This window comes from Corynebacterium sp. MSK310 (assembly GCF_030227355.1).
GTDB lineage: Bacteria > Actinomycetota > Actinomycetes > Mycobacteriales > Mycobacteriaceae > Corynebacterium > Corynebacterium rhinophilum.
Map to the genome: position 1 here is coordinate 57,672 of NZ_JASPFZ010000003.1, position 55,176 is coordinate 112,847.

Consider the following 55,176-nt stretch of genomic DNA (forward strand, 5'->3'; position numbering starts at 1 on the left):
GGCAATCGACGCTTCTGCAAAGAAGATCGTCGAGACCGTTACCCGTACGGGTGCTCGTGTAGTTGGCCCAGTGCCGCTCCCAACCGAGAAGAACGTGTACGCAGTTATTCGTTCTCCGCACAAGTACAAGGACTCTCGCGAGCACTTCGAAATGCGCACGCACAAGCGCCTGATCGATATTCTCGACCCGACCCCGAAGACCGTTGATGCTTTGATGCGCATCGATCTTCCGGCAAGCGTCGACGTGAACATCCAGTAAGCGACTTTGGTGGAGAACTAATAATGAGTGAAAACGAGATCAAGGGCATTCTGGGCAAGAAGCTCGGCATGACCCAGGTCTTCGACGATGACAACCGCGTTGTTCCGGTTACCGTCGTTGAAGCAGGGCCATGCGTTGTCACCCAGATTCGCATCCCCGAAACCGATGGCTACAGTGCCATCCAAATCGCCTTTGGCGAGATTGACCCACGCAAGGCAAACAAGCCTGAGGGTGGTCACTTCAAGAAGGCTGGCGTAACCCCACGTCGTCACGTTGCGGAAATCCGCATGGATGACACCTCCGCATACGAGGTTGGCCAAGAGGTCAAGGTAGACATCTTCGAAGACATCACCTTCGTTGACGTCACCGGCCAGACCAAGGGCCACGGCTACGCTGGTGCTATGAAGCGCCACGGCTTCCAGGGTCAGGGCGCAGCTCACGGTAACCAGGCCGCTCACCGCCGCGTTGGTGGTATCGGTGGCGCTGCTACCCCGGGCCGCGTCTTCAAGGGCAAGCGCATGGCTGGCCGCATGGGCCACGACCGCGTGACGACCCAAAACCTGAAGATTCAGAAAGTCGATGTCGAGTCCAACCTGCTGCTCATCAAGGGTGCTATCCCTGGTGCGCGCGGTGGCCTCGTCACCGTTAAGACCGCAGTGAAGGGCGGTGCACACGCATGAGCAACCTCAAGCTAGACGTCCACACCTCCGAAGGTAAGACCAATGGCTCCGTGGACCTGCCGGCTGAAATCTTTGACACCGAGGCATCCGTTGCTTTGATGCACCAGGTTGTCAACGCACAGCTTGCTGCTGCTCGTCAGGGCACCCACGCCACCAAGACCCGCGGCGCTGTCCGCGGTGGTGGTCGCAAGCCTTTCCGCCAGAAGGGCACCGGTCGTGCGCGCCAGGGTTCCATCCGTGCGCCGCACTACACCGGCGGTGGCACCGTCCACGGCCCGCAGCCACGTAGCTACGCACAGCGCACCCCTAAGAAGATGATCAAGGCTGCTCTCTTCGGTGCGTTGTCTGACCGTGCTCGCAACGAGCGCATCCATGTCATCGAAGAGTTGGTTCCAGGCCAGAAGCCGTCCACCAAGGCGGCCAAGGCTTTCCTCGAGTCCCTGACCGAGCGCGACAACGTGCTGCTGGTTATCGGCCGCGAGGACATCAACGCCCGTCGTAGCGCTAATAACCTGCCGAACGTTCAGATCTTGGACGCCGGTCAGCTCAACACCTACGACGTTCTCTACTCCGATGACGTTGTGTTCTCCGTTGAGGCGCTACACACCTTCATCACTCGCGCTACCGGCGCGGATAAGGAGGAGAACTAATGGCTAAGATTTCTAACCCGCGCGATGTCATCATCGCCCCGGTTGTATCTGAGAAGTCCTATGGTCTGATGGAGCAGAACGTCTACACGTTCTTCGTCTCCCCAGACTCCAACAAGTCCCAGATTAAAGATGCCGTCGAGCAGATCTTTGACGTGAAGGTCGACTCCGTGAATACCGTAAACCGTGCAGGTAAGCGTAAGCGCACCCGCACCGGTTTCGGTCAGCGTAAGTCCACCAAGCGCGCATACGTGACGCTCCGTGAAGGCAGCGACTCCATCGACGTCTTCGGCGCAGGCGCTTAAGCGCCACCGGAGAGCCGAAAGGAAAAGGAAGAATTATGGCTATTCGTAAGTACAAGCCGACAACTCCGGGTCGCCGCGCATCCTCCGTATCTGAGTTCGACGAGATCACTCGCTCGACTCCGGAGAAGTCCCTGCTGCGCCCGCTGAGCAAAACCGGTGGTCGTAATAACTACGGCCGCATCACCACCCGCCACATTGGCGGTGGCCACAAGCGCCGTTACCGTCTGATCGACTTCCGTCGTAACGACAAGGACGGCATTCCGGCAAAGGTCGCTCACATCGAGTACGACCCGAACCGCACCGCAAACATTGCATTGCTGCACTACGTAGATGGCGAGAAGCGCTACATCATCGCGCCGAAGGGCCTGAAGCAGGGTGCTGTTGTCGAGTCCGGCCCGAACGCAGATATCAAGGTGGGCAACAACCTGCCGCTGCGCAACATCCCGACCGGTTCGACCATCCACGCTGTTGAGCTCAAGCCGGGCGCTGGCGCTAAGCTGGCTCGCTCTGCTGGTGCTTCCATCCAGCTGCTGGGTAAGGAAGGCAAGTACGCCGTTCTGCGTATGCCGTCTTCTGAAATCCGCCGCGTGGACATCCGTTGCCGCGCAACGGTTGGTGAAGTTGGCAACGCCGAGCAGATGAACATCCGCTGGGGCAAGGCCGGTCGCATGCGTTGGAAGGGCGTTCGCCCGACCGTCCGTGGTGTCGTTATGAACCCGGTTGACCACCCACACGGTGGTGGTGAGGGTAAGACCTCCGGTGGTCGCCACCCAGTGTCCCCATGGGGTCACAAGGAGGGTCGCACCCGCAACCCGAACCGTTACTCCAACAACATGATCGTGCGCCGTCGTCGCCCGAACAAGAAACGCTAAGAGGAGGTAAACAATGCCACGCAGCCTTAAGAAAGGCCCGTTCGTCGATGAGCACCTCCTCAACAAGGTGGATGCTCAAAACGATGCAGGCACCAAGCAGGTCATCAAGACCTGGTCTCGCCGCTCGACCATTCTCCCCGATTTCATCGGACACACCTTCGCCGTCCACGACGGCCGCAAGCATGTGCCGGTCTTCATCGAGGACTCCATGGTCGGCCACAAGTTGGGCGAGTTTGCACCAACCAAGACCTTTAAGGGTCACGTCAAGGATGACAAGAAGGGACGTCGATAAGCGATGAGTGAGACCATCACCTCCGCATCCGCCACGGCCCGCTACGTCCGCGTTACCCCGATGAAGGCACGTCGTGTGCTCGATCTGGTCCGCGGCAAGTCCGTAAGCGAAGCTTTGGCAATCCTGAAGTACGCACCGCAGGGTGCTTCCAAGCCAGTTGCAAAGGTCGTTGCTTCCGCAGCCGCTAACGCTGAGAACAACTTCGGCCTCGACCCACGCACCCTGGTCATCTCCGAGGCATACGCCAACGAGGGGCCGACCATGCGTCGTTTCCAGCCGCGTGCACAGGGTCGTGCATTCATGATTCGTAAGCGCACCAGCCACATCACCGTGGTTGTCGAAAGCCAGCAGGAAGGGGCCAAGTAATGGGCCAGAAGATCCATCCTCACGGCCTACGTTTGGGCATCACTTCCGACTGGAAGACCCACTGGTTCGCGGATAAGGACTACGCGAACTACGTAGCCGAAGACATCAAGATTCGTAACTACCTCAACAAGGGCCTCGAGCGCGCCGGCATCGCCGACATCGTTATCGAGCGCACCCGTGACCGCGTCCGCGTGGACATTCACACCGCCCGTCCGGGCATCGTGATTGGCCGCCGCGGTGCTGAGGCTGACCGCATCCGCCGCGAGCTGGAAAAGCTCACCGGCAAGATGGTTGCCCTCAACATCCTCGAGGTCAAGCAGGTAGACGCAAACGCAACCCTGGTTGCTCACTCCATCGCGGAGCAGCTGGTTAACCGCGTCGCATTCCGTCGTGCAATGCGCAAGGCTATCCAGTCCGCTATGCGCCAGCCACAGGTTAAGGGCATCAAGATTCTGCTGTCCGGGCGCCTGGGCGGTGCAGAAATGTCCCGCGTTGAGCGCTACCACGAGGGCCGCGTTCCGCTGCACACTCTTCGCGCCGAGATCGACTACGGCACCGCAGAGGCCCACACCACCTTCGGCCGCATCGGCATCAAGGTGTGGATCTACAAGGGTGACGTCGTCGGTGGCGTACGCGAGTCCGAACTGAACGCTCCGGCACAGGGCCGTGGCCGTGGTGACCGCAATGGTCGCTCCCGTCGCGGTGGCCAGCGCCGCCAGCGTGCACAGCAGAAGCAGGAGGGCTAATCCATGCTGATTCCTAAGCGTGTTAAGTACCGCCGTCAGCACCGCCCGAGCCGTCGTGGCGTGTCCAAGGGCGGAAACCGCATTAACTTCGGCGATTACGCAATCCAGGCACTGGAGCCTGCGTACATCACCAACCGTCAGATTGAGGCCGCACGTATTGCCATCAACCGCCACGTTAAGCGTGGTGGCAAGGTGTGGATCAACATCTTCCCGGACCGTCCGTTGACCCAGAAGCCGCTCGGTGTTCGTATGGGTTCCGGTAAGGGCCCGGTTGAGAAGTGGGTGGCTAACGTGAAGCCTGGCCGCGTACTTTTCGAGATGAGCTACCCAACTGAGGCTGTTGCAATCGAGGCTCTGCGCCGCGCTGGCCAGAAGCTTCCTTGCAAGGTCCGCATCATCAAGAAGGAGGACCAGTTCTAATGGCAACCGGTACCCCCGCCCACGAGTTCCGTGAGCTCGACAACGCAGAGCTGGAAACCCGTCTGAAGGATGCGAAGGAAGAACTGTTCAACCTTCGTTTCCAGAAGGCCACCGGCCAGCTGACCAACAACCGCCGCATCGGCACGGTTAAGCGCGACATTGCCCGCATCTACACCGTTCTGCGCGAGCGCGAGCTGGGCCTGTCTGTCGCTCCGGGAGCTGAGGCTTAATCATGAGTGAGGCTAACGTGACTGAATCCAAGAAGGGACCAACTCCGAAGAAGGAGAAGGTCAAGGGTGCTCCTAAGGTCCGCACCGGCTACGTCGTCTCGGACAAGATGTCCAAGACCATCGTCGTCGAGTTGGAAGACCGCAAGCAGCACGCTCTGTACGGCAAGATTATGCGCTCTAACAAGAAGGTTAAGGCGCACGATGAGGAAGAAACCGCAGGCGTAGGCGATCTCGTACGTATCGCTGAGACCCGCCCGCTGTCCAAGGACAAGCACTTCCGTCTCGTAAAGATCATCGAGAAGGCTAAGTAAACCCTAGCCAGCGCAGCCCCTGTACCGGACCATTTGGTTCGATACAGGGGCTTTTCGCTGTTTCAGAGTTCTTAAGGCCGGGCTCTTCCATAGAACCAGTAGGGCACCCAGGTGACGTCGTCTGAAGAAAGGCCCCAGTCTTTCACCGCGAGGCCCCGAACCTTCTTCGCCAAGTCCCCTTCGCCGGAGACCCACACGTAGCCTGGTGCCGGCGCACCGGCATAATCTGCTTTCAGCGCGGCAACAACAGATTCCGCTTCCTGGTGCGGCTCGGTGCGAAGGACGCTCAGACTGCGCACGCTCGTTTTCCACCTGGCCGCGAGCCCAGGTTCTATCTCGTCATCGCTAGTTACCACGGCCATAACGTCGGTACGGGCGAGCATCGCCGGGTCACGGCCTTCTTGGTAGGCAAGGATATGTCGCAGGGCCGGCAGTGCGGAGGCATCGGCGACCAATAGTTGTGGTGCTTCGGTTGGCTGCCACAGCTCGTTGCAGGTAAAGAACCCCGCTGTATCGCCGGGCTGCGCGTTCCGAATCCATCGCGAGCCGGGCCCGGAATCGCCGTGGGTCACCACGTCGACATCGACTGTGGCGTCCTCAGGGTGGAGCGCGCGAATGGTGTACCAGCGCAGATCGGGCCTAGTTTCTTCGCCTATAGCGGCAACGGCTGCCCGGATATTGACCCCGTCGACGGGGAAGGGTGAGAATTCTTGCCCGGCTTGCGGCATGACGAGGCCAAAGAATTCATCAGGGCCGGCGAGCTGATACGTCCGGAAGGCCTCGGCGTGAAACGTCAAACGGTGCAGGCGCGGGCGGATCTGTTTATTGGCAGTCAGGGTTACGGGAATCAGTTGGTGTTCAGGCATCGGCGACGATTGTAGGGAGGAGTTCATGCACCCAACATACTCCTGCAAAGCTAAGCCTTGCCTATGCACTGGGCCGGCGTCTAAGATGAGCAACGTTATTTTCCTCCTTGATTGAAAGGGCTAGCCTCATGAAGATTTTTGGGCGCCGTACCATGGGTGTTGTGGCACTGCTGTCCGTCGGAGCCGTCGCATTAGCCGGTTGCTCGCGCGGTGAGGGCGATGAGAGCACGCAGTCCACCGATGCAGCCAGCGAGGAGCGGGTGGCTAGCCTGGGCTTGGGTGATGCCGATACGCTGCTCGCCCTGGGTATTACTCCCGTGACGGTGGCGCCGTGGGGCGCTGAGGGCGATGGCGATCCTTCCGGCGTTGGCCCGTGGGCAAAGAAGCTTCTGGGCGATGCAAAGCCGGAGGTCATCTACAACACCGCAACGGGCTTTACCGCGGAGACCTTTGAGCAGATCACCGCTGCAGACCCCACCAAGATCATTGCGGTGAACCAGGCAGTGGATGCGCGCACGAAGGAATCCTTGGAAGAGATCGCGGCAACCACCGTCAAGCCGGATGAGTATGAAGACTGGCAGGTTCCCTGGGAAGACCAGGTAGAGGCCATCGCGGACGCCGTTGACAAGGAAGACGAAGGCGATAAGCTTATCGCTGATACCGAGAAGGCCTTCGAGGAATTCCGCCGCGAGCACACCGAATTGCAGGGCAAGTCCGCGGCCATCGTCATGCCTTATGACGGCAAGATTGGCCTGTACACCGATGAGGACGGGCGCGGACAGTTCATCGAGGATCTAGGCATGGAGATCCCGGATGAGCTGCAGGGCGATGGCAGCAGCTTCTTCGTTGACATTGCCCCGGAAAACTACGCGAAGCTCAACCAGGTTGATCACCTCTTCGTCTTGGACTACAACGGCTCCGCGGATGTCTTGAAGAAGGATAAGACCTTCCAGGGCCTGGATATTGTCAAGGATGGGCGTGTGCGCTACCTGGACACGGATACCGGCAACGCCATGAGCATGCCGAACCCAGTGACCATTCCGTGGGCAATGGATAAGTTTGAAGAGAAGCTGTAATTGTCAGCAACCACGAAGGGCGGACCGATTATCCAGACGGGTTCCACAACGGAAGGTCCCGCAGTCACACCAGTAATGACGCGGGGAAGGGGCGGCACGCCGTTTCTTGTTGCCCTCATCCTCGCCAGCCTCGTGCTGGCGGTGGCGTCCTTGGCGCTAGGTTCGCGTTCGATTCCGCCCGATGAGGTCATCGCCGCGCTGCGCGGAGCGGGGGAGCAGGATATTCGCGATATCGTGTGGAACCTGCGCATGCCGCGCACCTTCTTGGCCTATTTCGCCGGGGCGGCCCTTGCCGTCGCCGGTGTCTTGGCGCAATCGTGGACCAGGAACCCGCTAGCGGACCCCGGATTTATCGGTATTACCGCAGGCGCGTCGTTCTTCGTTGCCCTAGGCACGGCCATTGGCATTGCTACCACCACCGGCATGCGCACCTCCTTCGCGCTTGTCGGCGCGGGCATTACCACGCTGCTGGTCCTGGCCGTCTCCCGGCGGTTTCAGGATCCGCTAACGCTCATTCTGGTCGGCGCTGGCGTCTCCGCCGCTCTGGGATCGGGAGCGGTGATCATCGGCCTGTATTCCACGGACGTCCTCGATAGCATGCGGCGCTGGACCATCGGCTCGACCTTTGGGCGCGGCCCAGAAGACGTCGCCATTGCGGGTATTGGCCTGCTCATCGGCCTGGCGTGCGCGGCAATGGCGGCCAGGCCGCTTGACCTATTGGCCATGGGGGAAGAGTCCTCGCTCGCCTTGGGCGGATCCCCCACTACCGCGCGGGTGGGCGCGGCACTAAGCGTCGTGGTGTTGGCCGGCAGCGCGACGGCGGCAACGGGTCCCATCGCCTTTGTTGGCTTCGCCATTCCCCACATCGTGCGGCGGGTGGTCGGCCCCAGCGTTGCCACGATGATCCTGCCCTCCGCGCTCCTGGGCAGTTGCGCCGTGCTTGCCGCCGACATCATCGGCCGCCTCATTGTGGGTAACTCGGAGCTAGAGATGTCCATCGTTCTTGCCATCGTGGGCGCGCCTTTCCTCATTTGGGGCGCTCACCGCGGCGTGGGCAGAGCGTGGGGCGATAACGCATGACAACAATAAGCAGTACCCTGCAAGCGCAGCAGCGTCGCAGGCACGTCCGCGTGCTCGCATCGACGCTGGTATTCGGCCTTATCGCCTTTGGCGCCTACCTGGTGTTGCTGGGGCAAGGGCCTTTGGAGTTGAGCCCGCGGCAGGTCCTCGATGTGCTCACCGGCGGCGGCAGCGAGAGCCACATCAGGGTGGTGTGGGACTTGCGCTTGCCGGTCGCCATCGCCACCGTCATCGTCGGCGCCGCCCTCGGCGTGGCCGGTTCCTGGACGCAGACCATGGCGCGCAACCCGCTGGCATCGCCGGATATCCTGGGCGTGACCGGCGGCGCATCGGTGCTGGTAGTACTGGGCACCGTGCATTCTCGCCCCGGTTTCGCGGACGGCATCCCGGACTTCTGGTGGCGGGCATGCTTGGCGATGATCGGCGCCCTTCTCGTCGTCATCCTCCTCGCCGTCCTGGGCGGCATCGGCACGAGCAATCGCATCGTCATCGTCGGCATCGCCTTATCGCTGATGTTTCAGGCCGTCGTGGCGTATTTGATGCGCAGCGCGCAGATCCAGCGCGCGGCCGAGGCACAAACGTGGCTTGCGGGCTCGACCGGGTTCGTGCGCATGGAGGTCATCGTGCCCTTACTCGTGGCATTAGCACCGTTTCTCGCCATAGGCATCTGGTGCGCGCGGGAGCTGCCGCTGCTTGCCCATGATGATTCCTCTGCCACCACCCTGGGCGTGAATATCTCCCGCCAGCGCGCTCTGCTGCTCATTGCGGCAACCGGCATCTGCGCCGTGGTGGTCTCGGTGGTTGGGCCCATTGGCTTTATCGCCCTGCTGGCGCCGCACCTGGCGCGGATGGTGGCGCGCACGCCCACGCCATCGCCGGTGGCATCGGCAGCCGCGGGCGCGGCGCTGCTGACCGTGTGCGCGGTTATCGCCGGCGCGATTCCGGTCAACGCGCCGGTGGGCGCGGTCTCCTCGGTCATCGGCGGCTGCGCCCTGGTGGTATTGGTGTGGAATGCGGCCCGGCGCACGTAATCGCTGTGGCGCGCCACAGCGAGGATTGGGCGAGCGAAGCAACCACAAAGTCCTACACACTCGTACGTGGATGAAGGAAAAGATATGACGGATAATCAGCCCACGCGCTCGAAGCGCCGGTGCAGCCTCCAGGCCACCGGCATCCATGCGGGATATAAGGACGGCGAGGATATTCTCGCCGGCGTCGATCTGCATGCACGCGCCGGTGAGGTCACCACGCTCATCGGGCCCAATGGCTGCGGCAAGTCCACGCTGCTCAAGACGCTGTCTAAAATCCTGGCCCCGCGGCAGGGCAGCGTTATGGTCGGGGACGCCGACCTGCATGCGATGAACGCGAAGGAAGCCGCGCAGCAGGTGGCGCTGCTGCCACAGCACCCCGTGGCCCCCGATGGATTGCGGGTGGGCGAGTTGGTCGCGCGCGGGCGCCACCCCTATCAGGGCAGGATGCGCGGCCTTTCTCCTACGGACCGAGAGATCATCGCCCACGCCTGCGAAGCCACGGACATTGTGGACTTCCTCGAGCGCGATATCGCCTCCCTATCGGGTGGGCAGCGCCAACGCGTCTGGCTAGCGCTAGCGTTGGCGCAAGATACGCCGGTGCTGCTTCTCGATGAACCCACGACCTTCCTCGACCCCGCCCACGCCATGAGCATGCTGGAGCTGGCTCGAACACAGGCGCGCGCCGGCAAAACGGTGGTTGTGGTCCTGCACGATCTCATGCTGGCGGGCCACTACTCCGATTCCATGGTGGTAATGAAAGCTGGCGATATCATCGCGCGCGGCGCACCTAAGCAAGCGCTGGCCCCCAAGGTCTTGGCGCAGGCCTATGGCATCGAGGTGGAGGCCTGGGACGATCCGCTTGGTGATGCCCCCATTATCGTCCCTCGCCGCGTCCTCCCCAGCGACAAGTAAGCGCTCCCCCCGCTAAGCGCGGGGAGCGTGTTGCTCAGATCGGCTACTGCCGCGCCAACCGGCGGATATCCAAAACCGAAATCGCGATGATGAAGAGGCTGAGCACGCAGCCGACGCTGAGGAGGAAATTGCCAATGCGGTAGGTGCCCGTGCCTACTTCCGCCATATTGCCGTAGATGTAGATCCAGATTCCCCAGCCCACCAGCAGCACGATGCCGGCGATTCCGGAGAGCAGCTTGAGACTGCGTGGGGAAGCGGGAGCGAAGAACTTAAAGGCGGCATCGATAAGCGCGGCCGCTGCCAGGGCGATGCTTAATCCACCCGAGAGCCACAGTGGGAGCAGGGCTGCGGTGCCGACGACAACGGGGAGGATGAAGGCGAGGAACGCTAAGAGGAATAACCCCAGGTGTATCCACATCGTGCGCTTGGTGTAGCTCATAGGGCAGACTCTACTTCCTTGCGCAGTGGGGGATTGGCGCCGGTGCGGGAGACGGTGATGCCGGCCGCGGTGGCGGCGAAGTGGAGGATATCGCGCCACTGTTCGGCGCTTAGTGCTGCGGCCTTGTCCGCATCGAGGTCGCGTTCATCCAGTTGCGCCAACAGGGCGGCCATGATGGTGTCGCCGGCGCCGATGGTATCGGTGACCTCTACCGCGGCTGCGGGAACGTCGAGGGAAATATCCCCAGCCCTGACGCTAATTCCATCGCCGCCGCGGGTGGTGACCACGATGGGGACCTGGGAGGTGAAGTCCTCGCCTAAAAAGTCCACCTCTTCATCCGATAGCTTCAGCACAGAGACGTGTGGCAGCAAATCCGCCAAGAATTTCTTATGCGCGTCGGTGGCATAAAAGGGTCGGATATTGGGATCAAGGGCGACGAGCGTTCCCTGTGCGGCGAAGTCCCTGAGCAGCTGCGCGTAGCGGGAAGCACCCGGCTCCAAGGCCAGGGAAACGGTGCCGAAGCAGGCAATATCTGCCGGAACTAGTTTGGGTTCAACGAAGCGATCCGCAGTGCCTTCCACATAAAAGTTATAGGAGGCCGTGCCGTTATCCGCGATGGTGGTCACCGCCAGGGTGGTCGGTTCCTCGCCGCGTTGCACGTGGGCGGTTACGACGCCTTCTTCCTCAAGGCGCCGGAATAATTCCTGGCCAAAGCCATCGGTAGAAATCCGCGATTGGAACTCCACGTCCGCGCCCAAGCGTGCCGCGGCGATAGCCACATTGAAGGGCCCGCCGCCCAGCGCCGGGGTGAGGTCATTCAAGCGGCCAGGGGATACCGGAACTAGGTCCACGAGGCCTTCGCCGCACACATGAATAGTCATAGTTCCATAGTATCGGGGACATGAACCACCGACCGAACTTTCACCTCGCCCCGCCACTGGGCCGCCTCAATGACCCCAATGGCCTTTTTGTGGATGGCGATATTCTGCACGCGTATTACCAGCATGACCCTGTCTTTCCGCACGAGCCCAAGCGGACTGGTTGGGGCCACGCCACCACCACGGTGTCCGCGCCTACTCCATGGCGGCATTATCCCGATGCGCTCTATCCTGACCTGCCTTATGACAAGGATGGATGTTACTCCGGAGGGGCTGTGGTTGACGGCACGGACGTGTGGCTTTTTTATACGGGCAACTTGAAAGAAGACGGGCGCCGCATCCCGTCGCAGAACCGCGTGCGGGTTATAGATCCTTCCGGGCCGGAAGGCGGGATCTATGTCCGCGATACCAACAACCCGCTCATTGCTGATTCCCCGGAGGGATATACCGGCCACTTCCGCGATCCCCATATTTCCCGCGCTGGGGAGGGATGGCGCATGGTCATTGGTGCGCAAACGGAAGACGAACGCGGAACCATCGTGCTGTATTACTCGCAGGATTTAAAGCAGTGGGATTTCCAGGGAGAGCTTGTTTTTGATGATCCCGCGCAGCTTCCCGGTGGCTATATGTGGGAGTGTCCCAACCTGCTGACCTTTGGGGATAAGCACGTGCTCATTTTCTGCCCACAGGATGAAACGGACCGTTGCGGCTACGTCGTCGGGACCTCGGATGAGCTTAATTTCCACGTTGAGCGCGGATTTACCCTGCTGGATCACGGCACGCAGTTCTATGCGCCGCAGGCAACCGAGGAAAACATCCTGCTGGGCTGGATGGGCATGCCCGCTCATGACGAAACTCCAACGCAGGGGTGGGTGCATACCCTGACTATTCCGCGGCGGCTGTGGCTGGAGGATAACTACCTGTGCCAAGAACCGCTGTGGTCTGCGCTGCCGGAAACCCGCGGCAGGGAGGGCTTTGGCTCGACCATTGATGTCATAGGGGAGGGGGCTTATGCGCTTGTCGATGCCACTGGCAAGGAAGCATTCCGCGTGGTGCAAGGCGGTGGCACCATCTCTTTCAATGACGGCGAGCCGATCGCCTGCCCCGATGGAGAAATGCGGCTGATCGCTGATGGCTGCGCCGTAGAAGTCTTTGCCGGCGACGGTCGCATCGCCGCGGCATTCGCGGTCTTTGGTGATGCTCCGTGGCAGGCATGGGAGCCGCTGGACTAAGACCTTGCGGAACTAGGGCCGACAGCTTTTGCTTTGTGGACATTTAGGTACAAACAGACTTAAATAGGAAGTAGTCAATCACATTCGGTCATTTAATGTGACCTAAATAACAAAGGTTGGTCCATGGAGCATAAAGAGGTCGCCGCCCGCACCCTCAAGGCATTAGGCGGCGAAGATAATATTATTGCCCTTGCCCACTGCGCCACGCGCTTGCGCATGGTCTTGGATGATTCGGACAGGGTAGATACCGCAGCGCTAGACAACGATCCAGATCTGAAGGGCACCTTCGAAGCCGGTGGCATGTTCCAGGTCATCGTGGGCCCGGGCGATGTCAATATCGTCTTTCAGGAAATGACCAAGTCCATTTCCAAGGACGTCGCCGTGTCCACCGATCGCCTCAAGGATATTGCCGCGGAATCAGGGAACTGGTTCTCCCGTGCGGTCAAGGTCTTGGCCGATATCTTTGTTCCGCTAATCCCAATCCTGCTCGGCGGCGGTCTATTGATGGCATTAAATAATGTGCTGACCGCGCCGGGACTATTTGGGGATCAATCAGTCATCGAAATGTATCCCTCGTGGGAAGGGTTTGCCGGGCTGGTCAACCTCCTGGCATCCGCCCCCTTTGCCTTCCTTCCTATCCTCGTGGGCTTTACTGCTACTAAGCGCTTTGGCGGTAATGAATTCCTCGGTGCGGGCATGGCCATGGCGATGGTCATGCCAGATTTGGTTAGCGGCTATAACGTTGCTGAGGCTATTGAAAATGGCGAGATGCCCTACTGGGATATCTTTGGCTTAGACGTTGCCCAGGCCGGCTACCAGGGGTCCATCTTGCCTATTTTGGTCATCGCCTGGATTTTGGCGACGATTGAAAAGTTCCTACACAAGCACCTCAAGGGCACCGTGGACTTCATGCTCACGCCCCTGCTTACCCTGCTGGTGACCGGCTTTATTACCTTTATGGGACTGGGTCCAATCTTGCGTACCGCCGGTGAATGGTTGGGCATGGGGCTGGCCAACCTGTATGACTTTGCAGGTCCTGTGGCCGGCTTCCTTTTCGGTCTGGTTTATTCACCGATCGTCATTACCGGTCTACACCAATCCTTCCCGCCCATTGAGACGATGCTGTGGAATGAGGGCGGTTCCTTCATCTTCCCCATTGCCTCGATGGCCAATATCGCCCAGGGTGGTGTGGCCTTGGCCGTGTACTTCCTGGCGCGTTCCGAAAAGCTCAAGGGCTTGGCCGGTGCCTCCGGTATCTCGGCGCTGTTTGGTATTACTGAGCCCGCGATCTTCGGTGTTAACCTGCGCCTGCGTTGGCCGTTTTATATCGGTATGGCGGCATCAGCCATCGCCTCTACGTTCATCGCCATTTTTGGCGTGCTTGCGGATGCCCTCGGTGCCGCCGGCTTCATTGGCTTCGTCTCCGTTCCCCGCTTTGTCCCGACCTTCTTGTTGTGTGGTGTCATCGCCTTCGCCGTAGCCTTCATCGGGGCTTACCTGTACGGGCGCGTGCTCATTCATCGCAATGGCACTATTGATCCGGATGAGGTCAATCCTCCCGCCGCGCAGGCTTTGGCCGACGAGGCCGCTGAAGAGTCTGCTGCCAGCGCTGCCGCCGCCGCAGATGCCGCGACGATCTTTTCCCCGCTAGAGGGAAATGCCGTGCCCTTATCCAAAGTTGAGGACCCCATGTTTGCCGGGGGCAAGCTGGGTACAGGCGTTGCTATCGAACCGACCGTCGGCAAGCTCGTTGCGCCTGCCGATGGCACCATCACCGTGACCTTCCCCTCCCACCACGCCTACGCCCTGCGCGTGGAGGACCCAGCGGTGGGGCCGATTGACATCCTTATGCACATTGGCTTCGATACGGTAAACCTCAAGGGCGAACACTTCACCTCGCATGTCAATAAGGGCGATACCGTCAAGCAAGGCGAGGTCTTGGCTGAATTCGATATCGAGGCTATCAAGGAAGCGGGCCTGCCGGTAACGACGCCAGTCGTTGTGTCAAATGCCAAGAAGACTGGCCCCGTTATTCCCACCGCGGCCTTCCGCGAGGGCGAGCTCATCGGTTCTGGGACGGACCTATTTACCGTGGATCCAAAGGCTGGGCAGGAGACTGCGGAGACTACTGCGAAGAAAGCTACGTCTTAAGGGCTGGGCTTTCTGATACAAGAAAGGGCTGGGGATAAACCCCAGCCTTTTTACTTGTTGGTATTCATTAGGCGCCGTTGCGCGCCCGACGGGCGAGCGCATTGCCCAAGCCTTGGATTGCTTGTACCACCACGATGAGGATAATCACGGTGAAGATAATGGCTACGGTGTCGAATTGCTGATAACCATAGGAGACCGCCAAGTCACCGACGCCTCCACCACCGATGGTGCCCGCCATCGCGGCGGCAGAAATCAAGGTGATGGTGGATGTAGTCAGTGCCAAGATTATCGAAGCCCTAGCCTCCGGCAGCAAGAAATAGCGGATGGTTTGCCATAGGGAAGCGCCCATGGATTCCGCTGCTTCTAGGATGCCTTCACCAACTTCCAGCACCGATTGCTCGATGAGGCGAGCCATAAACGGCGCTATGAAGGCGCTATGAAGATGGTAAGCGGCACCAGCGCACCGTATTGACTAGGAAGTCTGTGATCCTGAACAGCACACGGTTGGGGTACATGCCTTGCGGGTGAGCAAGGGCCAGGATGATTCCCAGGGTAACTCCGCCTATTGTCCCCAGGAAGAGGGAAATGCCCACCATATAAAGGGTTTGCCAGCCGGCCTCTAGATACTGATCGATAGAAACCTTGGTATCGAAAATTTCGGTTAAGTCCATTAGTTCACTACTTCTGCATTGAGCTGACCCTGCCGCTGGAAGATGCCGTGGAAGCACGGTCTTTACCAACTGCTGAGTCAGGGGTTGCTGAGGGGCAGAGGAAAGGCTGGATTCAAAGAGTACGAGGTTTACCACGGGCTACAGATGCACCCCGCTAAAGGACGCAACCGCTGTGAAGTGAAAACCCTGCTTTTTGTGTTTTGGAAGTAGCTAGTTCATGTGGTTCAATATGTTAGTTGCGAGAGCTGGTCGGTCCGCAGTGGTGCGTTTCCGAATCGCCGGTCCGAGACCCATCGACGCCGTACGGTGTTCGTTGTAAAAGTTCGCGCACAGCAAGTTTGTAGACCGCGTGTGGCAAGGACGGAAATCTTGTCGCACATCAATCCAGGTCAGGAGACCCATAGTGATTCAGCAGGAATCGCGTCTGCGCGTCGCCGACAACTCTGGTGCACGTGAACTTTTGTGCATCCGCGTTCTCGGTGGCTCAGTCCGACGCTTCGCTGGCATCGGCGACGTAATTGTCGCCACCGTCAAGGACGCTGTTCCAGGCGGCAGCGTAAAAGAAGGCGATGTAGTTAAGGCAGTTATCGTCCGCGCGAAGAAGGAAACCCGTCGTCCGGACGGCTCCTACATCCGCTTTGATGAGAATGCTGCAGTTATTCTGAAGGGCGATAGCGAACCTCGCGGTACCCGTATCTTCGGCCCGGTTGCTCGTGAACTCCGTGATAAGCGTTTCATGAAGATCGTTTCTCTAGCACCGGAGGTGATCTAATCTTATGAAGATCCATAAGGGAGATATGGTGATTGTCATTTCGGGCCCAGATAAGGGTGCGAAGGGCAAAGTCATCGAGGCGTACCCGAAGCGCGAAAAGGTCCTCGTTGAGGGCGTTAACCGCATCAAGAAGCACGTCGCAAACTCCGCTACTGAGCGTGGCGCCGAGTCCGGCGGAATTGTTACCCAAGAAGCCCCGATCCACGTGTCCAACGTAGCGATCGTTGACTCTGAGGGTAACCCGACCCGCGTGGGCTACCGTTTCGACGAGAACGGCAAAAAAGTCCGCATCGCGCGTAGCAACGGGAAGGACATCTAAAAATGAGCGAGAACTACACCCCGCGTCTGAAGACTCGCTACCGCGAGGAAATCCGCAAAAACCTGAATGAAGAGTTCAAGTATGACAACGTCATGCAGATCCCTGGCGTCACCAAGGTCGTAGTCAACATGGGTGTTGGCGAAGCCGCTCGTGACTCCAAGGTTATCAATGGTGCTCTCGAGGACCTGACCGCTATCACCGGTCAGAAGCCACAGCTGCGTCGTGCTAAGAAGTCCATCGCGAACTTCAAGCTGCGCGAAGGCATGCCCATCGGCGCACGCGTTACCCTACGTGGCGACCGTATGTGGGAGTTCCTGGACCGCCTGTTGACCATCGCGCTGCCACGTATTCGTGACTTCCGCGGTCTGTCTGACCAGCAGTTTGACGGCCACGGTAACTACACCTTCGGCCTGTCCGAGCAGTCTATGTTCTACGAAATCGACATTGACAAGATCGATCGTCCCCGTGGTATGGACATCACCGTCGTTACCAGCGCTACCAACGACGAGGAGGGCCGTAAGCTTCTGCGCGAGCTCGGCTTCCCGTTCAAGTAAATAGAGATAGAGCGCTAAAAGGTCCCAACTCCATGGAAGGAGTTGGGACCTTTTAATTTTGTTGTCATCTGTGGATTCTAGGGGTCATTGCAACGATGACGGTTACTTGGGTGTGATACTACCGGTTTGTGTCAGGGCGTTGGTCAGGACTTCGGCTGATGTGCGCCAGTTGAGTGCTTTGCATGGTTTGTGATTGGTGGCGATCATCTCTAGGTTCTCGGCGCTGTAGATGGACAGGTCACTGTTTTGGCAAGGTTTCTTCTGAGCCTGCCGTTGGTGTTTTCGTTGCTGCCGCGTTCCCACGGCGGTCCTGGGTGGCAGAAGTAGATGGGAATATCAGTGGCCATGGTAAAGGCTATACGGCCAGACACTTCACTTTCTTGGTCCGGTCGTGTCCTCCTTATTAAGCTTTAAAAACATAAGGAACGTCGAAGCTATCATTAGCCCAACGGCGAATGTGTAGTTTGAAGCATTCATTAATCCACCAAAAATGGATAGTACAAATCCGACGATAAAAGCCCCAGATTCCGATCTTGGGTAAGAATCTCTACGTATAAAGGCGTAGTGCAGGGCCATGTATATTACTGCCATAACAAGAGGGAAAAGCCTTAATTCTCCCCAGAAAAAACCCGCTACACAAGTGGATACAAGAATGCTGGCAGGAAGTAAAATAGATTTCGATATGCGACTAAACAAAGCTAATCGCACTTCTCACGGGGAGCTTTCTCCCATCCAATGTTCATGAATTGGCTTAGGTCATAACATTGATCGTCATGGGCCCATTTTCGCTTAGCAGTCAATTTATTCCACGCTGCGGTTGCAGCAACGCTACATGCGGTGCCGAACTTTACTGACTTTCCTAAGAGCCCGCAGACAGTACCTGCGAACCCAGAAGCACCAAGGCTCCAAAACTCCTCGCCCGTCATGTAAATACGGGGACCCCAGTCCCATTCGAGCCTTACGAATGAAGCCGGTGAAGCTTTCACAGGATCGCCCAGTACGTCGTACTCGACAGAAATTCCTTCCGGGAAAACCTTTTTGTAGGTTTCCACCTTTCTTCCGTAGAGGACTACTTCAGATGTTTTTTGGAAATCATCACGCTTTAGTTGGGATCGCCGTTTATGAGGGTCGTGAGAATACTCATCTCCAAAGTTGAACAATTCAACATAGTTTTCGGACGTGACGGCGGAAGGTTCCTGAGCAGTGGCTGGAGCTATAGCTCCACTGGTGATCAAAAGTGCGGACAAGGCGATTGAGCTAAATTTACTTCGCATAATGTTTCTTCGTTAATTGGGGATGAATCAGGAAGCTTGGTAAAACCCAGGCTATCCCATTGAACTATGTCAATGCAGCGCTTCAGTTTAGCTTCCACCCCTATTCGGGGAGAGAATTAAAGGCTTGTGGTGTAAATAACCACTTTAAAACGCAAAATGAGCCCGGCCCGAGCTGGTACTCGACCCTTTTCAAGGCTCAGATCTGCGGTATAGGTTGATGCTTATTGGTTTTTAAGGTCGTGGATCAGTTCCAATTGAGAGGCCGTCGCAATGGGGTGGTGCAACGGCCTCTGGAGTCAAAGGGCTACTGACTGTTCTTGGAGCGCTTTTTCATCAGGGCTATGCCGGCGCCAATAAAGACTGCAGCGAGCACGAGTACCCAACCGACATTGGCACCCGTGGAAGCCAGCGAACCTTTGTGGGAGTTGGAGGAACCTCCGCCGGATCCGGAGCCAGGTCCAGAGCCCCCGTTCGTTGCGCCCTTAGCGGTAGTGGATTTGCTGGAGCCTTCTGACTTCCCAGCGCTATTGCCCTTGGCCGCCTTGGCGCCCGCATTTGATCCAGATGAGTTAGAGGCGTTGGACTTATCGGATCCCGGCTTAGTAGTGCCGGTGCTATTCGGGCCGTTATCCGGTTTGGTAGCACCTGGTTGCTTATTCTTCGAGGAGTCTGCGGGCTTGCCCTCTTCCTTATCGCCTTCTTCGGCAGCGCCTTTTCCGCCGGGCTGGGTGGTTGAATCACCCACGAGGAAGGTAACGGTGTGCCAGTCGGTGAGTTTGTCGCCGTTGTGGTTGACGGCACGCATGTCCATCTCATAGCGGCCTGGTTCTGTAAAAATCCAGTGCGCGTGGACATGGAAAGGCCCGTCCTCAACGCCCTTAATCGTATGGGTACCGTTGCTATCGGCCAAGGTTCGTTCCGGTGTATTCAGGGAGGCAGTGTGGCCGGCCCACCATTTTCCGTCCGTAGGTGCCGACTTGGGGCGAACCTCGATAGCAGCGTCACGGTAGTCTTGCCCGACCTTGATCGTGTCCCATCCCGGCCACACAGCATTGTGATCCTGTTGTAATGGCAGGTGGTAAATCGTCGAGCCAGTCTTTACCATTCCGGTAAAGGACAGGGTCTTAGCCAGAGAGTCAGCGACCGGCACGCGTTGCGTATCGTGAACGCGTAGCGCTACGTCTTCAGGCACGTTGTGGCGGTCGTCTTCGTTGACATAGAAGCCGAGCTTATTGTCCACAACCTTTGGCCCGAAGTCGATGTGGCCCTTGGTAATCTCGCGCTTCTGGGACGGTGTTGCGCTGGGAGCAGGTTCCGTTGTCTCTGGGTTTCGTTCTTTCGACGGCGCGGTGCTTTCCGTGCCGTTATCGGCGGAGCTTCCGGCATCGTTCTCGGTCGTGCCATCGGTACTGTCGTTGGATCCGCCTTCAGACGCATTGTTGTTTCCCTTAGTTGGTGGGGTAGCAGATGATGAATCCTCGCTAGCTACCTTGAAACGCAGAATGGCCTTTTTCGCGGTTTTGCCGTCTTTTTCGGCTACCGTGACACCAACTTCATACGTACCGGGCTTGTTGAATGCCCAGTTAAGGTGCATGTGGTCTGGGCCTTCGGTGGTATAGGAATGCGTACCATCGCTGCCGGCAAGGCGCTGGTCCAGGCCGGTTTGATCAGCCAGGTATGCCAACCATTCGCCGTCCTTCGGGGCTTTGACGGGGGTAAAGGTAAAGGTGTAATTCTTCTTGGTGTCCTGGTAGGCATCTTCGGTGCTTATCCCAGGCCACACCACGCCGGTGCGCTGTGTCTCTGGCAGGACGTAGGCAGCGCTGCCTTTCTTTCCAAAGTGGGGGATGTCTTTGTCCAAGGTAGTCTTGACCTGCTTGGGAACGCTGAAAAAGACATCGGATGGCTTACGCCAGATTGCACCAATGTGGTAGAGGTTCGTCTCGTCCTTGATGCCCAGGTGTAGCTCACCATCCTCGTGGATAGGGGCGATATCGACGTGACCCCGGTGCAGATTGAGCTCCTTGTTGGGGGCGTCCTTATCCTTCGGGCCCTGCGGTTTGGGCTTGGGGACACTGGGAACCGAAGGCTTTGGGGTCGTGGAAGGTGCCTCAGGGGAAGACTCTTCGGTTGGGGCGGAACCCTCTGACTCTTCTGCTTCTTCCGAGTCCTGCGGCTTCTCTGGTGCGTTGGAGTCTTCTGGCTTCTCCGATCCTTCTTGTTCCGGTGCATCCCCGGAAGCGGAAGCCTCCGGGAACGAGACGGTGGTCTCAGCTACCGGCTTATAAGCGTCTTTATGGGTATGGCTAAATAGCGTGGCGCCGCCGGCATTGGAGCGCGAATCAGGAACGATGCGTAGCATGAGCTGGTAGCCGGGCTGCTTACAGCCCTCGATGAGTTGCTTGCTCGTCCTTAGCCCCGGCCCAGAAGTAAAGCCGATTTCGCAATCTGCAACAGCGTTCTGCGGCAGGCTAGTCATCGGTTCGCCATTTACTTTGTAGAAGCCGCCGGTAACGCGCACCGTGGTACGGTCATCCTCGGGAGCTACGGTGATGTCGATATTACGGTCGTCCTCGCCGTACACTTTACTGGTGGAAACGGTGATATTTGGGCTCGTGATCTCAAGGGGATCGGTCTCAAACGGCTCTAACTCTTCCATCTCTGGGGTAGGAAGCTCGCCGCTTTTCGTTGTGTAAGCTTCCGCATCTTTACCGTCTTTTTCCCCGTCGGTGCTGGTCCAGAACTTTATGGGTTCGGATACCCAGCGTGGGCTTGGGGAATTATTGTCGGGAATGAAGATGGCTTGGAAGTTGGATTCTTCATCACCAATCATTTCATCCCACGAAGCCTTACCGCCTTCTACCTTGCGCTCGGCTAGATAGTGGCCGTTGATGGTGAATACGGCGCGGCCGGAGTCCTTGGCATTGCCGGTATCGAGGGAGAGCGTGGTGAGGATGCCTTCCTTCGCACCCTTGGTATCAGCCGTGGAGGGCGCCATCTTAAACATAGGGGTGTTGGACTCGGAATCTTCGCCTGCGGAGCCTTCAGACTTGGCGTCGTTAAAGGCAGCTTCAAGGTCGGTAATCGTGCGCTCGGCGGGGTTGGTGCCGCCTACCTGCCATACCAGGGTTTGTGGCTCGGAGTGGATGAAGGTGCCATCCTTCTTTCGAGCCGAAGCGCGGTAGGTTACTTCGTAGTGGCCAGGACGGGTAAACGTCGTGGCGTTATGCGTATGCGTGCCTGCATTAACCCAGGTGGTACGGAATCCTGGGTCGTGAGAGGACCAGAGGCGGTTGAGGGGATAGTTCTCGTCGCTGTAGGTAAACAATTCCATGCGGCCGGGGCCCTTGAAATCAACGATTTCCATGTTGAAGGATTTATCGCGGAATTGATCGGTGGGAAGATCTGCGGCGGCACCGAACCCAGCCCAGATGGGCATGGTGTTTTTGGGAAAGCCGACCGCGGGGCCGCCGTAGTACATGAGCTGGTTTTTCTCGGCATTGAGAAACTCGAAGCGCGGGTCATCAGGAACGCGCCAGGCATAGGCCCCCAAGCCTCCATCGACGCGGCCGTGGCTGACCCAGTTGATCGTGTCCTCGATGGGGACTAGGCCCGCACTATTGGACATGAGTTTGAAGTTTCCGTCCTTCCACACCGCGTGCGGGGAATCCACGTGCGTTTGGGTGCGGACAAGGGGGGCTTCCTTAGCGAGGGCGAAGGGAGCGTAGAATAACGCGAGCGCCAAGGCCACGACTATGGTGGCAAGGCGGGTTAATGAGTTGGGCAAGGGCATAAGGTTCTCCCAAGGTTAAGTGCAGTGAACTTTTATACAGCTGGGGCGAATATTACACTATTGCAAACAGTTATCGTTAACACTGTTGAAAAATAGTGAGCCTTTGCCCGAGAGCTGGGAAAGAAGATATAGAAATTTCCCACCTCCGGTTGCGGAAGCGGGGACGGTGTAAGGCTGAGGAAAAGGAGCGGATAAGCGAAAGGCGGGCGAGTGACCGCAGTGTTGCTGAGCAGTGAAGCTCTGTCGTCTGCGGTGCGGGTAGTTCCCTCGTGTCCCCATACGCTTGAGTCCCCGGCTAGGCCTTGTTTACCGGAGTCATAGAGATCGGTTGCGGTATAGATGAGCCAGTTCTGGGCAGAGTTTCCAGTGCGCACACATAGCTTGTCGCCGATGGTGACCTTGTGCCCGTTAGTTGACCCATCGTAGAGATTATTGGAACCGGCAGGTACGGCGGCGCCGGTGTGCCCAGCGATAACGACGATATCTTAGGCATTTGTTCCGGGCAGGGAGTAGGGGCGGTCTGCGGCAGTATAAGTGCAGGCCTTGTCCATGGTGTCGGGGTCTATAGCGCCATCGACTACCCGGCATGCGCCCGCGGCAAATTGCGCATGGACGTCAATGGCAAGGATAAACATTTCTACACCTGCAGACGGTTCGATTACGGGAGCATTTTCTGCAGAAACTTCGTTAGTATCTAGTCCTTGAGGCGAGCTGATGCTGCGTTCGGGCGTATTGAGGCTGCGATCGATCGTGCTGATGATGGGAATCGTTGCAACGACCCTCTGAACTCAAGTTCTTCTTTACGGCCGGGCTCTTCCATAGAACCAGTAGGGCACCCACGTGACGTCGTCTGAAGAAAGGCCCCAGTCTTTCACCGCGAGGCCCCGAACCTTCTTCGCCAAGTCCCCTTCGCCGGAGACCCACACGTAGCCTGGTGCCGGCGCACCGGCATAATCTGCTTTCAGCGCGGCAACAACAGATTCCGCTTCCTGGTGCGGCTCGGTGCGAAGGACGCTCAGACTGCGCACGCTCGTTTTCCACCTGGCCGCGAGCCCAGGTTCTATCTCGTCATCGCTAGTTACCACGGCCATAACGTCGGTACGGGCGAGCATCGCCGGGTCACGGCCTTCTTGGTAGGCAAGGATATGTCGCAGGGCCGGCAGTGCGGAGGCATCGGCGACCAATAGTTGTGGTGCTTCGGTTGGCTGCCACAGCTCGTTGCAGGTAAAGAACCCCGCTGTATCGCCGGGCTGCGCGTTCCGAATCCATCGCGAGCCGGGCCCGGAATCGCCGTGGGTCACCACGTCGACATCGACTGTGGCGTCCTCAGGGTGGAGCGCGCGAATGGTGTACCAGCGCAGATCGGGCCTAGTTTCTTCGCCTATAGCGGCAACGGCTGCCCGGATATTGACCCCGTCGACGGGGAAGGGTGAGAATTCTTGCCCGGCTTGCGGCATGACGAGGCCAAAGAATTCATCAGGGCCGGCGAGCTGATACGTCCGGAAGGCCTCGGCGTGAAACGTCAAACGGTGCAGGCGCGGGCGGATCTGTTTATTGGCAGTCAGGGTTACGGGAATCAGTTGGTGTTCAGGCATCGGCGACGATTGTAGGGAGGAGTTCATGCACCCAACATACTCCTGCAAAGCTAAGCCTTGCCTATGCACTGGGCCGGCGTCTAAGATGAGCAACGTTATTTTCCTCCTTGATTGAAAGGGCTAGCCTCATGAAGATTTTTGGGCGCCGTACCATGGGTGTTGTGGCACTGCTGTCCGTCGGAGCCGTCGCATTAGCCGGTTGCTCGCGCGGTGAGGGCGATGAGAGCACGCAGTCCACCGATGCAGCCAGCGAGGAGCGGGTGGCTAGCCTGGGCTTGGGTGATGCCGATACGCTGCTCGCCCTGGGTATTACTCCCGTGACGGTGGCGCCGTGGGGCGCTGAGGGCGATGGCGATCCTTCCGGCGTTGGCCCGTGGGCAAAGAAGCTTCTGGGCGATGCAAAGCCGGAGGTCATCTACAACACCGCAACGGGCTTTACCGCGGAGACCTTTGAGCAGATCACCGCTGCAGACCCCACCAAGATCATTGCGGTGAACCAGGCAGTGGATGCGCGCACGAAGGAATCCTTGGAAGAGATCGCGGCAACCACCGTCAAGCCGGATGAGTATGAAGACTGGCAGGTTCCCTGGGAAGACCAGGTAGAGGCCATCGCGGACGCCGTTGACAAGGAAGACGAAGGCGATAAGCTTATCGCTGATACCGAGAAGGCCTTCGAGGAATTCCGCCGCGAGCACACCGAATTGCAGGGCAAGTCCGCGGCCATCGTCATGCCTTATGACGGCAAGATTGGCCTGTACACCGATGAGGACGGGCGCGGACAGTTCATCGAGGATCTAGGCATGGAGATCCCGGATGAGCTGCAGGGCGATGGCAGCAGCTTCTTCGTTGACATTGCCCCGGAAAACTACGCGAAGCTCAACCAGGTTGATCACCTCTTCGTCTTGGACTACAACGGCTCCGCGGATGTCTTGAAGAAGGATAAGACCTTCCAGGGCCTGGATATTGTCAAGGATGGGCGTGTGCGCTACCTGGACACGGATACCGGCAACGCCATGAGCATGCCGAACCCAGTGACCATTCCGTGGGCAATGGATAAGTTTGAAGAGAAGCTGTAATTGTCAGCAACCACGAAGGGCGGACCGATTATCCAGACGGGTTCCACAACGGAAGGTCCCGCAGTCACACCAGTAATGACGCGGGGAAGGGGCGGCACGCCGTTTCTTGTTGCCCTCATCCTCGCCAGCCTCGTGCTGGCGGTGGCGTCCTTGGCGCTAGGTTCGCGTTCGATTCCGCCCGATGAGGTCATCGCCGCGCTGCGCGGAGCGGGGGAGCAGGATATTCGCGATATCGTGTGGAACCTGCGCATGCCGCGCACCTTCTTGGCCTATTTCGCCGGGGCGGCCCTTGCCGTCGCCGGTGTCTTGGCGCAATCGTGGACCAGGAACCCGCTAGCGGACCCCGGATTTATCGGCATTACCGCAGGCGCGTCGTGCTAAGAAGTCCATCGCGAACTTCAAGCTTCGTGAGCGCATGCCCATCGGCGCACGCGTTACCCTGCGCGGCGACCGTATGTGGGAGTTCCTGGACCGCCTGCTGACCATCGCGCTGCCACGTATTCGTGACTTCCGCGGTCTCTCTGATCAGCAGTTCGACGGCCATGTCAACTACACCTTCGGCCTGTCCGAGCAGTCTATGTTCTACGAGACCGACATTGACAAGATCGATCGTCCCCGTGGTATGGACATCACCGTCGTTACCACCGCTACCAACGACGAGGAGGGCCGCAAGCTCCTGCGCGAGCTCGGCTTCCCGTTCAAGTAAGCACTCGCTTACGGCCTTAAGCCCCAGCTTTCCGATGCCCCCTTTCGGGCACCGCAGGCTGGGGTTTTCGCATGCGTGGGGTACCATGTATGGGTCGATTTTGCTCCTCTTTCAAGGATTGTCTGCATGTCCCTCAATGAGTCCGTGGCCGCCGCGGTCACGAAGAAAACCGCTCTGCTTGACCAGTCGCCGTCGCGCTTTATCGTGCGCGCCATCCTGTGGCGTGTACCTGCTCATCGGCACGGCCTTTGCCTGCGCCGTGGCACAAGCGGTGGAAAAGAACTTCGAAGGCTTGGGCAGCGTCGCCTTCGCCTTCCTCTTCGGCCTCGGCCTGTTTGCCATCATCATCTTGGGCGCTGACCTTGCGACCGGCAACATGCTGTTCATGGTCTACGGAGCCGCCAATAAGCAGGTGACATTGGCAAAGGCATTCTGGCTCATTATCGTGACCACGGTGTTCAACCTCGTGGGTGCGGCGAACCTCGCCGCCGCGTTGGGGTCTCCGCGAAGTTCGGCAACCTGCCGGTCGATCACATCATCGTCACGCTCACCGACGCCAAGCTGGCGAAGGGGCCGGCGGGCATGCTCGTCGAGGGCATCCTGGCTAACTTCGTGGTCAACATGTCCATCGTGGGTGGCATCTTCGCCAAGGAGATCATCTCGAAGTTCATCGTCATCGTCCCGTTCATCGCGGCGTTCGTGGGCATGGGCCTCGAGCACGTCATCGCGAACTTCTGCCTAGTGTGCCTCACGTTCTTTGACGCGGGCGCGTTCCCGGAGCACTTCACGCTCGGCGCGGTGCTGACCAACTGGGTCATCGTTTGGGTGGGCAACGTCATTGGCGGCGGCTTCCTCATCGGCGGCGTGTACGCCTGGCTCAACAAGGGCCCGGAGGCATACCGCGACTAGGCTGCGGCGTAGTACGCGAGAAGGCCAACCCCGCACGAGCGGGGTTGGCCTTTACTTATCGCGCCGTCGATTCTGAAGAATGCAACGGGTTGTCCATGTCCCCGGCGTAGATGAGCGAGGACTCCTGGTCGCCCAGGTTTACCATCGATAGCGGGTTGCGCAACTGCAAGCGGTTGAGGCAGGAGTGCTTGAACTGCGACGCGAGCACCGGGAGTTTCTCTAGCGTGCCGGGGAAGCGGCGTTCGTAATCCAGCACGACTGCACGGCAGCTGAGCCAAAACTCGGTCTCAGTGAGCAATCCCTTCCGGTCGAAGAGCGCGGCGAGGTGGCGCAGCACGCCGTCGAGGACGTCGGTGTGGATAGATAGCGCGCGCTGGGCACCGGTGAAGTCGCCGTGATCGACCTGCAGGCGCTCCAGTCCCGCAGGCACGTCCACGCGGGCGTCGACGACCGCGGCCTCTTCTCCTAGGTCCTTGAAGAACGCGCCGACGGGCGCGCCGTTGTCGAGCTCGAGGATCACGTTCTCGCTGTGCGGCATGAACACGATTCCGTACTGGGCGAGCGCGTGGAGGACTGGGACAAGGTACACGTCGAGCAGCCGGCGCAGCCATTCTTGCGGCGGCAGACCCGATTGTGCGATCCACTCGGCGGCGAGTGACTCGCCTGCCGGGTCGACGTAGAGGCAGCCCGCCAGAGTCACGGCCACGCTCGTGGCGGATAGCTGCGGCATGGGCGAGTCGCGCCACAGCGCGGAGAGCATTTTCTCACGCTCGCTTGTTGAGCCCGCGGGCAGCGGGTGGCGGTGGTAGGTGTCGCCGCGGTAGCCCACGGCGACGATTTCTTTGAGCAGACGCACGTTGCGGGCCCGGAATTCCGGATCGACATTGAGCTGTTGGGCTAACCAATCGTTGATGGCGGGCGTGGTTTCCATGTACGCCGGCGAGAGCCCGCGGACGAACCCCATGTTGCGAATGCCCACGGCCGTCTTGACATACGGCAGCGCCGGGCGCGAGTGGTTGAAGAACGTCCGCAGCGACTGCTGGGGACGGAATAGGTCGCTGCTGGTGCCGATGTACACCAGATCCCGGGAAATGAGCTGGTCAAAAAAGATCGTGGAGATGCAATTGTCCCACTGCCACGGGTGCAGCGGCAGCGGCACATAGTCATCCGGTGCGCAGCCCAATTCTGCGAGCGCCTGTTCATAGCGCGGACCGAGGTCCCCGAGCTGCTCGGCGAAGAACCCGGCTAGGTCCGCGACGTCTTCTGATGCCGCCACCACGCAGTGCTCCCGCTTGGCGGCGAGCCACACGATGTGTATGTCGGCTCCCGCCTCCGGCGCGTAGGCGCGCAGCTCGGTAAGGCTCATCCCGCCGCGCCCCGAATTCGCGAGGAACCCGGGGTGCCCCTCATACATTGCTGACTCAGCGGTCACGAGATAGTCCGCCTGGGCATTCGCACGCTCCTGGGCGCTGGCGGCGAGCTGCGGTGCGCGCAAGCTTTGCGCGGCGGGGCGCGTCGCGAGGGCGCGGGCACGGCCGACGAGGGTCGCCTGAATCTCCTCGATGTAGGTGTGCAGGAACCCCGGTTGTATGCCCAGCTGTTCTGCGGCCCCGGCGATGAGCTCGGCCAGGTGCAGCGGGGCGGCATCGGCAGCTTCGATGCTTTCGGGGACGACTTCGAGATGCGCCAGCCCGTACTGGTGGGCCGAAAAGCTCAGCTCCCGCGGCCCAAAGTGGACCGACCATCGTTCGGAGTCCGGGTGAAAGCTTGGCGTCAGCAGTCTTTCATGGCTAAATTCGCGGATGGCCTTGGCGATGAGCTGGCGCTCAGCGGTCTCGGCCGCGCACAGCGCATTCGCCACCGGCGACAGCGAGGCGCGCGCGGCAGCCGCTGAGGAATAGAAGTCTGAGGCGGTACAACGCTGCACCCGTGCCGTCTTCGTGTGCCCGCCTTGGAGCAGGCGGATCTCGTTAAGTCCCGGAACATCGAGGAAGCCGGCCTCGGCGTTCTTGCGGTGAATCGCGCCATTGGCTACGTCGGGCTCCACGAGGAGTTCGCGGAAACCCCGGCAATCGATGAGCCAGCGGATGACCGCGGCGAAAAGGCTACTGGTTAGCCCAGAAACGTGGGCACCGGCCGGCGGGGCGACGAGGAAGTGCAGTCCGCGTAGTGGCTCTTCCAGCGTCAACTCCCTGATACCAGCAGCCTCCGAGCTAGCAGCCTCGGCCAACACCGAGTCCAGCACCACGCGGCGCGGGTCGTAGTCCTCGACGATGCCCATCGGTCTGTGCGGGGCGGCAGGGTGCGGGTGCAGCTCGAGGATCCAGGCTTCTTCGTGCGGGGAGGCGCGGAGCCGGTCGTATTCGACGGCGACGTCGTTGACGCTGGCCTGTTGCATACCCCAGAATGCGCAGTGAGGATCGGTGAGCCACCCGTGGACAAGCTCGGTGTCGGCGGGGGTGAGCGGGCGAAGGCGCACCGTGCCGTGGGGAGTGAAGATGTCGTCACGTTCGGTATTGAGCATTACTGACCCCCGAAGGTCTGGAAGGCGACGGAACGCTCGATGGGATAGTACTCGCGGCCGGTGATGGCCTTGAGAATAATGGAGTTCCTCCACGGTCCCATCCCGAGGTCGGGCGCGATGAGCGAATGAAGGTGTTCCTCGGCGTTTTGGACGAAGAGCGACTGGGCGGCGTCGATGGCGAATCCGGGATCGATGGCCAGGCGCCCGGCCGTGTCGAACTGGACTTCTTCGCGTGCGGTCTCCAGGAAGCTGGGGAAGAGCGGGGCCTTGTAGCCGGTGGCGAGCACCAGCGCGTTTGTCGCGTGCGTGCGGGTTTCGCCGGTCTCGCCGTGGGTCAACGTCAGCTGGAACGGGGCGGACGCGTCTGTGTCGCACAGTGCCGCGCTCCAGCCGGCCAGGAGCGTCGAGGCGAATGGGCGCGGCAGGCCCTTCGTGATGGACAACCGGTAGTAGGTGTCGTAGATGTGATTGACGAGCTGGCCGGAGATTCCCTTGTAAAGATTGCGCTGCTCGCGGTTGAGCCGGTCGCGCGTCGCGGCGTCCAGGCCGCGGAAGAACTGCGCGTACTCGGGGCTAGTCATCTCGAGGGTGAGCTTGGTGTATTCCATGGGGAAGAAGCGCCCCGAGCGGGTGACCCAGTCCAGCCGCGTGCCCCGGTACGCGGCAGGTTCCATGAGATCGGCGTAAATCTCGGCCGCGGACTGCCCCGACCCGATGAGGGTGACGGACTCCTGGGCGAGCAACTCCTTCTTGTGCTCAAGATAGTCCGCCGAGTGCACGGCGAGCCCGGCTTCCGGCGCAGCCCGCAGCTCGCCGGGGATAAACGGCGTGGTGCCCACTCCGACCACGACGTTGCGGCTGAGCACCGTGCAGGTGCCCCGCGGCCCGTTGACGGTGACCTCCCACAGATCGTCGACGCGGCGCACCGACGTCACCGTGGAGTTCCACTCGAGCGTGCTCAGCTGCTGGGAGACCCAGGCGCAGTAATCGGAGTATTCCTCGCGCAGCGGGTTGAAATCCTCCTTGATGTAGAACTGGTGGATGCGCCCTTGCTGCTTGCAGTAGTTGAGGAAACTGTACGGGCTCGTGGGATCGGCGAGGGTGACCAGATCGGCCATGAACGGAACCTGGATCGTCGTCCCAGGAATCATCATCCCGGGGTGCCAGCAAAATTCCGCGCGCGAATCGAAGAACGCCGCGCGCAGCACGCCGCCGTCAACCAGCGGCTGGCTCAGCGCCGCCAAGCCCAGGTTGAACGGCCCGATCCCGATGCCCACCAGATCATAGGGCTTAATGCTAGATTCGGCATCAGCGACGGCGGCAGTGCGGGCGGTGGTGGAAGAAGACATGACAAACTCCTGTTTTAAGTTTCTGTGGGTCGTGGTCTAGCGCGCGGGTTGTACCGCGAGAACGCTGGGGCTCGGTTGAGCGTTGGCTTGGTCGACGGCGTTCATCTCGCGCTCGATGAGCCCGAGGATCGCGTCGATATCTGTGCCACGCAGCTGCGGATCGAGAATGGTGAACTTCCAGCACGGCGCGCCTTCGAAGGTGGTGGTCGCGATAATTACGTCGCCCCGCTCGAGCAAGCGCTGGCGGACGATCTGGACGAGGCTGGCGGGGGCATCGGCAGGCGTAAACAGCACCGTGGAAAGCTCCGGTGTGGCGCGCAGTGCAAAGCGTGGATGGGCGTCGACGCGCCGGGCGGCATCGCGGGCCGCGGCGCAGCAGGCGTCGAAGGCCTCCCCGAGGGCGTCGGCGCCGTGGGTGCGCAGCGTCATCCAGAGCTTGAGCGCGTCGAAGCGACGCGTGGTTTGGAGCGAGAAGTCCGCGAGATTGTGGTCGGTGGCGTCTTCGGGGTTGAGGTAGTCCGCGTGCCACGACACGAGGGCGCAGTCAGCGGGATCGCGCAAGAGAATCGCGCTGCAGGCCACCGGCTGGAAGTAGCCCTTGTGGAAGTCGACGGTGACGCTATCGGCTGCGTCGATGCCGCGCAGACGGTGTCGCTGCGTGGGCGAGAGCAGCAGGATACCCCCGTACGCGGCGTCGACATGCAAGTGCACCCCAGCGTGGAGGCAGACCTTGGCGATGGTCTCTAGCGGATCGATGGTGCCGCGGTCGGTTGCCCCAGCGGTGGCCACGACGGCCATCGGCGTGTAGCCGTCCGCCACGTCGGCCGCGATGCGCCGGGCGAGATCAGCCGGGTCGAGTCGGTGTGCGGCATCCGAGTCGATAGTGATGACGGCGGTATCCGCAAGCCCAAGGAGGTGGGCAGCGCGCAGCACGGAGTAGTGGGCGTGGCTGCTGGTGTAGAGGCGCAACTGGGAAAGTCCCTGCACGCCCTGGGCGCCCAGCGCCTTTTCGCGCGCAATATAGAGCGCCTGCAGGTTGGATTGCGTACCACCGGAGGTAAAGACCCCGCGGGTGCGGGAATGCGGGTCTTGCGGCCAGCGCAGCTTGCGCGCGAAGAACTCGAGGAGGTGGCCTTCGATTGCGGCGGCACTCGAGGCCTGATCCCAGCTTTCGACCGCGGTGTTAACTGTGGTGGCGAGCAGGTCCGCGCCCACGGCGGTGGCGGTGATCGGACAGTTGAGGTGGGCGATGTAGCGCGGGTGGTGGTACCACACGGCGTGGTCGAGCCAGAGTTCGCGAAGCTCAGCCAACGCGGCGTCAAATGTACCAATTGGGTGCTCGAGGTCAACGCGTGTGACGGCCGCTGCTGTCTCATGGGCGTTGCGACCGGAGCGTGGCGCGTCGCCCTCGGCGAGATACTGCGTGAGGGTGTGCTGGCTGTGGTGGATGATTGTGTTTAATGCAGTCGGATCGGCTCCTACGAAGGAATCGACGAACGGGGCCGGTCTCTCCTGACGAATTTTGTGCATGTTAGGAGACGCTAACATAAGTTAGGCTACGGTAAAAGTATCTAATGAAAAGTGGTGCTGCGCGCGGGCATGCTGCTGTTATCCGTGGTCACGGCGGGATGTGTTTGCTGCACCGGCTCGGGGAAGGGTGTGAAAGCGCTGGTCTGATGCGCAGTGCGCGGGGTCGACAGCCGAGGTCTCGGGCGTAGCAGGAGTGGCACAGGGGTGAGTGCAAAGAATGGGCGTGCGGTGCATTTTCTACGGGTTAGTTGCGGGCGCAGGGCGGGGCGAGGTCGGGGTGTAAAAACGCGTCTTTCGCTCCGGGCAAGGCTGAGGCGGGATAAATTAATTCTTGTAGACCTTTTGTGTGGCGGTGGCCATACAGCAAACCGTGTGGCCGCGAGCCAAGAGGCTTAGGCTAGAAAACATGAAGACAGCATTGCTTGTAGGTGGCGGCCTGATCGGTTTTTCGTTTGCCCAGCGCTTCGTCGACGCGGGGTGGCAGGTGCGCATGACGGACGTGCGCGCAGAACTCGCCGACGCGGCCACAGGCCCGTTCGAGTCCAACCGCTTGGGCGGCGGCCCCGAGGGCATCAAGTCGATTCGATTATCGAACATATCGCGGGAGCTTGGGACACCGAGCTTGTCGCCGGAGTGCCCGACATGTCGCATCTCGACGAGGTGTACGCGCAAGTCGATGCCGCCTACGGCAACGACGCCGAGACCTTCGAGTCCGGCACCCGCCGCCGCAATGCGCTGCTGCGCGGGTTCCTCGACGTGCGCGCTGCACACTAGCGCTTACTCGGCGCGGAGTTATTCGGGGCGCAGGATGCGCTGGGCGACCTCGACATCAGGGTTCGCCGTGCGCAGGGCGTCGAGGATGTCATCGGCCGCCAGGCGCAAATCGTCGTCCGTGAGCGGATCCAGAGCCTCGAGGATATAGAGCACGCTGGTGATCTCCGGCGTGGGCTGGACTCGGTGCTCGGGCCGGAAGCGCCGCGCGGCACTACCCGCGGCATCGCGCACGGTAGCGGTTCCTACCTCGATGCGCACTGGGCCCTCGAAGCCATCGAGGGCAAACGTCGTGATCGGCAGCTCGAAACGGCGGGCGACGGCGTTGCCGAGGGCAACCACGGGGGCATCGGAAGGCTGGGCGCCCAGCTCAAAAAGCGCGGGATCGAGCCCGGCGTTCTGCCACGCCGTGCGCCACGCGGCGACATGGGGCTGGAACGCTGACGGGGCGGCGGGGGTGTCGGCAGCCGGGGAAGTGACGTTGCGTGCGGTGATGAGCAGCGCGCGGTAGTCGGGGCGCGGGGTGTCCAGCTCGACGTTGACGAGGAAATCGATAAGGCTCATTTCAGGTCTCCCGAGTAGAGGTTGAAGCGGTCGCCGCGTGCGAAGCCGACGAGCGCCATGCCGGTTTTGCGGGCAGTGTCCACGGCGAGCGAGGAGGCTGCCGATACCGCCACGAGCTGGCCGAAGCCCGCCATCGCAGCCTTCTGCACGAGCTCGAAGCTGGCGCGCGAGCTCATCACGAGGATGAGATCGCTGGCCGGAAGCAAGCCCTCCATGAGCAGGTGGCCGATGACCTTGTCCGCGGCGTTGTGGCGGCCGACGTCTTCGCGGATGACTACCGGTTCGCCCGCGAGGGTAAACGCGCCGGCAGCGTGGATTCCGCCGGTTTTGCGGAATTCCTTCTGGGCGGCCCGTAGCTTCTCTGGCAACTGGACTACCAGCTGTGGATCTACAGGGATCTGCGGGATGGGGTAGCGCGACTGCTTTGTCAGCGCCGCAATGGATGATGTACCGCATACGCCGCAGGCAGACGTCGTCGTAGTCAGGCGGAGATCGCTCAAACTCAGCGGCGTATTCTTCACCAGATCTAGGTCCAGTAGGTTATAGGTATTCATGCCTTGGGCGGTGGCACCTGAACAGTAGCGGGCTGTGGTGACATCGGAAAGCGCAGCGATATGCCCCTCGGAGTGGAGGAACCCGTGTGCCAGCTCGATATCGTGGCCTGGGGTGCGCATGGTGGTGGTGATGGTCTGTCCGCCCACGCGAATCTCAAGTGGTTCCTCGCCAGCAACGGTATCGGCGCGGGTATCAACCTGCGCGTGTTCACCCAGGCGGACCTTAGTGACAGCAAAGGTAGCATTCTTGCGGCTGGCCATTATTTCAACGCTTCCTCGTGTGGTTCGAGTTTTAATAGTTGCGCGGCTTCTTCACGCCACTGGTGGGCGGTGCGGATCGAACCATCGTTATCGGTACTCATCTAACTATTCCTCAATCATGTGGCGCTGTATTCGACAATAATGAATGTCGGGGTTCTATTTGGAAAACCGCAGGATATACCGTAGGATATTTCGGCGTGCCTGCGGTTCACCCGGTATGCACGCAAAGTTTATTGTATTTGCGTGTTGAACTGGCAAAACGCAGAGCCGAAAAAGAATTGAACATCAACTTTGTTGTAGGCCCCTCGCCGGCTACAGCGGACCGTTGTCTGAATCAAAGGGTGGCGAGCGCCTTGCGGTATTGACCGTGGGGAGCGTGAGTAGCCCGAAATCACACGGAAAACGCTTTGGTGAGCACGGGAACCGCAACGAGAAAGGTACACGGTCACTCATATGACTATGACTGATCCTATTGCCGACATGCTGTCGCGCGTGCGTAACGCAAGTAACGCACACCACGACGTCGTGTCGATGCCTACCTCCAAGTTGAAGGCAAACATTGCTGACATCTTGAAGCAGGAAGGCTACATCGCTGACTACACCGTTGAGGGCCACACTCTGTCCCTCGAGCTGAAGTACAACAACCGCGAGCGTTCCCTGTCTGGTCTGCGTCGCGTGTCTAAGCCGGGTCTGCGTGTGTATGCAAAGTCCACCGAACTGCCACAGGTCTTGGGCGGCCTGGGCGTGGCTATCATTTCCACGTCCCACGGTGTGCTGACTGACCGTCAGGCTGAGGAGAAGGGCGTAGGCGGAGAAGTTCTCGCCTACGTCTGGTAAAGGGAGGTTTGACACATGTCTCGAGTCGGTCTAGCACCGATCGCCGTACCAAACGGCGTCGAAATCAACATCAACGGCCAAGACGTTGAGGTCAAGGGTCCTAAGGGTACCCAGAGCGTAAACGTTCCGGATCCGATCACCATCAACGTGGAAGACGGCATCTTGACCGTTTCCCGCCCTGATGATCACCGCAAGCACCGTGCACTGCACGGCCTGTCCCGCTCGCTGCTCAACAGCGCCGTCATCGGCGTGACCGAGGGCTTCACCATCAAGATGGAAATCTTTGGTGTCGGCTACCGTGTGCAGCAAAAGGGCCAGGACCTGGAATTCAGCCTGGGCTATTCCCACCCGATCCTCATCAAGGCTCCGGAGGGAATCACCTTCGCAGTGGACGGCAACACCAAGCTGTCCATTACCGGTATTGACAAGCAACTAGTCGGACAGATCGCCGCTAATATCCGTCGCCTGCGTAAGGACGATCCTTATAAGGGCAAGGGTATTCGCTACGAAGGCGAGCAGATCCGTCGCAAGGTCGGAAAGACGGGTAAGTAAGCAATGGCAAACACTGAAAACACGAAGCGCACTCCAGTCGGCAAGGACATTTCTTCTCGTCGTCGCGAAGCACGCGCACGCCGCCACTTCCGTATCCGTAAGACCCTGCGTGGCACCCCTGAGTCCCCGCGCTTGGTCCTTCACCGCTCTTCGCGCCACATGCACGTCCAGGTCATCGATGACCTGGCAGGCCACACCCTGGCTTCCGCATCCTCCATGGAAGCGGACATCCGTGCACTCGAGGGCGATAAGAAGGCAAAGGCTGCCAAGGTGGGCGAACTGATTGCTGAGCGCGCCAAGGCCGCTGGCATTGAGCAGGTCGTCTTTGACCGCGCAGGCTACAAGTACCACGGCCGCGTCGCTGCGCTGGCAGACGCCGCACGTGAAGGTGGTCTGAAGTTCTAATGATCATCGTCAACGGAAACATCAACGGAAGGATCGCGTAATGTCGGACCGTGAACAGCGTGACGGCGGACGCTCCGCCGAGAACAACAAGAACAACCGCGGCGGCAACGGCCGTCGCAACGATCGTCGTAACCAGCAGGACAACGAGCGCGATAAGTACATCGAGCGCGTTGTGACCATCAACCGCGTCTCCAAGACCGTTAAGGGTGGCCGCAACATGTCCTTCACCGCTCTCGTCGTCGTTGGTGACGGCCAGGGCCAGGTAGGCGTTGGCTACGGCAAGGCTAAGGAAGTTCCGGCTGCAATCCAGAAGGGTGCAGAAGAGGCTCGCAAGAACTTCTTCCGCGTACCTATGGTTGCCGGCACCATCACCCACCCGGTAGAGGGTCGCGACGCAGCGGGCATCGTCATGATGAAGCCTGCCGCTCCTGGTACTGGTGTCATCGCCGGCGGTGCTGCTCGTCCGGTGCTCGAATGCGCTGGCGTGCAGGACATTCTGTCGAAGTCCCTGGGCTCCGACAATGCACTCAACGTCGTCCGCGCTACCGTGGACGGCCTCAAGCAGCTGGTCCGCCCCGAAGAGGTTGCCGCACGCCGTGGCAAGTCCATCGAAGAGGTCACCCCGGCCCGTATGCTGCGCAAGCGCGCAGGTCAGGAGGCATAAACAATGGCTCTGAAGATTACACAGGTAAAGGGACTGGTGGGCACCAAGCCGAACCACCGCAAGAACATTGAGGCCCTGGGCCTCAAGCGCATCGGTCAGTCCGTTGTTAAGCAGGACACTCCGATCATTCGCGGCATGGTTCACAAGGTTCGCCACCTGGTCACCGTCGAAGAAGTGGCAGGGGAGTAAACCATGGCTGATATCATCAAGCTGCACGACCTGCGCCCAACCGCAGGAGCAAATAAGCCCAAGACCCGCGTCGGCCGCGGTGAGGCATCCAAGGGTAAGACCGCTGGTCGCGGTACCAAGGGTACCGGCGCTCGTAAGCAGGTTCCCGCTGCTTTCGAGGGTGGACAGATGCCCATCCACATGCGTCTGCCTAAGCTCAAGGGATTCAAGAACCCGAACCACGTTGAGTACCAGGTTGTTAACGTGGCTGACTTGGCTGAGAAGTTTGCCGAAGGCGGCGACATCACCGTCGCTGACATCGCTGCTGCTGGCCTCGTCCGCGCTAACCAGCCGGTCAAGGTTCTGGGCAGCGGCGACATCAACGTTAAGTTGAACGTCACCGCAGACAAGTTCTCCAAGTCCGCTGTAGAAAAGATTGAGGCTGCTGGCGGTTCCGCCAACACCAAGTAATCTGGACTAGAGAATAGCTACACCCCCTTTCCTCGCACCTAGCGTGCGGGGCGAGGGGGTGTAGTCGATCTCTGCCGCTGTCATCTCCGCCGGATAACGCAAAGACCGCGCAGGTAGCCCAGACCAATTAGTTGCCTGCGCGCGCCGTGGAATCAGCTCGAGATCGTATTCAAGATATAGAAGAAGGGTGGAACGCTCGTGAAAGCGTTCCACCCTTCAGTGATTGTGGGACCGTCTTAAGCCTCGTCCACGGTCTTTTCAAAGAGTCCGGGGAAGCGGTCGTCCGGGTCCGTTACCGCCTTGATGGCATCCGGGAGCTTTCCGCCATAGAGCTCTTCGAACCTCTCGCGGGAGTAGAAGGCCTCGGAATACAGCGACTTGTGGCCGCCCAAGTCATTGACCTTTTCTTCAATGACACGGTTGAATGCGCCATTGCCCGGGGCACTGGGATCGACGTGATCGCCATCCACGCCGGACCAGAAGCCAACGTTGACCCACGTCTTTCCGGGACGCAGCGGATAAAGCGGCCAGGGGTCCTTGGCCTCGGCGGCAATATCGCCGGTGCCCACGAGCTCGCCCACGACATCGCGCAGGCGGATGGGGCACAGCCACACAGGCTGGATATCGGAGGCTTGGAAGAACCAGTGGAGAAACTCCGGAAGGTTTTCCGGGGTGACCTCAATATCTTGCACGACGCGCTCAGCGCGCGGCTTGCCGTGCGGCTTTTTGATGAAGTTGTACTCCAACTCGTACTTGCGGTCCAAACGCACTAGCTTCCAATAGAAGGAGCTGCGGCGCAGCTCGCGCGGCCATACCTTGCGGACCTTGGGGTTTTGGGCGCCAAACGCGCGTGAGCACCAGAACCAGTCAGTATCCCAGCGCCAGATATAGTCGCGGATGGCAAGACGGTCGCGCCGCATGCCTTGGGCGTGCTGCAGGCTGCGGTAGTAGATCTTATCCCGCGTGTAATCGGAGGTAGGGCCCTCCTCATCGGTAAAGCGGGCAAAGACGAGGTAAGCCTCGTCCTCAGAAAAGACCACGCCGTCTAGCCCATCGACGGTCTCACCCTCGTGGGTGTGGTGAACGGAGACATCGGCAAGCACGCGGCTCGCCTCTTCTACCGAGTGGAAGCGCTGCTCGCGCAGCTCCACGTAGGGAGGCACGGGCTCGAGCTCAATCTTGAGGCGTACCGCGTAGCCCAAAGAACCATAGGAATTGGGAAAGAGGCGGAAGAGATCGACGTTCTCCTCGCGCGAGCAGGTAAGGATCTCGCCGGTGCCGGTGAGGATATCCATCTCGATGACGGACTCGTGCGGTAGACCGTTGCGGAAGCTGGTGGACTCCACGCCCATGCCGGTCACAGCGCCACCTAGGGTGATGGTCTTCAGCTGCGGCACTACAAACGGCATGAGGCCGTGCGCCAGGGTGGCATCGACCAAATCCTCGTAGGTACACATACCCTGCACATCGGCGGTGCGGGCGAGGGGATCGATTTCGATGACCCCGCCCAATCCGGAGACATCGAGGCCTACCTGATTCTCGCTGCGGCCGCGGAAGAGGTTAGAGGTCTTCTTGGCCAGGCGCACGCGCTTGCCAGCGGGAACCTCGCGGAAGCTGCGTAGCAGGGTGTCTACGCCTGCGCGGTGGGCATGCCAGCCCACGGGCTCGATGCGCACGGCGTCGACTGGGCGTGGTTGCAGGGCAGAAACGCGCTCGCGCAATTGGTCCAAAAGGGTCATAGTGGGCTCCTTTTAAAAGCGGCTGTCTTCCCACCACCGGCGCTCAGGCACGCCGGCGCGGGAGCCGGCCTCACCGAGCTTGATGCCCAAGAAGTGGTAGAGGTTAATGATATTGCGTTCGAAGCCCCACTCCGAGCCGGCCATGTAGATGCCGTAGAGGCGAGCGGTGGGCAGGCCGACCAGATCGCAGGCCTCCTCCCAGTTTTCCTTCAAGTTCTCGCACCATTCGTGCAGGGTGCGCATGTAATCAAAGCGCAGGGACTCGGTGTGGAAGACCTCGAAGCCATTGTCCTGCATGGCCTTGGTGACGTTGCCAGAGCCGGTGAGCTCGCCATCGGGGAAGATGTAGCGGTCAATGAACCCGCCCTTGGGCGTCTTGTGGTTATCCGGGTAGGTGATGTTGTGGTTCAACATCAGCCCGCCGACCTTGAGCTTGCTGTACATGAACTTGAAGAAGTCATCGTAGTTCTGCACGCCGATGTGCTCGATGATGCCGATGGCGGAGATGGCATCGAAGCCTTCTTCTTTGACATCGCGGTAGTCCATGAAGCGGATCTCGGCCAGATCCTGCATGCCTTCTTCTTCGATCTTCTTTTGGCCCCATTCGGCCTGCTCTTGCGACAAGGTCACGCCGATGGATTTCACGCCGCGGCGTGCAGCGTAGCGCACCATGCCGCCCCAGCCACAGCCCACATCCAGGTGGGTGTCACCTTCCTTTAGGCGCAGCTTGTCAAAGATGAGCCGGTACTTGTTTTCCTGCGCTTCCTCCAAAGTGGCATCCGGGGTGGGGAAGTAGGCGCAGGTATAAGTCATGGAATCGCCCAAGAAGAGCTCGTAGAAGTCATTGCCCACGTCGTAGTGATCAGAAATGACGTCGGCATCGCGCTCCTTGGAGTGCTTAGACAGGCCATCGTGGAGCTTACGGCGCAGCCAAGAGGCGCGCTCTACCTCAGGCACCGGCTGGATGTGGAAGGCGCCCATGGAAGCCAGCGAACGAATCACGCGCGCCATATCCTTAGCACTGGGCTTTTCGAACTTGTCATACATGGCGTGCAGGGCATTGAAGACGCCGTACGGGTGGGCAGGGTGCTCACCTTCTACAGAGATGCCATCAGTGACATAAGCGCGGGCGAATCCGACATCGCCTGGGTGGGTGGCGATATAAGCAAGTCCGCCAAGGCTATTGATGGTGACCTTGTACTCGGCATCGGCAGGGCCGGTGGCCGAGCCATCAAAAGCCTCCCAGCGGAAGGGGTTGGGACTAGGGATGAAGACGTCGATGATCTCAGCAACGGTCATCGGCGTGAATTTTTTGCTCATTCAGACTTCTTTCGCAATGTTGGGTTCACACCAATAACGACCTTGGTGTTTAGGGATCGCAAGGCCGAAATGTTACGGGTAGAAAATTGCGCAGGGCAATAATTAACATGGTAAACCCCCAGTGGAATAAGCGCGAAAGAATGGGCAATCATTGTCACATAATGCGGGTTAGATGTGGCGCGCAGATATTTGGCTGGTAGGATTATGGGGTCAAAAGTGTTCCACCGTTCCTTTGGGACTCCTTGTCTTTACTTCTTAACGCCAAGTGAGAAAGATGTGGAGCCCTACGGGAGCCATAGAGTGTCCACCTCCGTGTGTTGCTGCGTTAGGAATCCATAGATTCGCGCGTGACAGCGGTAGGCCAGGAGGATTTTGTAGTGTCCGCCATTTTGCAGGCTTTTAAGGATGCCGACCTACGCAAGAAGATCGTCTTCACCATCGTGATGATCATTGCGTACCGCATCGGTGCACAGATCCCGTCGCCGGGTGTAGATTACGCGTCAATTGCAGGACGCCTGCGTCAGCTGACAGAAGAATCCGGAGACCTGTACTCCGTGATTAACCTGTTTTCTGGTGGCGCCTTATTGCAGCTGTCGATCTTCGCCATCGGCATCATGCCCTACATTACGGCTTCCATCATCGTGCAGCTGCTGACCGTGGTCATCCCGCGCTTTGAGCAGCTAAAGAAGGAAGGCCAGTCTGGGCAGGCGAAAATGACCCAGTACACCCGCTACCTCACGCTCGCCTTGGCGCTGCTGCAATCCTCCGGCATCGTCGCATTGGCGGATCGCGAGCAGCTCTTGGGCCAGGGCGTGCCGGTCTTGGCGGAAGACCGCAACTTCTTCACCCTGATCCTGCTTGTGGTGACGATGACCTCCGGCGCCGTCCTCGTGATGTGGATGGGCGAGCTGATTACGGAAAAGGGCATTGGCAACGGCATGTCCCTGCTCATTTTCGCCGGTATTGCGACACGCCTGCCTACCGATGGCATGAACATCCTGCAAAACAACGGCGGTATGGTATTCGCCATGGTGCTGGCCGGTCTCATTGTTCTGGTCGTCGGCATTACCTTCATCGAGCAGGGCCAGCGCCGCATACCGGTGCAATACGCCAAGCGCATGGTGGGCCGGCGCCAGTACGGTGGTTCTTCTACCTACCTGCCGCTCAAGGTCAACCAGGCCGGCGTTATCCCGGTCATCTTCGCCTCCTCGCTTATCTATATGCCGGTGCTGATTACGCAGATCGTAAACTCCAGCTCCGTACACACCCCGGATAACTGGTGGCAGCGCAATGTCATCGCGCACCTGCAGGCGCCGTCGTCCTGGCAGTACATCGTCTTGTACTTCCTGCTGACCATCTTCTTCGCGTACTTCTACGTCTCGGTGCAGTACGACCCCGCCGAGCAAGCCGATAACATGAAGAAGTACGGTGGCTTCATCCCAGGAATCCGCCCGGGCCGCCCCACCGCGGAGTACCTCGGCTTTGTCATGAACCGCCTGCTGAGCGTCGGTGCCCTGTACTTGGCGTTGATCGCCATCCTGCCGAATATCCTGCTGGACCTTGGCGTTGGTCACTCTTCTGCCAACGGCACCTCCGCCTTTGGCGGTACGGCCATCTTGATTATGGTCTCCGTGGCCTTGACCACGGTCAAGCAAATTGAATCCCAACTTCTCCAATCCAACTACGAAGGACTACTGAAATAATGCGTCTTGTACTTCTCGGCCCTCCCGGTGCTGGCAAAGGCACCCAAGCGGCAATCCTGAGCGAAAAGCTCGGCGTCCCGCACATCTCCACCGGCGATCTCTTCCGTGCCAATATCGGCGATGGAACTCCTCTCGGTATTGAGGCGAAGTCCTATATTGATGCCGGCAAGCTCGTGCCTACCGATGTCACCGCGCGCATGGTGGAAGAGCGCCTCAGCCAAGACGACGCCAAGAACGGCTTCCTCTTGGACGGTTTCCCGCGCACTACCGAGCAGGCAGACATCTTGGAAGAGCTGTTGTCCAAGAAGGGTGAAAAGCTCGATGGCGTATTGAACTTCGAGGTTTCTGAAGACGTCGTTGTTGAGCGCATGATGGCCCGCGGCCGCGCCGATGATAACGAGGAAACCATCCGCACCCGTCTTGGCGTCTACCGCGATGAGACCTTCCCGCTCATCGAGCACTACGGCGATGCCATCATCCCCATTAAAGCAGAAGGCTCCGTCGAAGAGATCAACGCCCGCGCCATGGAAGCGCTGGGCAAGTAATGGCTTTTCGGCGCCGCACCAAGCGCATCCCCGCCCGCACCGCAGGCGAGCTGGATGCCATGCAGGCGGCTGGCGAGATCGTCGGCAAGGCGCTGCAGGCAGTTCGCGCCGCCGCGGCGCCGGGAGTGAGCACGCTGGAGCTCGATGCGGTGGCGGAACAGACCATCCGCGAAGCCGGTGCCATCCCTACCTTTAAGGGCTACGAGGGCTTTCCGGGCTCGATTTGTTCCTCCGTTAATGATGTCATCGTGCACGGGATTCCAGATGCGAAGACCGTGCTTGCCGATGGCGACCTCCTCTCCATCGACTGCGGTGCCACGCTCGATGGGTGGGTAGGAGATAGCGCGTGGTCCTTTCCCATCGGTGAACCGAAACCAGACGTTGCGGCGTTGAACGCGGCGACCGAGTGGGTGCTCATGGAAGGACTGCAAGCGATGGTCCCGGGCAACCGCCTCACGGATGTTTCCCACGCCTTGGAGCAGGCAACCTACCGCGCCGAAGAAAAGTTTGGCGTGTCCCTCTATATCGTGGATGGTTACGGCGGACATGGCATTGGCCGCACCATGCACGAAGAGCCCTACTTGGAAAATGAGGGAAAGCCTGGCCGCGGGCCCCTCATTCAGGAAGGCTCTGTGCTAGCCATCGAACCCATGCTCACCTTGGGCACCGTCGATAGTGCGGTGCTGGAAGATGATTGGACGGTGGTCACGCTGGATGGCTCGACTGCCGCCCATTGGGAGCATACGGTAGCCGCGACGGCGGACGGCCCCCGCATTCTCACTAGGCGCTCCTGATAAACATTCCTAGAAATCGCCTCTTAAACTAGGCGATAATCCCCTGAAAGGTTTATACTCACCACTATGTCTAAATTCAGCCTCCGCAAGTTAAGTGCCACCGTTGCTGCACCAGCAGTGGCTGGTGTCATGGCATTGAGCACCATTGCCGGCGCCCCGGCAGCTTCTGCTCAGCAACTCCCTAATCTTGATCAGCTCACCGCGCATGCCCAGCAGCAGGTTGATAACTTCCAGGGCCAGACCCGTGACCAGGCATGGCAGACCCGCACTGACATCCTGGACCAGGCTGAGAAGTACGCCCCAGAATTGGCGCCGAATGTGCAGTCCGCAGTGGACAGCGCACTGGAGTTCCTTTTCCCGGGCCTCGTAGCGCAGAAGAACGAGGAAGCACGCCAAGCTCGCGAGGATGCTGAGCGTGCACACGCACAGCAGATTGCGGAAGAAAAGGCGAAGGCTGAAGAAGCGGCACGCCGTGCGGAGGAGCAGCGCCGCGCCAACGAATTCGACCGCGGCTCCTGCCCAGCAGACGCCAAGATCTGCGTCGACCTTGATGGACGCCGCACCTGGCTGCAGGAAGGCGGCGATGTTTCCTACATTTCCCCATCCATGTCCGCTGGCATGGTGGGCGAGGAAACCCCGCGCGGTACCTTCCACGTCAACCGCAAGGTGAAGGACGAAATCTCCCCCGAGTTCAACAACGCGCCGATGCCTTACTCCATCTACTTCACCAACAACGGCCACGCTTTCCACTTGGACAACACCAATGTTGACTCCAACGGTTGCGTCCACCTGCCGTACGATGCAGCGGTTCGCTACTGGAACGACGTCCAGATTGGTGACAAGGTTTACATCTACTAATTCGGTATAGTTCACCGCGTGAGTGCACCCCGCCCTCGTGCTTAGTTCCGAAAGCTGGAACCGAGTACGAGGGTATTTTTAGTATTCTGCTGCAGGTTGGGAAATTAGGAAAGTGCGTGCGGTTTGGAAATCGTGTCGCTGCAGCGTATGCTGGTTTGACGGTGTATGGCGCCAGTAGGTCTGGTTGGCTTGCACCACCGCAGTAGACAACAAACATGCAGGTGACAGGTACTTGTCTGTCACCAGAAAAGTAGAGGTTATGGCTAAGGAAGGCGCAATTGAGGTAGAGGGTCGCATCGTCGAGCCTTTGCCAAACGCAATGTTCCGTGTCGAGCTCGACAATGGGCACAAGGTTCTTGCACACATTTCCGGTAAGATGCGTCAGCACTACATCCGCATCCTCCCGGAGGATCGCGTCGTCGTAGAGCTGTCTCCTTATGACCTGACCCGCGGACGCATCGTCTACCGCTACAAGTAAACACAGTCAGCCTCCTCACCCAAGGGCGAAGCACGGTTTTGTCCTGTACACCTCAGGCTACGGTGGCCTGAGCCCGCACTGGTAAGCAACCCAAGGATTCCCGGCACGGTCCGGGCGAAGCGTTGCATGGAGCGGGACGGATGGGGAGAAAACCGCCGTAACAACCCGAAAGGACACGCCTTATGGCACGTCTAGCTGGTGTTGACCTCCCACGCAATAAGCGTATGGAGGTCGCTCTCACCTACATCTACGGCATCGGTCCAACCCGTGCCAAGGAATTGCTAGAAAAGACTGGCATTTCTCCTGACCTGCGCACCGACAACCTGGAAGATGAACAGGTTTCGGCACTGCGTGACGCAATTGAAGGTTCCTGGAAGGTAGAGGGTGACCTCCGCCGCCAGGTTCAGGCTGATATTCGTCGCAAGATTGAAATCGGAAGCTACAAGGGTCTGCGCCACCGTCGCGGTCTGCCGGTACGCGGTCAGCGTACGAAGACCAACGCGCGTACTCGTAAGGGCCCGAAGAAGACGATCGCAGGAAAGAAGAAGTAGTTCATGCCTCCAAAGACTCGTTCCGGCGCACGCCGTTCCGGCCGTCGCGTCGTCAAGAAGAATGTGGCTCTGGGCCACGCATACATCAAGTCCACCTTCAACAACACCATCGTCTCGATCACCGATCAGACCGGTGCTGTTATCTCCTGGGCATCCTCTGGCCACGTTGGCTTCAAGGGTTCCCGTAAGTCCACTCCGTTCGCTGCGCAGATGGCCGCTGAAAGCGCCGCACGCAAGGCAATGGACCACGGCATGAAGAAGGTTGACGTATTCGTTAAGGGTCCGGGCTCCGGCCGCGAGACCGCCATCCGTTCCCTGCAGGCTGCAGGCCTCGAGGTTTCCTCGATCACGGATGCAACTCCACAGCCGCACAACGGCTGCCGTCCGACCAAGCGTCGCAAGGTTTAAGGGAAGGAAAGAGGTAAGAAAATGGCTCGTTACACTGGCCCCGCTACCCGCGTATCCCGCCGTCTTCGCGTCGACTTGGTCGGCGGAGACATGGCATTCGAGCGCCGCCCGTACCCTCCGGGACAGGCTGGCCGCAACCGCATCAAGGAATCTGAGTACCTGCTGCAGCTCCAGGAGAAGCAGAAGGCAAAGTACACCTACGGTGTGCTGGAGCGTCAGTTCCGCCGCTACTACACCGAGGCTAACCGCCTCCCAGGCAAGACCGGTGACAACCTGGTCATCCTTCTGGAAACCCGCCTGGACAACGTAGTCTACCGCGCAGGTCTGGCACGCACCCGCCGCCAGGCTCGCCAGCTCGTTTCTCACGGTCACTTCACCGTGAACGGCAAGAACATCAACATCCCGTCCTACCGGGTTACGCAGTACGACATCATTGATGTCCGCCCGCGTTCCCAGAAGATGGAATGGTTCGAAGACGCTCAGGACGCTCTTATCGATGCCAACGTACCGGCATGGTTGCAGGTCGTTCCTGATACGCTGCGCATCCTCGTGCACCAGTTGCCCGAGCGCGCTCAGATCGACATTCCGCTGCAAGAGCAGCTCATCGTCGAGCTTTACTCGAAGTAAACTGTTATACCGCACGGCCCTTCAAGGCCACGCGGTCCATCAGGAATCTTCAACCTCAAGATTTTTACCCCCTCTACCGGCGTCAAATAGCGGTCGCCGAAAAGGAGAATTGCAATGCTCATTTCCCAGCGTCCTCAGCTCACCGAGGAATTCATCGACTCGTCTCGTTCGAAGTTCGTCATCGAACCGCTCGAGCCGGGCTTTGGCTACACCCTCGGTAACTCGCTGCGTCGCACCCTGCTGTCGTCCATCCCAGGCGCAGCGGTAACCTCCATCAAGATTGATGGTGTGCTCCACGAGTTCACCACCATCAACGGTGTGAAGGAAGACGTTTCCGAGATCATCTTGAACATCAAGAGCATGGTCCTGTCCTCCGACTCCGATGAGCCGGTGGTTATGTACCTGAGCAAGGAAGGCCCTGGTGATGTCACCGCGGGCGATATCCAGCCGCCGGCTGGCGTGGAGATCCACAACCCGGATCTGCACATCGCCTCGCTGAATGACACCGCTAAGCTGGACATTGAGCTCGTCGTCGAGCGCGGCCGTGGCTACGTCCCGGCTACCGCAACCTCTGGGGAAATCGGCCGTATTCCAATCGACCAGATTTACTCCCCAGTGCTGAAGGTCTCCTACAAGGTCGAAGCTACTCGTGTTGAGCAGCGCACCGACTTTGACAAGCTGACCATCGACGTCGAAACCAAGAACTCGATTTCCGCCCGCGACGCCCTGGCTTCTGCCGGCGGCACCTTGGTCGAACTCTTCGGCCTGGCACGCGAGCTGAACAACGCAGCCGAAGGCATCGAGATTGGTCCCTCCCCGCAGGAGACCGAGTACATCGCCGCCTACGGCATGCCTATCGAGGACTTGAACTTCTCCGTTCGCTCCTACAACTGCCTGAAGCGTCAGGAAATCCACACCGTCGGCGAGCTTGCAGAATGCACCGAGTCCGACCTGCTGGATATCCGCAACTTCGGTCAGAAGTCGATTAATGAGGTAAAGATCAAGCTGGCTAACTTGAGCCTTGCTCTGAAGGACACCCCTGAGGACTTCGACCCCACCCAGCTCGAGGGCTACGACGCAGAAACCGGCGACTTCAAGGACCCGGCTGCGGACGATTCCGAGTAAAGAATCACCCTGAACTGCGGCACTCGTTGCCGCGCGCTCAACTTTTACCGCACACGAGGAGTAAACAATGCCTACCCCGAAGAAGGGTGCCCGTCTCGGTGGCTCCGCCAAGCAGCAAGCTCACATGCTGAGCAACTTGGCAGCTAGCCTGATCGAGCACGGCGCCATCAAGACCACCGATGCCAAGGCGAAGGTTCTTCGCCCGTACGTCGAAAAGATCATCACCAAGGCTAAGTCCGGCACCATCGCTGACCGCCGCGCAGTGCTGAAGCTCATCCCGCGTAAGGATGTAGTTTCCCACCTGTTCGACGAGGTCGGACCGAAGTTTGAGAACCGTGAGGGCGGCTACACCCGCACGATCAAGCTGGACAACCGCACCGGTGACAACGCCCCGATGTCCCAGATCTCCCTCGTTCTTGAGGAGACCGTGACCTCCGAGGCTAACCGCGCTACTCGCGCTGCCGCTTCCAAGGCCGCTGAAGCTGAAGAAGCTCAGGCAGACGAGGCTGCGGAGACCGAAGCTCCGGCCGAGGACACCGCTGCTGAGAACACCTCTGCTGAGGAGTCCGAGGAGAAGTAATCTCCCTCGGCCACTGAATTCGCGCAGGCCCTAACGCCCTGCGTGGATTGCAGTCCCTACTCGCAGATGTAGCGCATAATCGCCGCCTTCCCATTCTCTTTACGAAGAGACAGGGGAGGCGGCTTTTGTCGTTTTGAACTTGGAGCCTCAGGTACTTGGTCCCACCCCCCCCTCGTCCCGCTCCCTCGTCCCGCTCCATCGCGCGGCTTCGCCATGCAGCGGACCACGCATTTTCCAATGCACGACGACACCTATGTACAACCTCCTACGCTCAACCTCCTATGCGCATCCTCCACTGCAATAACTGAGCAAATACGGCCTTCAGATATTGCATTTTCTGCTCAAAACGAACAGGGGAGGTGTAGCAGGAGAGGTTGCACATTTCGGGAACTCGCCGATGCCTCCGGTAGCATTAGGTCCACCATGACTGAAGCAGCAGCGATCGCAGATGAGGGACCAGCAGAAGGATTCGTTCGGCTCCGGTTAGATCTGGCCTATGACGGCACCGATTTTCACGGCTGGGCCAGGCAAAAGGGCGGACTGCGCACCGTCCAAGGCGTGCTCGAGGAGCAGCTAGCAATGATCGCTCGCACGGAGGTACCGCTGACGGTAGCTGGGCGTACGGATGCGGGCGTCCATGCTCGCGGGCAGGTGGCGCACGTGGATGTGCCGCAGGAGATGCTGGAGCAACGGTCCGTAGCAAATGATCCCGGGAAGTTGGTGCGCAGGCTTGCCAAGTTGTTGCCGGAAGACGTTCGGGTGCATGGCTGCGAGTTCGCGCCAGACAGTTTTGATGCCCGATTTTCCGCGCTGCGCAGGCATTATGTGTACCGGATAACCACTAGCCAGCGGGGTGCGTTGCCGACAAGGGCGCGCGATACGGCCGAATGGTTCAAACCGATAGGTATCGATGCCATGCAGGACGCGGCCAACGTCTTGGTGGGCTTGCACGATTTTGCGGCCTTTTGCAAGGCCAAGCCAAATGCCACCACCATTCGCGAATTACAGGAATTTAGCTGGCGGGATGTATCGACGCAGGAGGAACCGCAGCTCTTTGAAGCCCGAGTGACCGCGGATGCCTTCTGCTGGTCGATGGTCCGGTCCTTAGTGGGTTGTTGCTTAAGTGTTGGGGAAGGCCGCAGGAACGTCGACTTCGCCGCGGCCTTGCTGCAGGAGACAAAGCGCTCCTCTCGCATCCCGGTGGCGCCGGCGAAGGGCCTGTCTTTAGTCCAGGTGGATTACCCGGAACCCAGCGAAATGTCCGCGCGGGCAGACGTGACGCGAGAAAAGCGCACCGTTCTGTGAGCACACGCTGCCAAGTGGCAGGGCCGTGGCGCCTGCGCTAGCCTGAGGTCTGGGTTTATTTAGACTTTTCGGGGAATTTTCGGGGGGGGGGGAAATTCATGGCACGTCCATTGCCAACGACCAAGGCCCAAGTCTCGGGCCATAAATTTTTACGCCGCCGCGTGGAACACGGGCTCGTATTGGGCGATACCCGCATGATCCACGATCCGCTGGCCCGCCGCCGCAAGGCGATGATGTTCGGCGGAGTAGGCGTGGCCTTTTTGGCGGTCGGCTCTGGTCTTTTGGCCTGGTTGCAGCCGAGCCCGCAGCCAGGGGATGCGCCCATCGTGCGCTCGGAGCAGGGCCAGCTCTTCGTGGACGTCAACGATACGTATCACCCCGTCTACAATCTCTCTTCCGCGCGGATTATCGCCGGCGAGGCGGCCGAGGCACAGACCATTGGGGACGAGCATTTGCGCGAGGCCTCGTTAGGCACGCCGGTGGGGATTTCGGATGCGCCCGGGTATCTGGCTGCCCCGGGCGAGACACCGCAGCGCTCGTGGGCGGCGTGCCTTGCCGAGCACGATGAGCAGCCCGCGGATAATCTCACCAGCATCGATGGCCAACAAGTAGCCAAAGAAGAGGTCATCGTGGTGGCGGATCCGCCACAGGAGGGCTTTGGGGAGAAGCGCGCCGCGCTCGCAGAAACGGATGGTGTGCAGTGGCTGCTCACCGCGGACGGGCGCGTGCGCTTGCCCGATGCGCAGAGCACGGAGGGCCGGGTCATCCGCCGCGGGATTGGCATCGACGGGAGCACCCATTCCTGGCCCGTCCCCGCGGAGTTGCTCAATGCCTTTGCGGAGCAGCCGCCGCTTACGTTTCCCGATCCGCTGCCGGACATTATGGATACCGGGCAGGGTCAGTGGGCCCGGACGGACGACGGCGTCGCCGAGCTCTCCGCCACTCAGGCTGACATACTGGTTAGCTACGGTGCGACGCGCAAAGAAGCCTCACCACAAGAGGTAGGCGCGCTTGCCGATGCCCCCTTAAACTTCCGCCTGCCCGCCACCACCTTCGACTTCGTTGACCCAGATGAAGGCTGGATGTGTGCCGATAGCGACGGTGGGGCAGCGATGGTGACTGAGAACCCCGGAACGGTAGCGCTCGCCGGTGAAGGCGTAGCGGATCGTTTTGGTGGGCTATCGGCCGGAGGAGTTGGCGTGGATACCGGGCATGGCTATCACGTTGTCTCGCCGACGGGGCAGCGCCATGCGGTCGATAACAAAGAACTCTTGGAGGCCCTCGGCACTGGCATAGGAGCCGAGGTTCCGTGGGAAATCATCCGGCTTTTGCCAGAGGCCTCGCGCTTGGACCGAGACGAAGCACTACAGGTCAGCCGCTAGGCGGACTTGGGCCGGCGAAGCCCGCGGGCAACCGCCAGGCCGGTCAGCAGCAGGACTAACCCGCCGAGCACCCAACCGGCACGGCTCGCTGCGGAGGAGTGTTCCTCTTTGGTGGGTTGGATGGTGAGATCGCGCGCGGGTGCGGCGTACTCGCCATCGATATGGGTAAGGGCGGCGAGCGGATCGATGAAACCGTTGCCGGGTTCGCCGGCAGAGAGGAGCCGTTGGCGTATATCGGCAGCGCTGGCTTCTGGATAGCGCTCGGCTATTAAGGCGGCGGTGCCGCTGACTACCGGTGCTGCGAAGGAGGTGCCGTGGAACTGCGCCAGGGAATCCTCTTGGTTCTTTCCGTCTGCCCAGCCACCGGCGGGGTTCAGCGCTAACGGCACAAATCCGTGGGCGGATAGTTGTGGGCCATCGGCGGGCGTGAGCGAGTATTCTGCAAGTGCGTGGGCATCCTCTTGGGCGCTAATGGATAGTACGGTCGGTGAGTCCGCGGGAAAGACGTGGTCGCCTTCTTCGCAGGTACCGGAGGAAATATTGCCGGAGGCAGCGATGACTACGGCACCGGCATCTTCTGCGCGGTTAAGTGCCTCATCTAACCGGGAACTATCGATGCGTTGAGCGGTACTCTCTGGAACGCAGGATACGATGGAAATATTGATCACCCGGGCGTTGTCTTCCACGGCATGCTCGATGGCGCGGGCCAGCGTGTCGAGTGAACCGGTGGTGCTGTCTTCATCGGCGTCGCCGGCCGTGTCACCGTATTGGCGATAATGCGCGCTGGTTTGGCGGATGGCGCGGAGCTCGGCGCGCGGGGCGATGCCGATATCGTGGCCTGCGATGACGCCGGCTACGACGGTGCCGTGTAGGTCGCAATCCCGGTGCGGATCCGGTTCTTCCGGAGTGACCAGGTCCGCGCCTGTAGTAAGATTTGGCAGCTGATCGTGATGGGCAACCCCGGTATCGATGACGGCTACCGTTACACCTTGGCCCGTGGCAAAGGAGTGCAGTTGGGAGCGGTAGGCGCGCTGGTCCTCGGAAGGTTCTGGCGCTAGGGGAGATGGATGCGCGGTGGCGCATTCCCGGTCCGGTTCCCGCGCGCTTGCGATGGGAGCGGTCGGAGCTCCTGTGATGAAGCCTCCGGTTCCGGCGAGGACACATGCGGTAAGCGCGCAAGCAGTAATTCCAGAACTGCCGCTAAACCTAGGTAGTGCAAAAGAACGCCGTGAGTGAGTGTGGTGCATTATCCCAGCCCCCGAATGAGCTCGAAGATCCCGGCGAGGTGCGCGGCAAGCGGCAGGCAGGCGGCGATGGTCAGGGACTCAAGGCGTTCAAACCAGGCGATGGTCGTTGGTTCCACCTCGCTCATTTTGGCCGCCCACAGTGGGGCGCTGAGCATCGCGGCAAGCAGGAGAGTGGCGACCGCCGTCGGCGCCCAGGCGCCGGCAAGCCCATCGGCGGCAATCGCGTGCACGGCGCACAGACAGGCAGTGAGGCAGGCAACCATGGCAACGAGCATGAGCGCCCAGCTGGCAAGCACGCGACCGTGACGCGCGGCGTGCATGACCACCGTTCCGGCAACAGAGACGCAGAGCGTTTGGACGAAGCCGAGCCCGGTTAGACCGGTGCCGAAAAGCATGGCGATGCGAGAGCCGATGGTAGGAGCAGCGGACCCTGCGTCACCCACGGTGCCGTCTGTGGCTACGAGGGTGCCCGTGCCGGTGAAACTGAGCGCGATTAGCGCTGGAATGAGGCAAAGCGTGATTCCACAGCAGATGCCCTCGTAGGCGTACCCGGCGCGGGTGGCGCGATCGGCTACGTCGGGCTGGCGCTCATCCGAGACGGCGAGGTCTTGGCCCGCGGTGGGCAATTGCGGCACCTTGAGCCCCGCGGTGGCGATGGTCAGCGCGGGGGCGGTGGCAAGCAAAATGACTCCAGCGATAACGGTGCCCGCGGCCGCCGCGGTGCCGTGGCTCGTGCCGATGCCCGAATTGCCACTCAGTCCAGGAAGCAGGTAGCTCACGGCCGCTATGAGCACTAAGCCGGCGATGGTGAGCGCGCCAGAGGTTATCCGTACGGTGCTCAGCCGGGTGAGGTGGCAGGCTAATAAGGCCACGAGGAGGGTGGCGCTGGCGGTGAGGGCGGCATAGGGGGCATCGGCAAGCGCGGGCGAAATAAGCGCCCATCCGCTCGCCGCCCCTGCTGCCAGGGCGAGCATGACGAGGGATAGCGCGCGCGTCCACAGGGCGAGCACGAAGGCCGCGACGGCGAGCCCGGCGCAGGCCACCGCCGGGAGCGAGAGCACCCAGGCCACGGCGAAGGCAGCACCAAGCCCAGTCCACGCCCAGACGATCGGGATGGCGCAAGTGGTGTCGTCGTGGCTTTGGGCTGCAAGGGATTCGGCGGCATCGCGGATGACGGGCGCGGGCCGCTCCTCGCGCGGGGCGAGCACCAGGATGGAGCCTTCCGCAAGCGGCGTGGCGGCAAGCGGTGCGGTGAAGTCGATGGTGCGCCCAGATGCCGTGCTGGCGCGCCACGGCGAGGCGATCGCGGGTGCATCGACAAGGTCAGTAAGTTCTGCCATGAGCTCGCCCAGGCTGGAGCTTAACGGCAATGCCACGTCTGCTTCCTTGTGAAAGGAATCAGCGTGGATGCGGATGGTAAGGCGCAGGTGATGCGCCGTTGGAGCGGTCATAATTCCCCCGAATTGTCTCATGATTGTGGGCGTCCCCCTTGCCCAATGTCACATATTGTGGCTTACTGGTGGCGTCGTGTCCACCGCAGCGCGGGGAATCTTGGCAGGGGGCCAAGAGCGCTAAGCGTGTGGATCGGGGGAGGATTTTACCCATGCTTGGGATCGGGGAAACCCACATCGTGGAGCCATTGACCGTGCCGCTCAGGGACGCGCCACCGCCGCTTCCCACCGGCACCATCGAGTCAGAAGAAGTTCCAGAAGCGGTGCGCCCACAGCCGGTGCGCTTGGTGCGCTTGCTACTGCCCATCGTGATGATTGCCGCAATGTTGGGCATGGTGGCGCTGATGGTGCTGGGCGCGGGCGACTCGCGGCATATCAGCCCGGTATCCCTGATGTTTCCGCTCATGATGCTGGCCAGCATGGCCATGATGTTTGGGCCGCAAAATAGCGGGCAGGACCCGGATGAAACCCGGCGGACCTACTTGCGTCACATTAAGGCGCTGCGGGAAAAGGCCCTGGACAATGCCGGTGCGCAGCGCGCGCACGAGCTGTACCGGCACCCGGATCCGGCGGGGCTGGAACCGCTGGTGGGCTCGCGGCGCATGTGGGAGCGTGGGCCTGATGATCCGGATGCCTTGGAGGTGCGCGTGGGCACTGGGCCCACCACGTTGTGCACGCCCATCAACGTCCCGGATTCCGGTGCCACCGAGGACCTAGACCCGGTCTGTGCGGTGAGCATGCGCCAGGCCATCAAGGCGGTGGGCACCGTGCCGGATCTCCCGGTGGTGATCCAATTGCAGGCTTTTAGGTTTTTATCCTTTACCGGCGATAATGCTCGCGATACGGTGCGCGCCCTCGTCATGCAGTTAGCCCTGGCGCACGGCCCCGAGACCATCGGGATCGAGGCTATTGGCGGCGAGTGGGAGTGGCTAAAATGGCTGCCACACACTAGGGAGCCAGACAAGGCGCGGTTTCGCATCGTGCTTGTCGATGCCCTCTTGACTACCGGCACCGAAGACTTCTTCCACAGCGATTCTTATACCACCGTTATTGAAGTAGGCGGTGCGCCATCGTCTGCGTTGAGCCTGCGCGCAGAACAAGAGGGCTTGTGCCTCGTCGCGGCGGATACCCTGCAGGCGGTCACGGCAGCGGGCGTGGAAGAACTGGGCACACCCGATTATTTGGGCACTGCCGCGGCCACGATTATGGCCCGCCGGATGGCGGTCTTTCGCCGACCCGATAGCACCTCCGGGCGCCGGGGCAATGATTTGCTGGGGCTGCTCGGTTACAGCGGCGTGGATGAGTTGGCCGCCAGCGGCATGTGGCACGGGCGCGATGGTGCCTCGCGGCTCATGGTGCCCATTGGCATCGATTCCATCGGGCAGCCGGTAACCCTGGATCTCAAAGAATCCGCGCACGGCGGAATGGGGCCACACGGCCTGTGCATCGGGGCAACGGGCAGCGGTAAATCTGAGCTCCTGCGCACCCTGGTTACCGCGCTTGCCGCCACGCATAGCCCGGATGAACTCAACCTGGTGTTGGTGGATTTCAAGGGTGGTGCGACCTTCCTAGGCTGTGATCGCCTGCCGCATACTTCTGCGGTCATTACCAACCTTGAAGAGGAATCCACCCTGGTAGAGCGCATGTATGATGCCATTTCCGGGGAGATGAACCGCCGCCAAGAACTCCTGCGTACCGCCGGCAACTTTGCCAATGTGGGAGAGTACAACGCCTCTGCGGATGCCGTGCGGGACTACGGACCCTTACCGGCGCTGGTCATCGTCGTGGACGAGTTTTCCGAGCTCTTGGGCCAACACCCCGACTTCGCCGAGCTTTTCGTTGCCGTCGGGCGCTTGGGACGCAGCCTCCACGTGCACCTCCTTTTGGCCTCCCAAAGGCTCGAGGAAGGGCGATTGCGGGGGCTAGATTCCCACTTGTCCTACAGAATCGG

Annotated in this window: 57 protein-coding genes and 4 pseudogenes (2 of these 61 running past the window's edge); 43 read left to right on the forward strand and 18 right to left on the reverse strand. The window is 60.1% G+C overall.

What is annotated here, in order from left to right; all coding sequences use genetic code 11:
* The 11 genes in view from rpsJ to rpsQ are tightly spaced (at most 35 nt apart) and all read left to right on the forward strand, a layout consistent with a single transcriptional unit that may run on beyond the window.
* A protein-coding gene (gene rpsJ / locus QP891_RS03850) for a 30S ribosomal protein S10 (RefSeq protein ID WP_003848085.1) crosses the window boundary here: on the forward strand, positions 1-259 show its 3' portion. The gene continues 47 nt to the left of window position 1, outside the view; only the last 259 of its 306 coding nucleotides appear in the window; its start codon lies off the left edge, out of view; its stop codon occupies positions 257-259.
* Positions 260-282: 23 nt separating this feature from the next.
* Positions 283-939: a 50S ribosomal protein L3 gene (gene rplC / locus QP891_RS03855; protein WP_284770917.1), complete on the forward strand. Its 657-nt coding sequence runs from the start codon at positions 283-285 to the stop codon at positions 937-939.
* A complete protein-coding gene (gene rplD, locus QP891_RS03860; RefSeq protein ID WP_239269115.1) occupies positions 936-1,589 on the forward strand; it encodes a 50S ribosomal protein L4 in 654 nt (217 codons plus the stop codon). The genes rplC and rplD overlap by 4 nt, the downstream gene beginning before the upstream one ends.
* Positions 1,589-1,891 (forward strand): 50S ribosomal protein L23, encoded by a 303-nt coding sequence (gene rplW, locus QP891_RS03865; RefSeq protein ID WP_005276934.1) that lies wholly within the window; start codon positions 1,589-1,591, stop codon positions 1,889-1,891. The genes rplD and rplW overlap by 1 nt, the downstream gene beginning before the upstream one ends.
* 35 nt (positions 1,892-1,926) lie before the next feature.
* Positions 1,927-2,763, forward strand: a complete 837-nt coding sequence (gene rplB, locus QP891_RS03870) for a 50S ribosomal protein L2 (protein WP_005276935.1) — start codon at positions 1,927-1,929, stop codon at positions 2,761-2,763.
* A 13-nt stretch (positions 2,764-2,776) separates the two neighbouring features.
* On the forward strand, positions 2,777-3,055 hold the full coding sequence (gene rpsS, locus QP891_RS03875) for a 30S ribosomal protein S19 (protein ID WP_005276936.1): 279 nt from the start codon (positions 2,777-2,779) through the stop codon (positions 3,053-3,055).
* A 3-nt stretch (positions 3,056-3,058) separates the two neighbouring features.
* Positions 3,059-3,421 carry a 50S ribosomal protein L22 gene (gene rplV / locus QP891_RS03880; protein ID WP_005276938.1) on the forward strand — a complete coding sequence of 121 codons (363 nt, stop codon included), beginning with the start codon at positions 3,059-3,061 and terminating at the stop codon, positions 3,419-3,421.
* Complete coding sequence (gene rpsC, locus QP891_RS03885) at positions 3,421-4,167, forward strand: 30S ribosomal protein S3 (protein WP_005276941.1); 747 nt, start codon at positions 3,421-3,423, stop codon at positions 4,165-4,167. The genes rplV and rpsC overlap by 1 nt, the downstream gene beginning before the upstream one ends.
* A 3-nt stretch (positions 4,168-4,170) precedes the next feature.
* Positions 4,171-4,587 (forward strand): 50S ribosomal protein L16, encoded by a 417-nt coding sequence (gene rplP / locus QP891_RS03890; RefSeq protein WP_005276943.1) that lies wholly within the window; start codon positions 4,171-4,173, stop codon positions 4,585-4,587.
* Positions 4,587-4,817, forward strand: a complete 231-nt coding sequence (rpmC, locus tag QP891_RS03895; RefSeq protein WP_005276944.1) for a 50S ribosomal protein L29 — start codon at positions 4,587-4,589, stop codon at positions 4,815-4,817. Before rplP ends, rpmC begins: the two co-directional genes overlap by 1 nt.
* Positions 4,818-4,819: 2 nt before the next feature.
* A complete protein-coding gene (gene rpsQ / locus QP891_RS03900; protein ID WP_023025182.1) occupies positions 4,820-5,128 on the forward strand; it encodes a 30S ribosomal protein S17 in 309 nt (102 codons plus the stop codon).
* Positions 5,129-5,199: 71 nt separating this feature from the next.
* Here the strand turns inward: rpsQ and QP891_RS03905 are convergent, their stop codons facing one another.
* Positions 5,200-5,994 (reverse strand): siderophore-interacting protein, encoded by a 795-nt coding sequence (locus QP891_RS03905; RefSeq protein WP_284784390.1) that lies wholly within the window; start codon positions 5,992-5,994, stop codon positions 5,200-5,202.
* Positions 5,995-6,122: 128 nt separating this feature from the next.
* Here QP891_RS03905 and QP891_RS03910 point away from each other — a divergent pair, with 128 nt between their 5' ends.
* The 4 genes from QP891_RS03910 to QP891_RS03925 all read left to right on the forward strand — a co-directional run bounded on the left by QP891_RS03910 (position 6,123) and on the right by QP891_RS03925 (position 10,093).
* Positions 6,123-7,070: an ABC transporter substrate-binding protein gene (locus QP891_RS03910; RefSeq protein WP_284784392.1), complete on the forward strand. Its 948-nt coding sequence runs from the start codon at positions 6,123-6,125 to the stop codon at positions 7,068-7,070.
* A 75-nt stretch (positions 7,071-7,145) separates the two neighbouring features.
* On the forward strand, positions 7,146-8,150 hold the full coding sequence (locus QP891_RS03915; RefSeq protein WP_284781924.1) for a FecCD family ABC transporter permease: 1,005 nt from the start codon (positions 7,146-7,148) through the stop codon (positions 8,148-8,150).
* Positions 8,147-9,181, forward strand: a complete 1,035-nt coding sequence (locus QP891_RS03920; protein ID WP_284771287.1) for a FecCD family ABC transporter permease — start codon at positions 8,147-8,149, stop codon at positions 9,179-9,181. Before QP891_RS03915 ends, QP891_RS03920 begins: the two co-directional genes overlap by 4 nt.
* An 84-nt stretch (positions 9,182-9,265) precedes the next feature.
* The gene (locus QP891_RS03925; RefSeq protein WP_284771295.1) at positions 9,266-10,093 is read left to right on the forward strand and encodes an ABC transporter ATP-binding protein; all 828 of its coding nucleotides are present in this window, start codon (positions 9,266-9,268) and stop codon (positions 10,091-10,093) included.
* 43 nt (positions 10,094-10,136) lie between these two features.
* On the opposite strand, the gene QP891_RS03930 is transcribed toward QP891_RS03925, so the two are convergent.
* Positions 10,137-10,532, reverse strand: coding sequence for a multidrug transporter (locus QP891_RS03930; protein ID WP_284771288.1), 396 nt, complete (start codon positions 10,530-10,532; stop codon positions 10,137-10,139).
* Positions 10,529-11,413, reverse strand: a complete 885-nt coding sequence (locus QP891_RS03935) for a carbohydrate kinase family protein (protein WP_284771289.1) — start codon at positions 11,411-11,413, stop codon at positions 10,529-10,531. The genes QP891_RS03930 and QP891_RS03935 overlap by 4 nt, the downstream gene beginning before the upstream one ends.
* Before the next feature lie 20 nt (positions 11,414-11,433).
* Here QP891_RS03935 and QP891_RS03940 point away from each other — a divergent pair, with 20 nt between their 5' ends.
* Together QP891_RS03940 and QP891_RS03945 are read left to right on the forward strand one after the other, a co-directional pair.
* The gene (locus QP891_RS03940; RefSeq protein ID WP_284771290.1) at positions 11,434-12,642 is read left to right on the forward strand and encodes a glycoside hydrolase family 32 protein; all 1,209 of its coding nucleotides are present in this window, start codon (positions 11,434-11,436) and stop codon (positions 12,640-12,642) included.
* Between the two features lie 123 nt (positions 12,643-12,765).
* Entirely contained in the window at positions 12,766-14,793 is a 2,028-nt protein-coding gene (locus tag QP891_RS03945) for a sucrose-specific PTS transporter subunit IIBC (RefSeq protein ID WP_284771291.1), read from the forward strand.
* Between the two features lie 67 nt (positions 14,794-14,860).
* Here QP891_RS03945 and QP891_RS11955 read toward each other — a convergent pair.
* Both QP891_RS11955 and QP891_RS11960 read right to left on the reverse strand, forming a co-directional pair.
* Positions 14,861-15,223, reverse strand: a pseudogene (locus QP891_RS11955) (ABC transporter permease subunit); the annotation flags it as partial.
* A gap of 4 nt (positions 15,224-15,227) precedes the next feature.
* Positions 15,228-15,464 carry an ABC transporter permease family protein gene (locus QP891_RS11960; RefSeq protein ID WP_410755986.1) on the reverse strand — a complete coding sequence of 79 codons (237 nt, stop codon included), beginning with the start codon at positions 15,462-15,464 and terminating at the stop codon, positions 15,228-15,230.
* Positions 15,465-15,867: 403 nt separating this feature from the next.
* Here QP891_RS11960 and rplN point away from each other — a divergent pair, with 403 nt between their 5' ends.
* The 3 genes from rplN to rplE (QP891_RS03965) are packed head-to-tail and all read left to right on the forward strand — an operon-like array spanning position 15,868 to position 17,109.
* Positions 15,868-16,236 (forward strand): 50S ribosomal protein L14, encoded by a 369-nt coding sequence (gene rplN, locus QP891_RS03955; RefSeq protein WP_121910625.1) that lies wholly within the window; start codon positions 15,868-15,870, stop codon positions 16,234-16,236.
* A gap of 4 nt (positions 16,237-16,240) precedes the next feature.
* Entirely contained in the window at positions 16,241-16,555 is a 315-nt protein-coding gene (gene rplX, locus QP891_RS03960; RefSeq protein ID WP_005276967.1) for a 50S ribosomal protein L24, read from the forward strand.
* 2 nt (positions 16,556-16,557) lie between these two features.
* On the forward strand, positions 16,558-17,109 hold the full coding sequence (gene rplE / locus QP891_RS03965) for a 50S ribosomal protein L5 (RefSeq protein ID WP_023025194.1): 552 nt from the start codon (positions 16,558-16,560) through the stop codon (positions 17,107-17,109).
* A 698-nt stretch (positions 17,110-17,807) separates the two neighbouring features.
* On the opposite strand, the gene QP891_RS03970 is transcribed toward rplE (QP891_RS03965), so the two are convergent.
* The 4 genes from QP891_RS03970 to QP891_RS03985 all read right to left on the reverse strand — a co-directional run bounded on the left by QP891_RS03970 (position 17,808) and on the right by QP891_RS03985 (position 23,771).
* Positions 17,808-18,383: a hypothetical protein gene (locus tag QP891_RS03970; RefSeq protein WP_284805977.1), complete on the reverse strand. Its 576-nt coding sequence runs from the start codon at positions 18,381-18,383 to the stop codon at positions 17,808-17,810.
* 304 nt (positions 18,384-18,687) lie between these two features.
* Entirely contained in the window at positions 18,688-22,176 is a 3,489-nt protein-coding gene (locus QP891_RS03975; protein ID WP_284771293.1) for a choice-of-anchor M domain-containing protein, read from the reverse strand.
* 485 nt (positions 22,177-22,661) lie between these two features.
* Positions 22,662-22,811 carry a hypothetical protein gene (locus tag QP891_RS03980; protein ID WP_284771294.1) on the reverse strand — a complete coding sequence of 50 codons (150 nt, stop codon included), beginning with the start codon at positions 22,809-22,811 and terminating at the stop codon, positions 22,662-22,664.
* A 165-nt stretch (positions 22,812-22,976) separates the two neighbouring features.
* A complete protein-coding gene (locus QP891_RS03985; protein ID WP_284784390.1) occupies positions 22,977-23,771 on the reverse strand; it encodes a siderophore-interacting protein in 795 nt (264 codons plus the stop codon).
* Between the two features lie 128 nt (positions 23,772-23,899).
* Between QP891_RS03985 and QP891_RS03990 the strand changes: the two genes are divergently transcribed.
* The 4 genes and pseudogenes from QP891_RS03990 (at position 23,900) to QP891_RS04005 (ending at position 26,462) form a co-directional block, all read left to right on the forward strand.
* Positions 23,900-24,847, forward strand: coding sequence for an ABC transporter substrate-binding protein (locus QP891_RS03990; protein ID WP_284784392.1), 948 nt, complete (start codon positions 23,900-23,902; stop codon positions 24,845-24,847).
* Positions 24,848-25,222: pseudogene (locus QP891_RS03995) on the forward strand (iron chelate uptake ABC transporter family permease subunit); the annotation flags it as partial.
* Positions 25,209-25,553 (forward strand): annotated as a pseudogene (gene rplE, locus QP891_RS04000) (50S ribosomal protein L5); the annotation flags it as partial. The pseudogenes QP891_RS03995 and rplE (QP891_RS04000), both read left to right, overlap by 14 nt.
* 126 nt (positions 25,554-25,679) lie before the next feature.
* Positions 25,680-26,462, forward strand: a pseudogene (locus QP891_RS04005) (formate/nitrite transporter family protein).
* A 55-nt stretch (positions 26,463-26,517) separates the two neighbouring features.
* Here the strand turns inward: QP891_RS04005 and QP891_RS04010 are convergent.
* The 5 genes from QP891_RS04010 to fdhD form a co-directional block, all read right to left on the reverse strand.
* Positions 26,518-28,986, reverse strand: a complete 2,469-nt coding sequence (locus QP891_RS04010; RefSeq protein WP_284770197.1) for a GNAT family N-acetyltransferase — start codon at positions 28,984-28,986, stop codon at positions 26,518-26,520.
* The gene (locus tag QP891_RS04015) at positions 28,986-30,335 is read right to left on the reverse strand and encodes a lysine N(6)-hydroxylase/L-ornithine N(5)-oxygenase family protein (protein ID WP_284770196.1); all 1,350 of its coding nucleotides are present in this window, start codon (positions 30,333-30,335) and stop codon (positions 28,986-28,988) included. The genes QP891_RS04010 and QP891_RS04015 overlap by 1 nt, the downstream gene beginning before the upstream one ends.
* A 36-nt stretch (positions 30,336-30,371) precedes the next feature.
* Positions 30,372-31,865, reverse strand: a complete 1,494-nt coding sequence (locus tag QP891_RS04020) for a pyridoxal phosphate-dependent decarboxylase family protein (protein ID WP_284770195.1) — start codon at positions 31,863-31,865, stop codon at positions 30,372-30,374.
* 792 nt (positions 31,866-32,657) lie between these two features.
* Positions 32,658-33,200 carry a hypothetical protein gene (locus tag QP891_RS04025; protein ID WP_284770194.1) on the reverse strand — a complete coding sequence of 181 codons (543 nt, stop codon included), beginning with the start codon at positions 33,198-33,200 and terminating at the stop codon, positions 32,658-32,660.
* Positions 33,197-34,015 carry a formate dehydrogenase accessory sulfurtransferase FdhD gene (gene fdhD, locus QP891_RS04030; RefSeq protein WP_284770193.1) on the reverse strand — a complete coding sequence of 273 codons (819 nt, stop codon included), beginning with the start codon at positions 34,013-34,015 and terminating at the stop codon, positions 33,197-33,199. Before fdhD ends, QP891_RS04025 begins: the two co-directional genes overlap by 4 nt.
* 453 nt (positions 34,016-34,468) lie before the next feature.
* Here fdhD and rpsH point away from each other — a divergent pair, with 453 nt between their 5' ends.
* The 6 genes from rpsH to rplO are packed head-to-tail and all read left to right on the forward strand — an operon-like array spanning position 34,469 to position 37,112.
* Positions 34,469-34,852, forward strand: coding sequence for a 30S ribosomal protein S8 (gene rpsH / locus QP891_RS04035; RefSeq protein ID WP_005276990.1), 384 nt, complete (start codon positions 34,469-34,471; stop codon positions 34,850-34,852).
* Positions 34,853-34,867: 15 nt separating this feature from the next.
* Entirely contained in the window at positions 34,868-35,404 is a 537-nt protein-coding gene (gene rplF, locus QP891_RS04040; RefSeq protein WP_005276991.1) for a 50S ribosomal protein L6, read from the forward strand.
* A 3-nt stretch (positions 35,405-35,407) separates the two neighbouring features.
* On the forward strand, positions 35,408-35,809 hold the full coding sequence (gene rplR, locus QP891_RS04045; RefSeq protein ID WP_023016753.1) for a 50S ribosomal protein L18: 402 nt from the start codon (positions 35,408-35,410) through the stop codon (positions 35,807-35,809).
* A 40-nt stretch (positions 35,810-35,849) separates the two neighbouring features.
* Positions 35,850-36,473, forward strand: coding sequence for a 30S ribosomal protein S5 (rpsE, locus tag QP891_RS04050; protein WP_005276995.1), 624 nt, complete (start codon positions 35,850-35,852; stop codon positions 36,471-36,473).
* Between the two features lie 3 nt (positions 36,474-36,476).
* Entirely contained in the window at positions 36,477-36,662 is a 186-nt protein-coding gene (rpmD, locus tag QP891_RS04055) for a 50S ribosomal protein L30 (RefSeq protein WP_005276997.1), read from the forward strand.
* Between the two features lie 3 nt (positions 36,663-36,665).
* Entirely contained in the window at positions 36,666-37,112 is a 447-nt protein-coding gene (gene rplO, locus QP891_RS04060; protein ID WP_284770192.1) for a 50S ribosomal protein L15, read from the forward strand.
* Between the two features lie 236 nt (positions 37,113-37,348).
* Here the strand turns inward: rplO and QP891_RS04065 are convergent, their stop codons facing one another.
* Together QP891_RS04065 and QP891_RS04070 are read right to left on the reverse strand one after the other, a co-directional pair.
* Entirely contained in the window at positions 37,349-38,851 is a 1,503-nt protein-coding gene (locus QP891_RS04065) for an FAD-binding oxidoreductase (RefSeq protein WP_284770191.1), read from the reverse strand.
* A gap of 12 nt (positions 38,852-38,863) precedes the next feature.
* The gene (locus QP891_RS04070; protein ID WP_284770190.1) at positions 38,864-40,171 is read right to left on the reverse strand and encodes a class I SAM-dependent methyltransferase; all 1,308 of its coding nucleotides are present in this window, start codon (positions 40,169-40,171) and stop codon (positions 38,864-38,866) included.
* A gap of 377 nt (positions 40,172-40,548) precedes the next feature.
* On the opposite strand from QP891_RS04070, the gene secY reads away from it, so the two are divergent.
* The 12 genes from secY (at position 40,549) to eccB (ending at position 50,527) form a co-directional block, all read left to right on the forward strand.
* Positions 40,549-41,874 (forward strand): preprotein translocase subunit SecY, encoded by a 1,326-nt coding sequence (gene secY / locus QP891_RS04075; protein ID WP_284770189.1) that lies wholly within the window; start codon positions 40,549-40,551, stop codon positions 41,872-41,874.
* Positions 41,874-42,419: an adenylate kinase gene (locus QP891_RS04080; RefSeq protein ID WP_284770188.1), complete on the forward strand. Its 546-nt coding sequence runs from the start codon at positions 41,874-41,876 to the stop codon at positions 42,417-42,419. The genes secY and QP891_RS04080 overlap by 1 nt, the downstream gene beginning before the upstream one ends.
* Positions 42,419-43,213 (forward strand): type I methionyl aminopeptidase, encoded by a 795-nt coding sequence (gene map / locus QP891_RS04085; protein ID WP_284770187.1) that lies wholly within the window; start codon positions 42,419-42,421, stop codon positions 43,211-43,213. The genes QP891_RS04080 and map overlap by 1 nt, the downstream gene beginning before the upstream one ends.
* Before the next feature lie 66 nt (positions 43,214-43,279).
* Positions 43,280-44,071 (forward strand): L,D-transpeptidase, encoded by a 792-nt coding sequence (locus QP891_RS04090; protein ID WP_284816963.1) that lies wholly within the window; start codon positions 43,280-43,282, stop codon positions 44,069-44,071.
* Positions 44,072-44,330: 259 nt separating this feature from the next.
* Positions 44,331-44,549: a translation initiation factor IF-1 gene (gene infA, locus QP891_RS04095; RefSeq protein ID WP_003854422.1), complete on the forward strand. Its 219-nt coding sequence runs from the start codon at positions 44,331-44,333 to the stop codon at positions 44,547-44,549.
* Positions 44,550-44,731: 182 nt separating this feature from the next.
* Positions 44,732-45,100 (forward strand): 30S ribosomal protein S13, encoded by a 369-nt coding sequence (rpsM, locus tag QP891_RS04100; protein WP_005281309.1) that lies wholly within the window; start codon positions 44,732-44,734, stop codon positions 45,098-45,100.
* 3 nt (positions 45,101-45,103) lie between these two features.
* Entirely contained in the window at positions 45,104-45,508 is a 405-nt protein-coding gene (gene rpsK / locus QP891_RS04105; RefSeq protein ID WP_005277076.1) for a 30S ribosomal protein S11, read from the forward strand.
* 21 nt (positions 45,509-45,529) lie between these two features.
* Complete coding sequence (rpsD, locus tag QP891_RS04110) at positions 45,530-46,135, forward strand: 30S ribosomal protein S4 (RefSeq protein ID WP_023016758.1); 606 nt, start codon at positions 45,530-45,532, stop codon at positions 46,133-46,135.
* A 114-nt stretch (positions 46,136-46,249) separates the two neighbouring features.
* Positions 46,250-47,260 carry a DNA-directed RNA polymerase subunit alpha gene (locus tag QP891_RS04115; protein ID WP_284770185.1) on the forward strand — a complete coding sequence of 337 codons (1,011 nt, stop codon included), beginning with the start codon at positions 46,250-46,252 and terminating at the stop codon, positions 47,258-47,260.
* A gap of 67 nt (positions 47,261-47,327) precedes the next feature.
* Positions 47,328-47,840 (forward strand): 50S ribosomal protein L17, encoded by a 513-nt coding sequence (gene rplQ / locus QP891_RS04120; RefSeq protein WP_284770184.1) that lies wholly within the window; start codon positions 47,328-47,330, stop codon positions 47,838-47,840.
* A gap of 423 nt (positions 47,841-48,263) precedes the next feature.
* Complete coding sequence (truA, locus tag QP891_RS04125; RefSeq protein WP_284770183.1) at positions 48,264-49,145, forward strand: tRNA pseudouridine(38-40) synthase TruA; 882 nt, start codon at positions 48,264-48,266, stop codon at positions 49,143-49,145.
* Positions 49,146-49,243: 98 nt separating this feature from the next.
* Positions 49,244-50,527: a type VII secretion protein EccB gene (eccB, locus tag QP891_RS04130; protein ID WP_284770182.1), complete on the forward strand. Its 1,284-nt coding sequence runs from the start codon at positions 49,244-49,246 to the stop codon at positions 50,525-50,527.
* On the opposite strand, the gene QP891_RS04135 is transcribed toward eccB, so the two are convergent.
* Positions 50,524-51,774 carry a S8 family serine peptidase gene (locus tag QP891_RS04135; RefSeq protein WP_284770181.1) on the reverse strand — a complete coding sequence of 417 codons (1,251 nt, stop codon included), beginning with the start codon at positions 51,772-51,774 and terminating at the stop codon, positions 50,524-50,526. The genes eccB and QP891_RS04135 overlap by 4 nt on opposite strands.
* Positions 51,774-53,225 (reverse strand): ubiquitin family protein, encoded by a 1,452-nt coding sequence (locus tag QP891_RS04140; protein WP_284770180.1) that lies wholly within the window; start codon positions 53,223-53,225, stop codon positions 51,774-51,776. Before QP891_RS04140 ends, QP891_RS04135 begins: the two co-directional genes overlap by 1 nt.
* A gap of 152 nt (positions 53,226-53,377) precedes the next feature.
* Between QP891_RS04140 and eccCa the strand changes: the two genes are divergently transcribed.
* A protein-coding gene (gene eccCa, locus QP891_RS04145; protein WP_284770179.1) for a type VII secretion protein EccCa crosses the window boundary here: on the forward strand, positions 53,378-55,176 show its beginning. The gene runs 1,891 nt beyond the window's last position; 1,799 of the gene's 3,690 nt are visible here — the first part of the coding sequence; its start codon is at positions 53,378-53,380; the stop codon falls past the right edge of the window.

Coding starts and splice junctions, on each gene's coding strand:
- rplC (WP_284770917.1), top strand. CDS start 283: ATGAGTGAAAACGAGATCAAGGGCATTCTGGGCAAGAAGCTCGGCATG.
- rplD (WP_239269115.1), top strand. CDS start 936: ATGAGCAACCTCAAGCTAGACGTCCACACCTCCGAAGGTAAGACCAAT.
- rplW (WP_005276934.1), top strand. CDS start 1,589: ATGGCTAAGATTTCTAACCCGCGCGATGTCATCATCGCCCCGGTTGTA.
- rplB (WP_005276935.1), top strand. CDS start 1,927: ATGGCTATTCGTAAGTACAAGCCGACAACTCCGGGTCGCCGCGCATCC.
- rpsS (WP_005276936.1), top strand. CDS start 2,777: ATGCCACGCAGCCTTAAGAAAGGCCCGTTCGTCGATGAGCACCTCCTC.
- rplV (WP_005276938.1), top strand. CDS start 3,059: ATGAGTGAGACCATCACCTCCGCATCCGCCACGGCCCGCTACGTCCGC.
- rpsC (WP_005276941.1), top strand. CDS start 3,421: ATGGGCCAGAAGATCCATCCTCACGGCCTACGTTTGGGCATCACTTCC.
- rplP (WP_005276943.1), top strand. CDS start 4,171: ATGCTGATTCCTAAGCGTGTTAAGTACCGCCGTCAGCACCGCCCGAGC.
- rpmC (WP_005276944.1), top strand. CDS start 4,587: ATGGCAACCGGTACCCCCGCCCACGAGTTCCGTGAGCTCGACAACGCA.
- rpsQ (WP_023025182.1), top strand. CDS start 4,820: ATGAGTGAGGCTAACGTGACTGAATCCAAGAAGGGACCAACTCCGAAG.
- QP891_RS03905 (WP_284784390.1), bottom strand. CDS start 5,994: ATGCCTGAACACCAACTGATTCCCGTAACCCTGACTGCCAATAAACAG.
- QP891_RS03910 (WP_284784392.1), top strand. CDS start 6,123: ATGAAGATTTTTGGGCGCCGTACCATGGGTGTTGTGGCACTGCTGTCC.
- QP891_RS03915 (WP_284781924.1), top strand. CDS start 7,146: ATGACGCGGGGAAGGGGCGGCACGCCGTTTCTTGTTGCCCTCATCCTC.
- QP891_RS03920 (WP_284771287.1), top strand. CDS start 8,147: ATGACAACAATAAGCAGTACCCTGCAAGCGCAGCAGCGTCGCAGGCAC.
- QP891_RS03925 (WP_284771295.1), top strand. CDS start 9,266: ATGACGGATAATCAGCCCACGCGCTCGAAGCGCCGGTGCAGCCTCCAG.
- QP891_RS03930 (WP_284771288.1), bottom strand. CDS start 10,532: ATGAGCTACACCAAGCGCACGATGTGGATACACCTGGGGTTATTCCTC.
- QP891_RS03935 (WP_284771289.1), bottom strand. CDS start 11,413: ATGACTATTCATGTGTGCGGCGAAGGCCTCGTGGACCTAGTTCCGGTA.
- QP891_RS03940 (WP_284771290.1), top strand. CDS start 11,434: ATGAACCACCGACCGAACTTTCACCTCGCCCCGCCACTGGGCCGCCTC.
- QP891_RS03945 (WP_284771291.1), top strand. CDS start 12,766: ATGGAGCATAAAGAGGTCGCCGCCCGCACCCTCAAGGCATTAGGCGGC.
- QP891_RS11960 (WP_410755986.1), bottom strand. CDS start 15,464: ATGGACTTAACCGAAATTTTCGATACCAAGGTTTCTATCGATCAGTAT.
- rplX (WP_005276967.1), top strand. CDS start 16,241: ATGAAGATCCATAAGGGAGATATGGTGATTGTCATTTCGGGCCCAGAT.
- rplE (WP_023025194.1), top strand. CDS start 16,558: ATGAGCGAGAACTACACCCCGCGTCTGAAGACTCGCTACCGCGAGGAA.
- QP891_RS03970 (WP_284805977.1), bottom strand. CDS start 18,383: ATGCGAAGTAAATTTAGCTCAATCGCCTTGTCCGCACTTTTGATCACC.
- QP891_RS03975 (WP_284771293.1), bottom strand. CDS start 22,176: ATGCCCTTGCCCAACTCATTAACCCGCCTTGCCACCATAGTCGTGGCC.
- QP891_RS03980 (WP_284771294.1), bottom strand. CDS start 22,811: ATGTTTATCCTTGCCATTGACGTCCATGCGCAATTTGCCGCGGGCGCA.
- QP891_RS03985 (WP_284784390.1), bottom strand. CDS start 23,771: ATGCCTGAACACCAACTGATTCCCGTAACCCTGACTGCCAATAAACAG.
- QP891_RS03990 (WP_284784392.1), top strand. CDS start 23,900: ATGAAGATTTTTGGGCGCCGTACCATGGGTGTTGTGGCACTGCTGTCC.
- QP891_RS04010 (WP_284770197.1), bottom strand. CDS start 28,986: ATGCTCAATACCGAACGTGACGACATCTTCACTCCCCACGGCACGGTG.
- QP891_RS04015 (WP_284770196.1), bottom strand. CDS start 30,335: ATGTCTTCTTCCACCACCGCCCGCACTGCCGCCGTCGCTGATGCCGAA.
- QP891_RS04020 (WP_284770195.1), bottom strand. CDS start 31,865: ATGCACAAAATTCGTCAGGAGAGACCGGCCCCGTTCGTCGATTCCTTC.
- QP891_RS04025 (WP_284770194.1), bottom strand. CDS start 33,200: ATGAGCCTTATCGATTTCCTCGTCAACGTCGAGCTGGACACCCCGCGC.
- fdhD (WP_284770193.1), bottom strand. CDS start 34,015: ATGGCCAGCCGCAAGAATGCTACCTTTGCTGTCACTAAGGTCCGCCTG.
- rpsH (WP_005276990.1), top strand. CDS start 34,469: ATGACTATGACTGATCCTATTGCCGACATGCTGTCGCGCGTGCGTAAC.
- rplF (WP_005276991.1), top strand. CDS start 34,868: ATGTCTCGAGTCGGTCTAGCACCGATCGCCGTACCAAACGGCGTCGAA.
- rplR (WP_023016753.1), top strand. CDS start 35,408: ATGGCAAACACTGAAAACACGAAGCGCACTCCAGTCGGCAAGGACATT.
- rpsE (WP_005276995.1), top strand. CDS start 35,850: ATGTCGGACCGTGAACAGCGTGACGGCGGACGCTCCGCCGAGAACAAC.
- rpmD (WP_005276997.1), top strand. CDS start 36,477: ATGGCTCTGAAGATTACACAGGTAAAGGGACTGGTGGGCACCAAGCCG.
- rplO (WP_284770192.1), top strand. CDS start 36,666: ATGGCTGATATCATCAAGCTGCACGACCTGCGCCCAACCGCAGGAGCA.
- QP891_RS04065 (WP_284770191.1), bottom strand. CDS start 38,851: ATGACCCTTTTGGACCAATTGCGCGAGCGCGTTTCTGCCCTGCAACCA.
- QP891_RS04070 (WP_284770190.1), bottom strand. CDS start 40,171: ATGAGCAAAAAATTCACGCCGATGACCGTTGCTGAGATCATCGACGTC.
- QP891_RS04080 (WP_284770188.1), top strand. CDS start 41,874: ATGCGTCTTGTACTTCTCGGCCCTCCCGGTGCTGGCAAAGGCACCCAA.
- map (WP_284770187.1), top strand. CDS start 42,419: ATGGCTTTTCGGCGCCGCACCAAGCGCATCCCCGCCCGCACCGCAGGC.
- QP891_RS04090 (WP_284816963.1), top strand. CDS start 43,280: ATGTCTAAATTCAGCCTCCGCAAGTTAAGTGCCACCGTTGCTGCACCA.
- infA (WP_003854422.1), top strand. CDS start 44,331: ATGGCTAAGGAAGGCGCAATTGAGGTAGAGGGTCGCATCGTCGAGCCT.
- rpsM (WP_005281309.1), top strand. CDS start 44,732: ATGGCACGTCTAGCTGGTGTTGACCTCCCACGCAATAAGCGTATGGAG.
- rpsK (WP_005277076.1), top strand. CDS start 45,104: ATGCCTCCAAAGACTCGTTCCGGCGCACGCCGTTCCGGCCGTCGCGTC.
- rpsD (WP_023016758.1), top strand. CDS start 45,530: ATGGCTCGTTACACTGGCCCCGCTACCCGCGTATCCCGCCGTCTTCGC.
- QP891_RS04115 (WP_284770185.1), top strand. CDS start 46,250: ATGCTCATTTCCCAGCGTCCTCAGCTCACCGAGGAATTCATCGACTCG.
- rplQ (WP_284770184.1), top strand. CDS start 47,328: ATGCCTACCCCGAAGAAGGGTGCCCGTCTCGGTGGCTCCGCCAAGCAG.
- truA (WP_284770183.1), top strand. CDS start 48,264: ATGACTGAAGCAGCAGCGATCGCAGATGAGGGACCAGCAGAAGGATTC.
- eccB (WP_284770182.1), top strand. CDS start 49,244: ATGGCACGTCCATTGCCAACGACCAAGGCCCAAGTCTCGGGCCATAAA.
- QP891_RS04135 (WP_284770181.1), bottom strand. CDS start 51,774: ATGCACCACACTCACTCACGGCGTTCTTTTGCACTACCTAGGTTTAGC.
- QP891_RS04140 (WP_284770180.1), bottom strand. CDS start 53,225: ATGACCGCTCCAACGGCGCATCACCTGCGCCTTACCATCCGCATCCAC.